Origin of the sequence: Anaerocolumna sp. MB42-C2 (genome assembly GCF_030913705.1) — a bacterium.
Taxonomy (GTDB): Bacteria; Bacillota; Clostridia; order Lachnospirales; family Lachnospiraceae; genus Anaerocolumna.
Genome location: NZ_CP133190.1, coordinates 5,155,587 through 5,213,257 on the forward strand (window position 1 = coordinate 5,155,587; position 57,671 = coordinate 5,213,257).

Annotated in this window: 45 protein-coding genes and 1 pseudogene (2 of these 46 cut by a window edge); 39 read left to right on the forward strand and 7 right to left on the reverse strand. The window is 38.3% G+C overall.

Annotated elements, in window-relative coordinates:
- The 5 genes from RBU59_RS22840 to RBU59_RS22860 form a co-directional block, all read left to right on the forward strand.
- Positions 1-484: the end of an oxidoreductase gene (locus tag RBU59_RS22840; RefSeq protein ID WP_308144778.1), read on the forward strand. It extends 1,484 nt beyond the left edge of the window; only the last 484 of its 1,968 coding nucleotides appear in the window; its start codon lies beyond the left edge, outside the window; its stop codon occupies positions 482-484.
- Between the two features lie 614 nt (positions 485-1,098).
- Positions 1,099-2,019: an AraC family transcriptional regulator gene (locus RBU59_RS22845; RefSeq protein WP_308144779.1), complete on the forward strand. Its 921-nt coding sequence runs from the start codon at positions 1,099-1,101 to the stop codon at positions 2,017-2,019.
- 252 nt (positions 2,020-2,271) lie between these two features.
- Positions 2,272-3,327, forward strand: coding sequence for an aldo/keto reductase (locus RBU59_RS22850; protein ID WP_308144780.1), 1,056 nt, complete (start codon positions 2,272-2,274; stop codon positions 3,325-3,327).
- Positions 3,328-3,648: 321 nt separating this feature from the next.
- Positions 3,649-3,951: a hypothetical protein gene (locus RBU59_RS22855; protein WP_308144781.1), complete on the forward strand. Its 303-nt coding sequence runs from the start codon at positions 3,649-3,651 to the stop codon at positions 3,949-3,951.
- 142 nt (positions 3,952-4,093) lie between these two features.
- Positions 4,094-5,326, forward strand: a complete 1,233-nt coding sequence (locus RBU59_RS22860; protein WP_308144782.1) for an amidohydrolase family protein — start codon at positions 4,094-4,096, stop codon at positions 5,324-5,326.
- A 420-nt stretch (positions 5,327-5,746) separates the two neighbouring features.
- Here the strand turns inward: RBU59_RS22860 and RBU59_RS22865 are convergent, their stop codons facing one another.
- The gene (locus RBU59_RS22865) at positions 5,747-5,938 is read right to left on the reverse strand and encodes an FAD-dependent oxidoreductase (protein WP_308148627.1); all 192 of its coding nucleotides are present in this window, start codon (positions 5,936-5,938) and stop codon (positions 5,747-5,749) included.
- A 631-nt stretch (positions 5,939-6,569) separates the two neighbouring features.
- Between RBU59_RS22865 and RBU59_RS22870 the strand changes: the two genes are divergently transcribed.
- The 14 genes and pseudogenes from RBU59_RS22870 (at position 6,570) to ptsP (ending at position 20,511) form a co-directional block, all read left to right on the forward strand.
- Positions 6,570-8,636, forward strand: a complete 2,067-nt coding sequence (locus RBU59_RS22870) for a methyl-accepting chemotaxis protein (RefSeq protein ID WP_308144783.1) — start codon at positions 6,570-6,572, stop codon at positions 8,634-8,636.
- A gap of 48 nt (positions 8,637-8,684) precedes the next feature.
- Positions 8,685-8,861 (forward strand): annotated as a pseudogene (locus RBU59_RS22875) (peroxiredoxin); the annotation flags it as partial.
- A 280-nt stretch (positions 8,862-9,141) separates the two neighbouring features.
- Positions 9,142-9,801, forward strand: coding sequence for a TetR/AcrR family transcriptional regulator (locus RBU59_RS22880; RefSeq protein WP_308144784.1), 660 nt, complete (start codon positions 9,142-9,144; stop codon positions 9,799-9,801).
- A gap of 93 nt (positions 9,802-9,894) precedes the next feature.
- On the forward strand, positions 9,895-10,188 hold the full coding sequence (locus tag RBU59_RS22885) for a hypothetical protein (protein ID WP_308144785.1): 294 nt from the start codon (positions 9,895-9,897) through the stop codon (positions 10,186-10,188).
- Between the two features lie 594 nt (positions 10,189-10,782).
- On the forward strand, positions 10,783-12,069 hold the full coding sequence (gene ltrA, locus RBU59_RS22890) for a group II intron reverse transcriptase/maturase (protein WP_308144786.1): 1,287 nt from the start codon (positions 10,783-10,785) through the stop codon (positions 12,067-12,069).
- 329 nt (positions 12,070-12,398) lie between these two features.
- Positions 12,399-12,731: a PadR family transcriptional regulator gene (locus RBU59_RS22895; protein WP_308144787.1), complete on the forward strand. Its 333-nt coding sequence runs from the start codon at positions 12,399-12,401 to the stop codon at positions 12,729-12,731.
- A complete protein-coding gene (locus tag RBU59_RS22900) occupies positions 12,724-13,095 on the forward strand; it encodes a DUF1048 domain-containing protein (protein ID WP_308144788.1) in 372 nt (123 codons plus the stop codon). The genes RBU59_RS22895 and RBU59_RS22900 overlap by 8 nt, the downstream gene beginning before the upstream one ends.
- Positions 13,096-13,470 (forward strand): DUF1048 domain-containing protein, encoded by a 375-nt coding sequence (locus RBU59_RS22905; RefSeq protein ID WP_308144789.1) that lies wholly within the window; start codon positions 13,096-13,098, stop codon positions 13,468-13,470. It abuts the gene before it with no gap.
- A gap of 3 nt (positions 13,471-13,473) precedes the next feature.
- Positions 13,474-13,656 carry a cysteine-rich KTR domain-containing protein gene (locus RBU59_RS22910; protein WP_308144790.1) on the forward strand — a complete coding sequence of 61 codons (183 nt, stop codon included), beginning with the start codon at positions 13,474-13,476 and terminating at the stop codon, positions 13,654-13,656.
- An 82-nt stretch (positions 13,657-13,738) separates the two neighbouring features.
- Positions 13,739-14,500, forward strand: coding sequence for an ABC transporter ATP-binding protein (locus RBU59_RS22915; protein WP_308144791.1), 762 nt, complete (start codon positions 13,739-13,741; stop codon positions 14,498-14,500).
- Between the two features lies 1 nt (position 14,501).
- Complete coding sequence (locus RBU59_RS22920) at positions 14,502-15,272, forward strand: ABC transporter permease (protein ID WP_308144792.1); 771 nt, start codon at positions 14,502-14,504, stop codon at positions 15,270-15,272.
- A gap of 933 nt (positions 15,273-16,205) precedes the next feature.
- On the forward strand, positions 16,206-18,320 hold the full coding sequence (locus tag RBU59_RS22925; protein ID WP_308144793.1) for a BglG family transcription antiterminator: 2,115 nt from the start codon (positions 16,206-16,208) through the stop codon (positions 18,318-18,320).
- Between the two features lie 201 nt (positions 18,321-18,521).
- Complete coding sequence (locus RBU59_RS22930) at positions 18,522-18,794, forward strand: HPr family phosphocarrier protein (protein ID WP_308144794.1); 273 nt, start codon at positions 18,522-18,524, stop codon at positions 18,792-18,794.
- 10 nt (positions 18,795-18,804) lie between these two features.
- Positions 18,805-20,511, forward strand: coding sequence for a phosphoenolpyruvate--protein phosphotransferase (gene ptsP, locus RBU59_RS22935; RefSeq protein WP_308144795.1), 1,707 nt, complete (start codon positions 18,805-18,807; stop codon positions 20,509-20,511).
- 240 nt (positions 20,512-20,751) lie between these two features.
- On the opposite strand, the gene RBU59_RS22940 is transcribed toward ptsP, so the two are convergent.
- Positions 20,752-22,080: an MATE family efflux transporter gene (locus RBU59_RS22940; RefSeq protein WP_308144796.1), complete on the reverse strand. Its 1,329-nt coding sequence runs from the start codon at positions 22,078-22,080 to the stop codon at positions 20,752-20,754.
- 12 nt (positions 22,081-22,092) lie between these two features.
- Positions 22,093-22,530: a MarR family winged helix-turn-helix transcriptional regulator gene (locus tag RBU59_RS22945; protein WP_308144797.1), complete on the reverse strand. Its 438-nt coding sequence runs from the start codon at positions 22,528-22,530 to the stop codon at positions 22,093-22,095.
- A gap of 346 nt (positions 22,531-22,876) precedes the next feature.
- Here RBU59_RS22945 and RBU59_RS22950 point away from each other — a divergent pair, with 346 nt between their 5' ends.
- From RBU59_RS22950 to RBU59_RS22975, 6 genes are all read left to right on the forward strand, one after another.
- Positions 22,877-23,353 (forward strand): hypothetical protein, encoded by a 477-nt coding sequence (locus tag RBU59_RS22950; RefSeq protein ID WP_308144798.1) that lies wholly within the window; start codon positions 22,877-22,879, stop codon positions 23,351-23,353.
- A gap of 357 nt (positions 23,354-23,710) precedes the next feature.
- A complete protein-coding gene (locus RBU59_RS22955; RefSeq protein ID WP_308144799.1) occupies positions 23,711-24,010 on the forward strand; it encodes an MGMT family protein in 300 nt (99 codons plus the stop codon).
- Complete coding sequence (locus tag RBU59_RS22960; RefSeq protein WP_330698390.1) at positions 24,000-24,443, forward strand: DUF2200 domain-containing protein; 444 nt, start codon at positions 24,000-24,002, stop codon at positions 24,441-24,443. Before RBU59_RS22955 ends, RBU59_RS22960 begins: the two co-directional genes overlap by 11 nt.
- A 101-nt stretch (positions 24,444-24,544) precedes the next feature.
- Positions 24,545-25,297 carry a GNAT family N-acetyltransferase gene (locus RBU59_RS22965; protein WP_308144800.1) on the forward strand — a complete coding sequence of 251 codons (753 nt, stop codon included), beginning with the start codon at positions 24,545-24,547 and terminating at the stop codon, positions 25,295-25,297.
- A 156-nt stretch (positions 25,298-25,453) separates the two neighbouring features.
- Positions 25,454-31,558: a glucoamylase family protein gene (locus RBU59_RS22970; RefSeq protein ID WP_308144801.1), complete on the forward strand. Its 6,105-nt coding sequence runs from the start codon at positions 25,454-25,456 to the stop codon at positions 31,556-31,558.
- Positions 31,559-31,596: 38 nt separating this feature from the next.
- Positions 31,597-34,020 carry a GH36-type glycosyl hydrolase domain-containing protein gene (locus RBU59_RS22975; RefSeq protein WP_308148629.1) on the forward strand — a complete coding sequence of 808 codons (2,424 nt, stop codon included), beginning with the start codon at positions 31,597-31,599 and terminating at the stop codon, positions 34,018-34,020.
- A 92-nt stretch (positions 34,021-34,112) separates the two neighbouring features.
- On the opposite strand, the gene RBU59_RS22980 is transcribed toward RBU59_RS22975, so the two are convergent.
- Positions 34,113-34,778: a TetR/AcrR family transcriptional regulator gene (locus RBU59_RS22980; RefSeq protein ID WP_308144802.1), complete on the reverse strand. Its 666-nt coding sequence runs from the start codon at positions 34,776-34,778 to the stop codon at positions 34,113-34,115.
- A 553-nt stretch (positions 34,779-35,331) separates the two neighbouring features.
- Between RBU59_RS22980 and RBU59_RS22985 the strand changes: the two genes are divergently transcribed.
- The 3 genes from RBU59_RS22985 to RBU59_RS22995 all read left to right on the forward strand — a co-directional run bounded on the left by RBU59_RS22985 (position 35,332) and on the right by RBU59_RS22995 (position 38,940).
- The gene (locus RBU59_RS22985) at positions 35,332-35,952 is read left to right on the forward strand and encodes a hypothetical protein (RefSeq protein ID WP_308144803.1); all 621 of its coding nucleotides are present in this window, start codon (positions 35,332-35,334) and stop codon (positions 35,950-35,952) included.
- A gap of 184 nt (positions 35,953-36,136) precedes the next feature.
- A complete protein-coding gene (locus tag RBU59_RS22990; RefSeq protein ID WP_308144804.1) occupies positions 36,137-37,504 on the forward strand; it encodes a C45 family autoproteolytic acyltransferase/hydolase in 1,368 nt (455 codons plus the stop codon).
- A 128-nt stretch (positions 37,505-37,632) separates the two neighbouring features.
- Positions 37,633-38,940, forward strand: coding sequence for a LysM peptidoglycan-binding domain-containing protein (locus RBU59_RS22995; RefSeq protein ID WP_308144805.1), 1,308 nt, complete (start codon positions 37,633-37,635; stop codon positions 38,938-38,940).
- A 182-nt stretch (positions 38,941-39,122) separates the two neighbouring features.
- Here the strand turns inward: RBU59_RS22995 and RBU59_RS23000 are convergent, their stop codons facing one another.
- Complete coding sequence (locus RBU59_RS23000; RefSeq protein WP_308144806.1) at positions 39,123-40,325, reverse strand: Gfo/Idh/MocA family protein; 1,203 nt, start codon at positions 40,323-40,325, stop codon at positions 39,123-39,125.
- A 350-nt stretch (positions 40,326-40,675) separates the two neighbouring features.
- Here RBU59_RS23000 and RBU59_RS23005 point away from each other — a divergent pair, with 350 nt between their 5' ends.
- From RBU59_RS23005 to RBU59_RS23045, 9 genes are all read left to right on the forward strand, one after another.
- Positions 40,676-41,050, forward strand: coding sequence for a VOC family protein (locus tag RBU59_RS23005; RefSeq protein ID WP_308144807.1), 375 nt, complete (start codon positions 40,676-40,678; stop codon positions 41,048-41,050).
- 289 nt (positions 41,051-41,339) lie between these two features.
- A complete protein-coding gene (locus RBU59_RS23010; RefSeq protein WP_308144808.1) occupies positions 41,340-41,843 on the forward strand; it encodes a Fur family transcriptional regulator in 504 nt (167 codons plus the stop codon).
- A 177-nt stretch (positions 41,844-42,020) separates the two neighbouring features.
- Positions 42,021-43,106: an AraC family transcriptional regulator gene (locus tag RBU59_RS23015; RefSeq protein WP_308144809.1), complete on the forward strand. Its 1,086-nt coding sequence runs from the start codon at positions 42,021-42,023 to the stop codon at positions 43,104-43,106.
- 24 nt (positions 43,107-43,130) lie between these two features.
- On the forward strand, positions 43,131-44,156 hold the full coding sequence (locus RBU59_RS23020) for an AraC family transcriptional regulator (protein ID WP_308144810.1): 1,026 nt from the start codon (positions 43,131-43,133) through the stop codon (positions 44,154-44,156).
- Between the two features lie 280 nt (positions 44,157-44,436).
- The gene (locus tag RBU59_RS23025; RefSeq protein ID WP_308144811.1) at positions 44,437-46,086 is read left to right on the forward strand and encodes an extracellular solute-binding protein; all 1,650 of its coding nucleotides are present in this window, start codon (positions 44,437-44,439) and stop codon (positions 46,084-46,086) included.
- 134 nt (positions 46,087-46,220) lie between these two features.
- On the forward strand, positions 46,221-47,156 hold the full coding sequence (locus RBU59_RS23030; protein ID WP_308144812.1) for an ABC transporter permease: 936 nt from the start codon (positions 46,221-46,223) through the stop codon (positions 47,154-47,156).
- Between the two features lie 15 nt (positions 47,157-47,171).
- Positions 47,172-48,053, forward strand: a complete 882-nt coding sequence (locus RBU59_RS23035; RefSeq protein WP_308144813.1) for a carbohydrate ABC transporter permease — start codon at positions 47,172-47,174, stop codon at positions 48,051-48,053.
- A gap of 34 nt (positions 48,054-48,087) precedes the next feature.
- Positions 48,088-50,916, forward strand: coding sequence for an alpha-L-rhamnosidase (locus RBU59_RS23040; RefSeq protein ID WP_308144814.1), 2,829 nt, complete (start codon positions 48,088-48,090; stop codon positions 50,914-50,916).
- The gene (locus tag RBU59_RS23045; RefSeq protein ID WP_308144815.1) at positions 50,913-52,658 is read left to right on the forward strand and encodes a glycoside hydrolase family 2 protein; all 1,746 of its coding nucleotides are present in this window, start codon (positions 50,913-50,915) and stop codon (positions 52,656-52,658) included. Before RBU59_RS23040 ends, RBU59_RS23045 begins: the two co-directional genes overlap by 4 nt.
- A gap of 134 nt (positions 52,659-52,792) precedes the next feature.
- Here the strand turns inward: RBU59_RS23045 and RBU59_RS23050 are convergent, their stop codons facing one another.
- Both RBU59_RS23050 and RBU59_RS23055 read right to left on the reverse strand, forming a co-directional pair.
- A complete protein-coding gene (locus RBU59_RS23050; RefSeq protein ID WP_308144816.1) occupies positions 52,793-54,355 on the reverse strand; it encodes a response regulator transcription factor in 1,563 nt (520 codons plus the stop codon).
- Positions 54,340-56,175 carry a sensor histidine kinase gene (locus RBU59_RS23055; protein WP_308144817.1) on the reverse strand — a complete coding sequence of 612 codons (1,836 nt, stop codon included), beginning with the start codon at positions 56,173-56,175 and terminating at the stop codon, positions 54,340-54,342. Before RBU59_RS23055 ends, RBU59_RS23050 begins: the two co-directional genes overlap by 16 nt.
- A 186-nt stretch (positions 56,176-56,361) precedes the next feature.
- Here RBU59_RS23055 and RBU59_RS23060 point away from each other — a divergent pair, with 186 nt between their 5' ends.
- The gene (locus RBU59_RS23060; RefSeq protein ID WP_308144818.1) at positions 56,362-57,318 is read left to right on the forward strand and encodes an ABC transporter permease subunit; all 957 of its coding nucleotides are present in this window, start codon (positions 56,362-56,364) and stop codon (positions 57,316-57,318) included.
- A gap of 15 nt (positions 57,319-57,333) precedes the next feature.
- Positions 57,334-57,671, forward strand: the beginning of a protein-coding gene (locus RBU59_RS23065) for a carbohydrate ABC transporter permease (RefSeq protein WP_308144819.1). Its footprint extends 547 nt past the window's final position; only the first 338 of its 885 coding nucleotides appear in the window; it begins with the start codon at positions 57,334-57,336; its stop codon lies off the right edge, out of view.

The following is a 57,671-nucleotide window of genomic DNA, read 5'->3' on the forward strand; positions in this document are numbered from 1 at the left end:
CCCGGGCATTGAGGGTAAAAATGTCAAGATTGCTACAGATGTACTTCTTGGCAAGCAAAACGTTGACGGTAAGATACTAGTATTAGGAGGCGGACTTGTAGGTCTTGAATCTGCAATGTACTGTGCAGATTATTGCGAAAATATTACCGTAGTTGAAATGATGCCAAAACTTATCCCAACTCTCCCCAATGCTACGAGAGTAAGCCTGCTGAAGGAAATTAAGAAAGAAGAAATTGAAATTCTCACAAACACTAAAGTGCTTGAGTTGTTTGAGAACAGCGCGCTTGTAGAAAAAGACGGTGAACAAATTGAACTCAAAGGGTTTGATCATATCGTCGTTGCACTCGGTGTGCGTTCAAACAAATGTCTCGGTGATGATGTCAGCGGTCTGGCACCTGTTGTTGAGGTTATTGGTGATGCGTCCAAAACGCGTACCGCAGTGGAAGCAATCTATGAAGGGGCAAAGGTTGCGTTGCGAATTTAGCAAGTAATCGTTCTGTAAAAAATAACATACAATCACAGGGTCGCAAAATGGAATGGCTTATTCGATGACAGAATTGTTGATAAGACTTCAATTTTGAGTTCTTATCTAAAAAGAATTTCTGTGAATGAAGAATCTGGTGTACTCGGCATCAGTTAAATAAGCTGAGTGGTTTTAAAAATCACCCATTTAAAGTAGAAACAAACAAGAATTATTTGAGTTGATGCAGAGTATTGAATAGGGCGGAATCTTGATTCCTTTATTAGCGAGACCCAAGCCAGAAGGTATATTATTGAACTTTATGTAACAAAGTGGTATATTAGTCCATGTTAATGTCGACTTGATGAGGAAGTAAACAGTGAATTGTTTCACAATTCAAATCTTTTTATTATAACAGGCTAAAAGATAGTTAATTTATATTAAGTATTTTTAACAAAAAGCAGATATTTTTTAAATAACGAGCTTTCCGATTGCGTGATTATTAATTTTACAGGAGGCATTTATAATGAGTGAGTATGCAATTAGAACAAGTCATTTAACGAAAAAGTATGGTGAACAAAAAAGCGTAGATGACTTATGCTTACACGTCAAAAAAAGGAATGCTATAGGTGGAGATTATGTTTGATCAGGTTAATCATTTGCATAAAGAGCTTGCAGGACTCGTTGATCGTCATTCCGATAGGGATGGTACTCAATCTACTGCGATTCCATCCATTAGCTTTTCTCGTCACTCTGCTCCTCATCATTTCACAGGAACAGGTGCACCCTACAGAATTAACAAACCCTCAATCTATATTGTTGTTCAAGGATTAAAGGATGTAATATTTGGTGAAGAGCGATTTAGTTATGGGCCGTCGAATTACCTTGTAGCTTCTATGGATTTACCGATAATTGCCGAGGTGCTTGAGGCATCGGCTGAAGTCCCGAACTTGACATGTAGAATTGAATTTACTCATAGTCAAATTTTGGAGTTATTAAGCGATGAAGAGCTCAAGGTGAGCTTCGTTGGAAAATCAAAACGTGGTATGAATGTTGCCAAATTAGATTTATCTATGTTGGATGCTGTTGTTAGACTAGTTCGTCTACTAGATAAGCCGGCCGATATCCCTGTACTTGCACCGCTTTTTACAAAAGAGATTTTATACAAGGTGTTGCATGGAGAGCATGGCGATTCACTAAGACAAATTGTAACTGACGAGAGTCCAACTATTCATATTCAAAATGCAATCCAACAGATTGTGGATAATTTTCAAGAACCTTTCCGCATTGAAGATCTAGCCGATATTGCTAATATGAGTGTTTCGTCATTTCATAGACATTTTAAAGAAATAACCGCAATGAGCCCGATTCAATTTCAAAAGCAACTGCGGCTTCAGGAATCCCGGCGTCAATTAATAACTCAGTCAGTTGACGTCGCAGAGGTTGCGTTTCGGGTCGGTTATGAAAGTCCAACACAATTCATTCGCGAGTATTCCAGAATGTTTGGCGTTACGCCAAAAAAAGATATGAAACGGTTGAAAAGGCTTGATATACAATAAGAGGATACTTGAGAGACGTCAAAAAACAAATCCATAATTTCAAAGAGTATGATTGGCGGTTATAGCCTATCATGCTCTTTTTTAAGATTATGTTATAAAATATGCTTCGGGAAATGATAGTAATAGGCAACTTTTTGATTCAATCGTGTTACCGCTCGTCTGAGTATCCGAGGTAAAATTGGTATAGCTTCAATGGATGCTTCTAGTGCCATAAGTAGTTGAAGCTAATATAACATTTTTTCGGAGGTATAAATGAATAATATTAAGCTTGGCCACTCTGGCCTTGAGGTTTCACCTATCTGCATCGGATGCATGGGATTTGGAGATCCATCCAAGGGATACCCATCTTGGGCGCTCGGTGAAGAGAAGAGTCGCGTTTTGATCAAACACGCGATTGAGGCTGGTCTTAATTTCTTCGACACAGCCAATTTGTATGGGGCGGGATCGAGCGAGGAGATCGTCGGCAAGGCGCTCAAGGACTTCGCTAAACGCGAGAACGTCGTCATTGCCACTAAACTTGGCGCCCCCATGCGCTCAGGTCCTAACGCATTCGGTCTCTCGCGAAAGGCGATTATGAACGAAATCGATTGCAGTCTAAAGCGACTTGGCACCGATTACATTGATCTTTACCAAATCCATCGCGCTGACCCATTCACTCCATGGGAAGAGACCCTAGAAGCGCTCCATGATCTCGTAAAGATGGGAAAAGTGCGCTATTTGGGCGCCTCCACAATGAGAACGTGGCAGTTCGCTAAGGCCCTTCACATCCAGCAGAGAAATGGCTGGACACGCTTTATATCGATGCAACACAACTACAATCTGCTTGCCCGCGAGGAAGAAAACGAAATGATCCCTCTTTGTGCTGACGAGGGGATTCAGACTATCATTTACAGCCCGCTTTTCCGCGGTCGTCTGGCACGCGCTTGGGGTGAAACCACTGCACGCTCAGAGTCCGAAGCTGGTGCCAATAAGTATTTCGAGGCAACTGCGGCAGCCGATCAGAAGATCGTTGAGGCTGTTGGAAAAGTCTCAGAGGAACGTGGGGTAAGCCGTGCACTGATCGCGCTTGCCTGGTTGTATCGCAATCCAGTTGTTGCGGCACCTATAGTTGGGGCGCTCAGAACCAGCCATATCGACGATGCTATTGCAGCACTTTCGATCAAGCTGACCGATGAAGAAGCTGCGCGTTTGGAGGCATCATACACTCCTCGTATTGATGTGAATGTTAAAAATTCTGATCCGAAGGCGATAGCTCAAATGTCGGCAACAGTTGGGCATGAAATTGCGCCCCCAGTCGCCTCCAAATAATTTAATGAAAGGAGCCACACTTCGATCTACCCGAGGCGCGGCTCCATTAAGTACTGTAGATACAGTGCTTGGATAAAAGAACAATAGTAAGAGTCCTGATACTAGAAATCTATTGTGCACAAAAAGAAATATATAGAATAAATCCTTCTCTAATGAAGCAAAAAAGGCAGAAAGTTCTGTATCGCGCAAAAACCCCCGGTGGATCAAGTTCAGGTTTGGCTGTTGCAATAGTACAAATAGTAAGCAACAGACTCATAACTCGTCCCATTTTTTGTGGAGCAATATTGCCTTGCACATAAGCATAAAGCAGCACATTGAATAATGTTGCGGAAACTCCCATTAAAAAGCAAAAAATTAAACAAATCAAAAGCAATTACGCTTATGGTATCCGATGATTTTTTAAAGCAAGAAAATATAAACATAACGGAAGAGGATTGGAATCGTTTGGCACGAGGAATCAACGGTAGAAATATTTCTATTCCTGCTATAACATCTTTACTACTTAGTTGTTCGACATTGGCAGTACGCTATTTGTTAAGAATCTGCTTCTTAATTATCGTTTGTTCTGCCCACAATAAGGTCGGAAAGAACATAGGCTGGGTGATGGTTGTTATCCAGGTTTAAGAGAATATTCCGTTGAAGCTGGGCAGCTAATAGAGGGCGAAGTTTTTCAAGCAGCATATAATCTGTTTAATATGATTTTTGTTTAAGCTCCGTTTAATTTTCTCTGCTAAGATGAGCTCATAAATAAATGGAGGTGTACTTTATGGATAATAGATTAAAAACAGATGGGATTACCGCCATCACCAATATACGAATTTTCGACGGTGAAAATGTTATTAATGACAAAACTGTGGTAATCAAAGGGTCACATATTCAGGCAGTAGGCGGGAAAGTGCCGGTTGGGGCAAGCGTAATTGATGGGCGAGGCAAAACACTGTTGCCTGGTCTTATCGATTCCCATGTGCATACCGACTTTGAAGGCTTAAACGATGCGCTTAAATTTGGCGTTACCACAGAGATGGATATGCAGGGCCATTGGCCAATAAAAAAACGTAAGGAAGTAGCTGATAGGAACGATATTGCTGATGTGCGTTCCCCGGGAATGGGTATTACCCCTAAAGGAGGACATCCAACTCAGTATATGAGTTCAAGCAGCCTGCTGATACGTTTAGTACTACCGTTCGTATTCCGGTTTGTACAGACACCTGAAGAGGCAGTTAAATTCGTTGACAAACAGATTACCGGAGGGTCCGATTACATCAAAATCTTTATTGAGGATGGAAGCTGTATTGGTTACCCCGGCCTGCCTGTGCTGGATGATCAGACCATTCGTGCGGCCATAAATGAAGCGCATCGCCACAATAAACTTACTATCGTCCATGCCACGACTGCCGAAGCGACAAAGCGCGCGATCGATGCCGGAATAGATGGACTAGGTCATTTGTTCTTTGACCGCTCACCCTCCCCACAGCTTGTTGAAGATATTGCGTCATCCGGCGCTTTTATTATACCTACTTTGGTGACCCTCTCCTCAGCTTTTGGTAATAACGCAGCCTGGTTGGCTAACGACGAACGGGTACGCTCAAAACTTAGCAAGAAGTGGCTCGACGCCCTCTCTCGCTGCATGAACGTTTATCCGCAGGGAAAGCTTGAAGAGGCTTATACCACGATCAGGGCTCTCCGAGATGCAGGTGTGGATATATTAGCGGGATGCGATGTGGCAGACCCGTTACCGATGCTAGGAGGCCTCGCCCATGGAGCAAGCCTGCACCATGAGCTACAGCTGCTTGTCGCAGCGGGGCTTACACCGAACGAGGCGCTGCGTGCAGCTACCTCCACTCCAGCGCGTCGTTTCGGGCTCACTGACCGCGGCCGGATTGCCCCCGGTGCCCTTGCTGACCTGCTATTGGTCGATGGCAACCCGTTGACCGACATTTCTGACACGCTGTCCATTCACGCTGTTTGGCATCGGGGTGACCAACTCGCGGCAATTTAAAAAATGATGATTATTTGTACCAGTCGTTGAATAATTAAGTAGTAATATTAAGCCGGTTCAAAACAGAATTTACTATTAAAGCTACGAGCGGAAAGCGAATGATTGGCAGAGCTTTTAGTGCATTCGACGCTTCTCTGTTAAATAAAATAAAAAAGTCAGCAGACAGCGTTTGGCAGTCTGCTGACTTTTTGTATTCGACACATTTCATAAATTACTGAATAATGAGTGAGATACAAAAAATATCGACCAAATAATTTCAATTAAGAGACACAACTGAATACAAATGGATATCTTAACTGCCGCTCACCACCGTTTGTTCATCATTTCACGATTTTTATTATTTTTAAATGGAGGACAGTTCTATGGCTGATTATCGAAAGAAAATTAACTGCACGGATAAGTTATACACAACTTGGGATTCTACCTGCATATATATGCAATTTCAACTCCAGTAAGTCCACCGCCTATAACCATCACTTTATCACTGATTGGTTTTGTCTCCAATAATGCTTCCACTGTGGTTATAACTTTTTCTGAATCTGCTCCACCTATGGTTAGCTTTCTTGCAGGGGAGCCGGTTGCCACAAATATAGAATCTGGTTTAGTAAATATTCTTCTAGATCTGAAATTATCTGACTTACAGTAGGTTGTGACAGATAGAGCTTTTTACAGCCTCACTCATTTTTCATAAAGATATGATATATGAGCAAACTCTCCGTAACTTAAAACGTTTTGGAGTGACCAATGGCGAGAATTGTTACGTAAAAGGCCCCTTCCAGTTGTTCTCAGATCTAGGAAAAAAAATCAGGTGGGATAAACAGGACCACATAGTGCATTTACCTCCCAGATTTTTATGCCAATCAGGTGGTGTTTACGTTTTAAAATATTCTGGAAATTAATCCATAATCTTACTTTTGTCTATGGAAGAATATTGTAGAAAATTAAAGAAATATAAGATATAATAATATACATCAATAATAATACTATGTGAAACGAGGTGTTGCTTAGAAAAAAACAATGGTATCCAGTTATAAACAATAGAAATTTTTGGGTGTAATATGAGTCCAGCGTAATTGATTTGGTTTATTTCGGTTGTGTACATGAAAAACGTAATTATAGGATATCTCTGAGTAGAATTATATATAATTAGACAATGATTAGTAGGTTTATAAGATAATAAACATATGGAAGAGGGGGAGACAATGCTACCAGATTATTAAACCACTAGAAAGGAATAGATGCTATGAGAATAGGATTTAACGGATTAAAAGGAAAGATACTTATTTCTACAATGATTGTATTATTAATAACAATTATTTCTTTGACTGCTATAGTGATTTATAATATTAATAAAAAATCTTATGAGGATTATTATAAAAATTCTACAGAACAAATGAAGAGTGTATCACAAGCTATTAATATTTTTTATGATCAAATAGATAAGAATATTGATATGTTGGCAACGAACCCTATAATTATGAACGTTGATGATAAGATTACTACATATAAAGATACTACTAAAGATACTCCAATGCATCCATCCGCCAATGAAGGGATAGAAAAGGAAATTTATAAGATTTTTGAGCAATATGCAGCTAGTCACCAAGGTACAAGTTATGTATATTTAGGAACAAAAAATGGAGGATACATACAATGGCCGGAAGAAACTACAATGGCAGGATATGATCCGACCAAAAGGCCTTGGTATAATGATGCAATGAGTAAGAATGGGGATATAATCAGAACAGAACCATATGAGTACAAATCACAATTGCTTACAAGCAATGCGCGTACGATTACTGATAAGAACGGTAATGTTTTAGGAGCAATTGGAATTGATGTTCAGCAATCTGAAATCAGTAATATGCTAAAAAGCATGAAAACCGGTGAGACAGGATATGCAATGATTGTACATAGTAATGGTTTAATTATGGCAGATGGTAATAGCGAGAATAATAATTTTAAAAAAGTTGAAGAGGTTAATATAGATGGATTAGATAGACTTGGGGGGATAGATTTAACCCCTTTTACAGTAACTGTTAACAAGGTTAAGTATATAGTGAATCCATATAAAGTTAACGGAACTGACTGGATTCTGGCTTCGTTTATGGCAAAAGAGGAATTGGAGTCGGGAGCCAGAAAAATAGTAAAAACTATTGCGGTTTCTGCAGTTACCATATTAATAATAGCTTTTCTTCTTTTAAGCTATGTTGCAGGAAATATAACGAAACCGATACTAGCAGTTACTAAAAAAGTTCAAGATTATGCAGATTTGAATTTTTCTACTGATAGTAAATCTAAAGTGGAAAAATTTATGAGTGGAAAAGATGAAATTGGAAATATGGTGAGAGCTTTAAAGATTATGAGGGATAATGTGGCTGACTTTATATTCACCACATCAGAAGCCGCAGAGCAGGTAGCTGCTTCAGCTGAAGAATTAACTGCGACTTCGTTACAAGCAGCTACTGCTTCAGAAGAAATAGCTACAACAATTGAGGAAATTGCAAAGGGGGCTGGGGAGCATGCAAAAGATACTGAAATATCAGCTGATTATATAGGAGAAATGGGTAAATTATTGGAAAAGGATTCTCAGTATCTAAAAGAATTGAATACTTCTGCGGTTCAGATTGAAAAGCAGAAAGAAGAAGGTTTTACAATTATTAAAGAGTTAATAGATAAGACAACGAAGAATAATAATTTATCAAATAATGTCTATGGGATCATTATTAGTAACAATGAGAGTGCAGAAAAAATTGATAATGCAAGTTCTATGATTCAGAATATAGCAGATCAGACAAATCTTTTATCTTTAAATGCTGCTATCGAAGCCGCAAGAGCCGGTGATGTCGGAAAAGGTTTTGCAGTAGTTGCGGAAGAAATACGAAAGTTAGCAGACGAATCGAATAGGTTTTCAAAAGAAATAAAAACTTTAATAAATGAATTAAAAGAGAAGTCCCAAAATGCCGTTGATTTGATACAAAAATCAAAGCAGATAGTAGCTGAGCAATCGTTGAGTGTTGGAACCACAGAAGAAAAGTTTGAGGGTATTGCTGAGGCAATAGACATTATAAAAAACAAAATATATAAACTTAATCATTCTTCAGACCTTATGGCAAGCAATAAAAGCAAAGTCATAGAATTGACTCAGAATTTAGCTGCGATTTCTGAGGAGAATGCTGCAGGAACGCAGGAAGCCTCTGCCGCAATGGAAGAACAGGCCGCCACGATTGATAATATTGCAAAATCGGGAGAGAGTTTAGCTGCAATAGCAGAGGAATTAAGAGGATTAATTGAGAAATTTAAGATATAATTAAAGTATAGTTGTTAAAAAGTCTTGGCCATCAATGAGAAACACTCTACAGAACTTACTTGCATTCAGGCATATGATGTATGGCAGGAAAAAAAGAATTACGGCAAGGTTAGCATGGGTGTGGTTCGAACCACATATTTAATTGATGAAGATGGGATGATTGTGAAAGTCTTTGGTAAAGTGAAAGCAGCGGAAAATCCGGCACAGATGCTGGAGCAGTTATAGGATATAAAGATAATAATTTAACCGGCATTTCCGGTCTGAATGGTATCAAGGTTTTTCATGAGTTAGATTTGCTTATTCCAAGAAGGTTTTGGAAGTTATTTAAAAAAGCGAATTCATAATGTTGAGGTGATTGCAAACAAGAAAAGGCTTAAATATTTAAATTTTAAGCCTTTTTTTCGGTTAATTTTATAGAAAGGGTAGTTGGGAATCTATTTGTTGACAAAGCATCTTACTATTGCTATACTTTAAACATACACAGTGTATGAAAAGAGGTACATTAATGCCACGAAACAAATATCCCGAAGAAACAGAGCAGATAATACTTGACGCTGCATTAAAACTGTTTATTAAAAATGGCTATGAGCAAACAACAATTCTTGATATAGTCGATGAAATGGGCGGCCTGACACGAGGAGCCTTTTATCACCATTTCAAAACAAAGGAAGAAGTTTTTTTTGCGTTGATTGATAAATTATTTAATGATATAGAACCATTTGCAAAAATCGGAGCCCGCGACGACATAAATGGTTTAGAAAAAATAAAACTAACCTTGCAAATATTAAACGAGAGCGAAGAATATACCGTACTTCATCTTCAAATACTCCCATTGATTGAAAGCAGTCCGACAGCTTTTAAGATATATATGGAAAAACAGCGAACCTTTTTAGCATCAAAATATGCTGAACTTATTGAAGAGGGTATAAACGACGGCTCAATCAAAGCAAAGTATCCGAAACTAACAGCCGAATTATTTTTGTTGATTTGTAATGTATGGATGATGCCAACAATATACCCACAGGCAAACGAAGAAGAAGCGTGGCAAAGATTTAATATGGCAAAGGACATAATTGACTTTTTAGGGTTGCCGGTTCTTGATAAAACCCTAACTTCTCATGTTGTAATAAATGACCAAGGTATCGTTGTTGAAATCAAAAAATGAGACAAGCAGCAGAGAAATACAATAAAGGAATTCTTTTAACTTAATACATACATACAATATGTATAAAAAATATTTATTAGGAGGATTATTGCAATGAAAAGAAATGACATTGGACTGGATGATCTTTTAGCAGAGTTTAACGAGAATATTATCGGTAAACCAAGTTCTGCTACTCTTGGTATTGTTACTATTACACGTAGGGATTTAGAAGAATTAAAGGCATCCAACAAAAAGGCAAACATCAAAATGACTGGCATACTGACATTTTCTGAAGATATTACACCTGATTTAGCGAAAGAAACTATAGAAAGTGTTAAAGTACGAGGAACAATAAAAGCCTCTCCTAAGGTGCAGGAAGTGTTGAATACACTCATTAACGAAACATAGTGGTTAAAGATTTTAATATTAACTAAATTGCAGACGAATCTGTCTGCAATTTTTTTTTATTTCATAGGAGTATGTCTAGCGAAGCTGGACCACACCAGCCGGTGTAAGTCCGGTCACGGTAATCGCCAGTGAGCCGTGTAGCCAAATCCGGTGCGTTGCAGTAATGTAGGGTGCTAAGCGGATGGGTAAAGTAACTTCGGGAAGAAGTGCGAGCAATCATGCAGACCGTAACATAAAGTGAATTCTGCCGTATCGTAAGATAAACTTTTCTGAAAAGAAAAGAGATGAGGAAGTCGAGCCCCGTCCTATTGGGCGAAGACCATGGAAGATGGGAAGAAACTGGAAAGCACCATTGACGAACCTCCGGTATATGGGAAACGGTATGTAGGAAAGGTGGGGTTCGGAACTGGAGAGACCCTACCTGCCACCGAAAGGTAAAGAAGAAACGTATAAGCACGAGCGAAATCGTATTCTTGGTGGGAGGGAGTTCGGAGGGGTTAATAGTACCGATGATGGTAATGGAACAAAACATTACTTAGGAAAGGAACCCTACTTCATTCAAGTTTGCAGAGAGGGTAAGAGTGAGAGAATGTCATGAAGACTAACAACTCCAAAGAAAAAGTTCGACAACTTCAAAACAAACTATATTTAACAGCCAAGAAGTGTAGTACAAGAAGATTCCATGCACTTTATGACAAGGTATATCGGGAAGATGTATTATTGGAAGCGTGGAAAAGAGTGAAAGCAAACCAAGGTTCAAGTGTAATTGATGGAATCAGCATAGCGGAAATAGAAAACTATGGCATGAAGAACTATCTGGAGGAAATCCAGGAGGAACTAATGCTTGGCAATTATAGTCCGAAGCCGGTGAAACGGGTCATGATTCCTAAACCCGATGGAAGCAAGAGACCACTCGGTATTCCAACAGTCAAGGATAGAATCGTACAGATGGCAACAAAAATAGCAATAGAGCCCGTATTCGAAGCGGACTTTAAGAACTGTTCCTACGGATTCAGACCGAAACGAAGTGCAAAGCAGGCGCTTGAGGTAGTCAGAAAGGCGTGTAACAACAAAGGGTATTATGTTGTAGATGCCGATATCGAGAAGTTCTTTGACAAAGTAAATCAAGACAAACTGATGAAACTGGTGGAACAAAGAATAGCAGACAGACGGATATTAAAACTAATAAGGCAGTGGCTGAAAGCGGGAGTTCTGTATGGGAACATAATAGAAATCAGCGAACTTGGCACAAGTCAGGGTTCAGTCATTTCGCCACTATTAGCAAATATTTATTTAAATACGTTTGACCGACTGTGGGAAAAGTATGGACTTACCCATGGCAAGTTAGTACGTTACGCCGATGATAGTGTAATCATCTGTAAAAATAAGAGAAGTGCCAACCATGCGTTAAATTTGATGCAATACATCATGGGAAAACTGGACTTAACACTACATCCAACTAAGACAAAAATAGTAGATATGTGGGATGGAAAAGATGGTTTTGATTTTCTGGGTATACACCATAGAAGATTTACAAAAGTAAAGAAGAATGGTACGCCTTACGGAGAAACATACCAGTATCCAAGCAAGAAAGCCATGAAGAAAATGAAGACAGCCATCAAAGAAAATATAAATCAGAGAAATCTGCTCCCCAGAAGTGAGGAAGAATTGATTAAGGTAATGAACCCCAAAATCGTTGGATGGAGGAATTATTACAAGACAAGAAATGATGGGAAGTGGCTAAAAGCAATTGATTGGTGCATTCTGTGCACATTTACAAGATGGTATAACAAGAAACATCAGAAAAGCAGAAGTCTTAAAGGGTTATGTAAAATAAACCTTACATTAATGGATAAGGGTTTGCAGAGAATGACTGCATGACATAAAGCTGTAGAAAGAAGAATGTCGGAAAGCCGTATGAGGGAAAACCTCACGTACGGTTTGATGAGGGGAAAGAGGTCTTGCGACCTCCGACCTACTCTACAAGTTCTCCGAACTTCCCTATGAAATAAAAAGCCCGACCGGCGGGATGCGCATGACGCGCTATTGGAAGTTGTCACTAAAGTGACAGCGCGTCAGCGCTAGAGTCTGGCAGTCAGACGATTTCTCATAAAGTCTCTTGACAATGCCACTACTATGTGATACAGTATAGTAGTAATAAGCAATACAGGATACAAGTCACACACAGTAGTGAATGGAGGGTAATGCATTTGGAAAATATAACAGAGATGCTAAAAGGTGTTTTAGAGGGTTGCGTGCTTGAAATTATCAGCCGTGAGCAGACATACGGTTATGAAATTACACGCAAGCTCAATGCCATGGGCTTTACCGATGTGGTAGACGGTACGGTTTATACAATTCTTGTGCGCCTTGAAAAAAATGCACTAGTAACGGTGGAAAAGCAAAAATCTACAGAGGGACCGCCGAGAAAGTTTTTTACGTTGAGTGATGCAGGGTATGAGGAACTTAAAAGTTTTTGGTTAAAATGGGATTTTGTCGCATCAAAAATTAATTCATTAAAGGACGGTGCAAATCATGATTGATAGATTTATGAAATTAGTCATTGGCGATTTAGAGGAGAAAAAGGAATACAGTCAGATGATGAAGCGAGTGCATGCCCTTCCGCAGGAATATCGCTTTGCTTTCAAAAAAATACAAAGATATATGTATAACATCGGTGCAATAAACGGAGATACGGCTGTTTTTGTTAACTTTAATGTGTTCATTGGTTTACTGGAGTTATTTGAAGCAAGTGCAGCAGAAGGTAAAAATGTGATTGATATTACCGGAAGTGATGTTGGGCGTTTTGCCGATGAGTTAATAGCGGCATACAGCACCGGCACCGAAACAGTGCGCGACAAGCTAAACCATGAGGTAGCTGAATATTTTAAAAAGGAGGATAAATAAATGCTTGATTTCATCAATAAAATGATAGGCGACAAAAGGGAATACAAAGAGCAGATGTCACGGGTGGCAGCTCTTCCTGAGGATTACCGTTTTGTCTATGAGAAAATACAAAACTATATATGGAGCTTTGCAGGCGGTTCGGGTATGGATATGCTAAAAACTCTGTATGAACTTATCGATCTTTTTGAAGAAAGCGTTGCTGAGAATAGACATGTACTTGATGTAACAGGCGAAGATGTTGCAGGTTTCTGTGATGAATTAATACGTGGAAACAAACTTTGGATTGACAGTCAGCGAAATAAACTCAATCTAGGTATGAAAAACGAATTTAAAAAAGGTATGATCTCCGGTAAAGACAAAAAAGAAAGAGAGTGAAAAATGGATCAGGATGAAAACAGACAATGGCTTCTATGTCCTTTTTGTAAAAATAAAACCCGTACAATGCTGCGAGAGGACACCACACTGCAAAACTTCCCCCTTTTTTGTCCCAAGTGCAAAAAAGAAATAGTCGTCAATGTTAAAAATAATATCATAACTGTTATCAAAGAGCCGGACGCTTAGACGCAGAGCCGATAACCATGAGGAATATTCGCATAGGTTGTCGGCTTTTTATATATTAATTCATCAAAAGGAGGCATTCAAAATGCAAAATATCATTATCGAAGTACAGGGATTAAAAAAGGCTTTTGGAAAAGTTGAAGTCTTAAAGGGGGTGGACTTTACGGTTGAGTTTGGCAAGATCTTTGCTCTTTTAGGCTCCAATGGTGCGGGTAAAACCACAACCATCAAAATCTTGTCAACATTGCTTTCGCAAGACAGCGGTAATGCGAAAATATGTGGTTTTGACGTTAAATGGCAAGCCCGACTTGTAAAACCGGTTATAAGTCTTACAGGACAATTTGCCGCAGTAGACGAAATTCTTACTGGCCGTGAAAACCTTATACTAATTGGAAAGCTCCGTCATATAAAAGATCCACGAAAAACCGCTACCGACTTACTGACACGCTTTGGGCTGATAGAAGCAGCAGACCGTCCTGTCGGAACGTATTCCGGAGGTATGCGGCGACGCTTGGACATTTCCATGAGTTTACTAGGAAACCCTAAGGTTATTTTTCTCGATGAACCAACCACAGGACTCGATCCCGAAGCAAGAATTGAAGTTTGGAAAGAGGTTAAACAGCTTTCAGAAAACGGAACAACCATTTTTTTGACAACACAATACTTGGAAGAGGCAGAGCAGTTGGCAGATAGTATTGCCATTCTTCATGAAGGAAAAATTATTGCAGATGGCTCTCTTGCTGAATTAAAGAAACTTATCCCTCCTGCAAAAGTAGAATATGTGGAAAAGCAACCTACATTAGAGGAAATATTTCTTTCAATTATTAGTAATAAGGAGGTAAATTAAAATGGGAAATAAAAAAAATCTTTTTTTACGAGATACAAATGTTATGCTTGGACGCTCAATGAAACATATTTTTAGAAGTATCGATACCATTATTACGGTGTGCATAACGCCTATTGCTATTATGCTGCTTATGGTATATGTTTTTGGAGGTGCAATGGGGGGTGGCATGAGCACAGCGGAATATGTAAGTTATTCACTACCCGGCATTCTGCTTATTTCTATCTCCAGTGCCATTGCCTATACTGCACTTCGTCTATTTACGGATATTAAAAGTGGATTTTTTGATCGTTTCAAATCCATGCCTATTTCAGCTTCTTCGGCATTGTGGGCACATGTTCTAACATCTTTAGTTTCTAACGCAATGTCATTGGCAGTTATTTTCTTGGTGGCTTTTTTCATGGGATTCCGTTCATCGGCAGGTATGTTTAACTGGCTTGCTGTTATAGGAATTCTTGCACTTTTCACATTGGCTCTGACGTGGGTTGCAGCCATTGCGGGTTTGAAAGCCAAATCCGTAGAAGGTTCAAGTGCATTTTCCTACCCTCTGATTTTTCTGCCATTTATTAGTTCAGCTTTTTTATCGACGGAAACCATGCCTGCAGCTGTACGAGCTTTTGCTGAAAATCAGCCTGAAACCGCTATCGTGGATAGCATACGAGCCCTATTAATGAATAAGACTGTTGGAAATGAAATATGGACAGCACTCGCTTGGTGTGTAGGTATAATGCTGGTAGCTTGGTTTTTTGCAATGAGAGCATATCGAAAGATTTAATGCAGTTTTGCGTTGCGCTGTTAAAGGTTCCTCTACTTAATACTCTCTTATGAAGGTTTCAAAGCCGTTACACAAAAGTGATGGCTTTGCTTATGTTCAAAGAACTAATAAAATCTGCCACATTGTCATCACTTTCTACCATACCAGTTTTACCTAATCGTTTCGATGTCTGGAACTCTTTTTGTTGTTTAGAATTTTTGCATAGAATTGAGGAGACAGGATTGATGGCACATAGTTACTTAATACCGGTACAATAAAATACTTATGGAAAGATTATGTAAACTAGTGTAATATTAGCTTATTGAGATTAATTAAGCACAAAGGAAAAGAACAATGAATTCATTAAAGTTCGGTAAAAAGATCGTTATTACAATTATTATTGTATTATTACTAATAAATGTAATTGCTATAATTAGCATGGCGTTTTGGAGGCTGGACAAGAGAATAAAGGAAGATAGGAAGAAAACTGTAAGCTCCTTTGAGAGATAGTTTAGAGTATATGGAGTGTTGAATTGTAATTCGGGTAGAAATAGACAAACTGCTTCAGAAATTATATGACATCAACCGAAAAATAAAAGGCAGCTTATTTAATTATATAATGAGTTTTGTCATGTAAGAAGCAGACACAACTCATTTTCTTCCACTTTACATAAATAATATTTCTATTTATACTTTCCTTAATTACCTATTATAATGGGTTATTTATAAAAATATACAAGAGCTAAGATAAGTACTTAACTGTAGCATAATATGCCACTGCGGATAGTGACCAACATGGCGTAGCATATGCCATTAACTGTCTGTTGGACGGTTAATTAGAAATCATTCGGAAAAATAGAAGTGAAAAAATTGAAACTTTTTTAAATAGGAAAAACCTAATAAGAAGTAAGGATTCCCATATAATCAAGCTGAAAGAAGAGAGGAGGGCTGTTTATGAAGTTGACACCGAGGAATAAAAAGATGATATTACTTCTTATAGAAGAGAATAATTATATAACGGTACGTTATATCGCTGAGATGGTAAATGTAAGTTCGAGGACGGTCCTCCGGGAATTGATTCATATAGAGAACTGGCTGAACAACAAGGGCATTGTACTGGAAAAGAAAAAAGGCAGCGGAATTCGTATCAATTTACGGGATAAAGAAAGAGAAGTTTTGAAAAATGAGATAAAGAGTGAGAAAGCGGATCTGGTTTATTCGCCGGAGCAAAGGCTTACTTTATTAAAAGCAGAGCTTTTAAAAAATTCCGGAATAACCAAGCTTTATACCTTAACCAAGTTACTGGAAGTTACAGAAAGTACCATCAGTACGGATTTGGACAAGCTTCGTACCTGGATGGACAAATTTAGTTTAAAGATTAATAAAAAACCTGGGCTTGGGGTATACGTGGAAGGTAATGAAATATCTGTCAGGAGCGCAATCATTACCCTAATTTATGAACAGGTCCATGAAGCGGAATTAATCAATATCATATTTAATAAAACAATAGAGACCTTTAATCTGGATTTAATTAAAACCAGAATAAACCGGGGGATTCTTGATATAATGGATATTAATAATCTGGTACTGGCCAAACAGCTACTTAAGAATGTGGAAAATCAGATGGGCTGTCAGTTTGCGGATAACTCTTATATCGCACTGGTAATAAGAATTAGTGTGACATTGCACCGGTGTCTTATGAGTATGTTTATCAATGATATCGGTGATTTGGAAAAGAATGTACCTAAGGATAAACTATATAACATGGTAAAAGAGTGGTTTATTTCCCGTGAAAAACCTCTGTCCTATACGGTCCCGGATGAAGAAATCAAATATCTTGTAATTCATATCAGAGGTGCCGAGATACAGGAAAGGCAGGGGCGTGATTATAAGCAAGATATAAAAGACCTTAAGACTTTGGAATTGACAAAGGAAGTTATTTATATTGCCGAAAGGGAAACAGGTATCTATCTTGAGGATAGTGAAAAATTGCTGAAGGGCTTGGCAGTGCATCTTAAGATGGCTATATACCGAATAAAAATGCACTTGGATATTATGAATCCCTTATTAGAGGATATTAAGGACATGTATCCCGATTTATTTCAGACGGCCGAAAAATGTGCTTCATTTATTGAAGAAAAAGAAAGTATTATTGTACCAGAAGATGAAATCGCATATTTGGCCACTCATATCGGAGCGGCAGTGAAAGAAGAAAAAAGTAAAACTCTTCAGCTATACCGTGCGGTAGTTGTAAGTACAAATGACATTGGTGCAGCTCAGTTGCTGGTATCAGAAATTGAACGGGTATTTCCTAGTATCCGGATCTCTTCGATTATTTCCGTTATGGATATGGATATTGCCCAGTTAACACAAAAACATATCGATTTCATTATTACCACAGTAGAACTGCAGGTTTCAAAACTTCCGTTCATACTGGTAAATCCTATATTAAATGAAGCGGATAAGAGGCATATACGGGATGTATTGGATAACTTTTTGCCGGTAAATGTAAATTACGGCAGGTTAAGAACAGCCCAGTTTAAAGAAAAGTTAGATAAGTTAAAACGATATAGCAGTTATGTTTTGCAGTTTATAGATAATTTTCTGTTTATTGAACAGGTTTCCGCAAATAATGATGAAGTCTTAAATCATTTCATCAGTCGGTCCCTGTCAAAAGGAGCCGAAGACAGGCTTCAGATAGAAACGGATATGCGAAATAAGGAACAGAAAGGTACTGCGATTCTAAGCCGGAAGAGAATGGTTCTATATCACCTCCGGTCAAAGTCGGTAAGGGAACCTGGTATGACTGTCCTGCGGCTTAAAGGATCTATTGAAAGTACGGATAAAAGCGGGAATGTCCAAAAAGCAGATACGTTCATTGTTTTGTCAATACCAGCAGATACTGATAACAGTGTACTCGAATTAATAAATGAAATAACCAGAAAAATTATCAGCAGTGATTTTTCTATGACATTAAAACAATCTGGAAGAGAAGAAATAATCATTGAAATGAATGCAATTTTAGATAATTTAATTCAAAGCAAAGCACTGGAAACTAATATTAAATGAGTTATGTCATATGTGAACCGGACATAACTCATTTTCTTTTTCTTTACAGGAGCTTTATTTCTAATTATACTTTTTTTACAAGAACTTAATAGTTTTTTACATTAATTGCTGGTACAAACAGGAAAAGTCCAGCTTATAAATATCAATAGTAAATTGAAAATTAATTGATATTTCTATCAAATGAAAAAAGGAGAGAATACTATGCAAAAAGTAACAGTAACCGTAACAAACCCGGTAGGATTGCATGCCAGGCCGGCAAGCCAGCTGACCAAGCTTGTAAAAGGATTTGAATGTGATATTGAATTTTATAAAAATGGGGATGCCACCAAAAAACACCAGCCTAAAAGCATTTTATCCGTAATGGCCTTAGGAGCTGTAAAGGGGGATGAACTGACCTTTGAAGCAAACGGAAAAGACGAAAAAGAAGCAATCAAAGCAATTGAAGAGTTTGTAAAGAGTGGTTGCGGGGAATAGGAGATAAGGTATGAATACCATAAAGGGAGCACCCATTTCACCTGGGATAGCAATCGGTAAAGTATATTTAAAAAAGACAGCTTTGGAGGAAATATCCTTTACAATGGCGGAAAACAAAAAAGATGAAAAGAAAAGATTCCAGGATTCCAGAAATCTGGCAGTAAAACAAGTGGAAGAAATTTATCAGGAAATGCTTCGTTCAAAGGGTGAACAGGAAGCTTCCATATTTTTAGCCCATATAGAAATGCTAAATGATACGGAATTTATTAATGGCGTAGAAAATATCCTGGAGGAGTCGGGCTGTACTTCGGAATGGGCAGTTAAAACGGTAAGGGATAATTTTGTTGGAATTTTTGAATCCATGGACGATGAATACATGCGGGAAAGGGCAATGGATATCAAAGATATCAGCGGCAGGGTAATACGGATACTGAAAGGAAATGACAATGAGGAATCTCTTAAGCTTACGGAACCGGTAATTATTATATCGGATGATCTCGCACCCTCCGATACGGCGCAGATGAAACCCGAGCTTGTTTTAGGAATCATTAATGAAACTGGCGGTCCGACTTCCCATGCAGCCATTATAGCCAGGATGCTTGGCATCCCTTTCTGTATCTGTCCTAAGATTACTATTTTAGTAAAAAACGGTCAGATGCTGGCTTTCGATGGGGAAGAAGGGAAGATAGAGCTGGAAGTAACGGAGGGAATCCTTAAGGATTACCGCAGGAAACAAGAAGCTTTTCACCAAAAGAATCTTCAACTGGAAAAGTTAAGAGGTACAAAGTCCATTACTAAGGATGGCTATGAGATTTTACTGGCAGGAAATATCGGTGCCCCGAAGGATGCGGATAAAGTACTGCAGCAGGACGGACATAGTATCGGCCTGTTTCGAACAGAATTCCTATACATGAACAGGAAGGATTCTCCGACAGAGGAGGAGCAGTTTGCTGCATATAAAGAAGTTGCGGAAAAAATGCAGGGTGAACCGGTGGTTATCAGGACCTTGGATATCGGCGGAGATAAGGAAGTTGATTATCTTAAGATACCAAAGGAAGAAAATCCGTTTTTGGGTTACCGGGCTATCCGCCTCTGTCTGGACCGGATACCATTCTGGAAAGTTCAGTTAAGGGCCCTGCTTCGTGCAAGCGTATTTGGAAATATCCATATTATGTTTCCTATGATCGTATCCATGGAGGAACTTCTAAAGGCAAAAAAGATATTAGAAGAAGTAAAAAGAGAATTAAGAAGAATAAAAATTGACTTTAATGAAAAGGTACCGGTTGGAATGATGATGGAAACACCTGCAGCAGCTCTGATGGCAGATGTATTTGCAAAAGAAGTTGATTTCTTTAGTATTGGAACCAATGACCTCATCCAGTATACCATGGCGGTTGACCGTATGAACGGGAAGGTTGCCCATTTATATTCACAGTATGATCCAGCGGTACTCCGTTTGGTTCAAAAAATCGTAGATAGTGCTCATGAAAACGGAATATGGGCTGGAATCTGCGGCGAAGCTGCTGCGGATAAGGCACTGATCCCATTCTGGGTAGGTTTGGGATTGGATGAACTTAGTATGTCGCCGGTTTCTATACTTCCCACAAGAGAGAAGATCCAAGGGCTTTCAAAAGCGGATTGTGAGAATTTAGTGGAAAAAATATTATTACTACGAACTGGAAAAGAAATAGAGGAAACTTTAAGAAACTACAGATAAATTCTGCTGGTAAAGACTGAAAGAATACCCTATGATACTAAGAATATCAACACAGTAAAAACTGCATTGATGGGACCCTTATCTGGTATTTCAGCAGACTATATCGTGGATGATTTGCTGGAGGCATATTACATGATCAAAGAAAAAGTGTATCAATAGTATAAGGATGGCAGTGAAGTCTTAAAAGCTACGCTGCCATCCTTATTCATGAAGAAGAATTGGTAAGCCAATTCTTCTTGTTTAATATTGATATCGTTTTCTCTGTCCAATAAGAAATAATATGGCCACAGTAAAAGCCATGACTTCTGCAAAAATGATGGAGTACCAGATACCGTCAATCCCAAATAATAATGGAAGTAAAAGAACTGCCATGATCTCAAATACAAGGGTTCGTAAAAACGAAATAGTGGCGGAAATTAGAGCGTTATTTAGCGCGGTAAAAAAGGATGAACCAAAGATTGCAGCCCCTGCAAACAGGAAGGAAAAAGAGTAGATGAAAAATCCCCGCAGCGTAATGGAAAGCAAATCTTCATCATAACCAACAAAAATGGCAGATAAGGACCTTGCTGATAACTCTGCAGATACAAACATTCCTATTGAGAAAATACTTATAATTACTATACTTTTTTTCATTACATTTTTTAATTCGGCATGATTAGCTGCACCAAAATGATAGCTGATGATTGGAGCTGTACCAATGGAGTAACCTATAAATACTGCGAGGAAAATGAGATTAACATACATTAACACACCATAGGCTGCTACACCGTCCGCACCGGCATACTTTATAAGCTGGATATTGTATAACATACCTACGACAGACATGGAAATATTACTCATTAATTCGGAAGAACCGTTAGCGCATGCCCTTAGGATCGCTTTCCCATCATAGTTCGTTTTCGTTAAACGAAGAAGACTGCTGTTAGGTGAAAGAAAATATGCAAGAGCTGCGCCGCCACCTATAAGCTGGCTGATTGCCGTGGCGACTGCAGCTCCCATAAGTCCCTGTTTAAGCAAGCCGACTAAAATTGCATCCAAAAGTATATTAGCAACACCTGAAGCAACCGTAACAAATAATCCAAGCTGTGGTTTTTCGGCCGTAACAAAGAAGCTTGAAAAAACCATTTGTAAAATAAATCCTGTCATACCAAACAAAACGATACGGCTGTATTGTACACAGTTGTTTAACATCTCACCTTTTGCTCCTAAGAGGGAGGCAATCTGTGGTATAAAAATTATACTGATTATTGTTAGAAAAATACCAGAAATAATTGAAACGTAGACTAATAGCGAGAACTGGCGGTTGGCCTTTCCTAAATGGCCCTCACCCATTGTTTTGGCAACCAGTGCACTGCCTCCTGTGCCGAACATAAAGCCAATTGCGCTGAGAATCATATTAAAAGGCATGATAAAGTTAACTGCAGCGAAGGGTATTTTACCAACAAAGTTAGAAACGAAGAAACCATCTACTACACCATAGATCGATGTAAACACCATCATGGCAATAGATGGAATCGTAAATCTTATTAATTTTTTATAAGTGAAATGATCTGATAATTGAATTTTCATATTAATATTCCTTTATAAAGTCGCTGCTTTTTTCTTGAGTACTGATAAAAACCGCTCAGTTAAAACAAAGTATAATTCTTGTTCCTGCTCTGAAAATGTACTGAGAGCTTCGTTTTCAAATGTTATCAGTCGAGAAACAGTTTTTTTAGTAATTAATTTACCTTTTTCTGTAAGGAAAACCATTTTCTTTTTGCCGCTAAATGATTCTAAATAAACAATACCGTCAGCTTCCAATTTACGAAGAGCTGAGCTGATAGTTTGCTTGCTTGCTCCTGACAGTTTTAATATATCGCTAAGTAAACAGCTTTCTCCAAAGTTGCAAATCGTATATAGAATCATCATGGCACTGTCTGATAACCCTAGTTTTTGGGAAAGCTCATGATAAGTATTGTCAAGCTCACTTATCAAATAGTTGAATCTCTTCATACTGCTGTTGAAATATTCTTGCATAATAGTGTCCTCCTTTCACTAAGTCCGAAATCGTACAAACACAGTATAGTACGATTTCGGACTTATGTCAAATAGTTATTTTTTCTGATTTTTCTTATATAATTATTTTTTCTGTTTTCCTACTGGGTATTGGGCTTATCTTTATTTTTTATCAGGAGAAATAAAAAAACACTTACTGTTCACAAATTGGTGTTATTAACACTGGTAGAAGTCGCTGTTTTGGCATTCTTTAGTTTGTTCCACACTTTAAAGGCTGCAGACAATGTAACAATTTGCCACTTTATACATAATATATAGGGAAATTGTAAAATAATAGTGAATTAATGTAATTATGGAGGTAGCGTTTATGAGCAAATTTAAAATGAAAAAAAATAAAGATAAATATGTTTCTGCGTATTGTAATTGCAGCAAAATATTGAAAAAATTCCACAGTTTAATATATGAAGCCGAAGAACTTTATAAAAAAAGTGATGCAATTATTGATACGAAAGTTGTTGAAGCAATTTACATTGCTACAGAAAGCCTTGAAAGAGCTTTTGAACTGGGTGGCCAAGGTGAAGAAACTGAAAATAACGCCTATAAAATGCTTGATAAAAGCGAATGCGGTAATACTTGTGATAAAAATTCTACCGAATGTAAAGAACTTGATACGAAAGCTCAAGAAATGTTTTCTCTTGAATCAGATTACCTTACTCATGCTTTAAATTCATTAAAGGATGCGCAAAAAGATATTCAAATATCTATGGTCGAAAGAAAAATCGGATACAAACTTAGAGATCAATATAAGAAATGTATTCATAGTAAAAAGTCAACATCCGACTGAAACCAAAATAGTTAATTAGTAGTCAGTGACTTTTTCAATCATCCGCCGGACAAGCTGCAGGTATTCGGCCAGGACTAATAGCTGCTTTTGCAGAAAAGGACCTATGTCGGCAATGCATTTTTCAGTTCATATCGACCGATATTATCCAGCAAAAGCAGCTGCTTTTATCACGAACGCGTTAATTTTACTTGGAATCTGAGGGTATTCTTTTCATGTAAAAAATATGATATAATTATATTATTCAACCAGTTGTAAACGAAATAAAAACAGCGGATACGTCCGAGAGACGAATCACTGGCCGTTTTAAGTTTGATTCCGAAAGATAAATTTAAAGGTTGATAAGGAGATTCGTTTGATATGACACAGTTTACGGAGGAAGTACTTGTAATCATAAAGAGAATACCTTATGGGAAAGTTATGAGCTACGGACAAGTTGCAAGGTTTGCAGGAAATAATAGAGGTGCGAGGCAGGTAGTCAGGATACTTCATTCGATGTCTTTGAAGTACAATCTCCCATGGCACCGGATAATTAACTCCAAAGGTAAAATATCAATCACGGATACTAGATATGCGGCTATTCAAAGAGAACTTCTTATAGCGGAAGGAGTGGAAGTATCCGAGGACGGGTACGTAGATATTTCTATATATGGAGTGTGAATTCGATGCTGCAAAGCCAAGCCAGGAAAAGGACAGGCCGTTCTACATTACTATTAATTCAGATGAAAGGAAAGAAAAATTTATGACAAACGATCGTGTATATAAGATGGAATTTTCGAGAGTATACCCACTGCTTGTTCAAAAGGCAGAACGCAAAGGGCGCACCAGATCCGAGGTTGATGATGTGATTTGCTGGCTGACGGGGTATAATGAATCAGGTTTGCAGGAGCAAATTGTGAAGAATAACGATTATGAAACTTTTTTTGCCGAAGCTCCCAAGATAAACCCGAACGCTGCCAAAATTTCAGGTGTGATTTGCGGTCATCGCGTAGAGGAAATAAAAGATCCACTAATGCAGAAGATTAGATGGCTTGATAAACTGGTGGACGAATTGGCAAAAGGTAAGCCTTTAGAGAAAGTTTTGAGAAGTTGATCAAATGGATGTACCTGCTTAAGTCTGCGGCATATAAAATAAGATGAAAGGTTTCTCAATACCTATCAAGAATACAATAGAGTATTTTGAATAAAATAACCATGAATGATATTAAAATAATTGAAGATTTATCACTTAATGCCTGGCCATCTCATCAAATGGAATTATATGATGGATGGATTCTTCGCTTTTCTCATTTTTATACTCATAGAACTAACAGTGTTGAGCAATTTGGCAGCTCCTCCCTCACATGGCGTGAAAAGATACCGCATTGTGAGGAAGTATATCGGCGTTGGGGTACTCCGACCATATTTAAAATAAGTCCTCTTGTATCAAAGGATTTCGATTATGTACTGGAAAACCGTAATTATGAAATACAGCATACCACATGTGTTATGACACTTAATTTAGAGAACGCTGTTTTGGATGTTTCAACGGATTCAGTTAGCATCAGTCAGTTTATACAGAAAGAATGGATTGACAGCCTGCTTGTTTTAAACGGAACAACAAATCCTATACACAAGACAATTGTGCCTACCATGTATAATGCTATAGCTAAGGATACTATTTGTGTCTCAATCCAAAGACAGGGTCATATTATTGGGACAGGTCTTGGTATTCTTGACCGGGATTATATTGGTGTGTATGCTATTAATGTAAGGGAAGATTACCGAAAAAAGGGATTGGCACGTTCCCTGTGCACCTGTATCTTAAAGGAAGGAATCAAGAAAGGGGCGAAGAAAGCTTATTTACAAGTGGTGGATGGGAATGACCCGGCATATCTGCTATATCAATCCTTAGGTTTTCAAAGTTTGTATACGAATTGGTTCCGAGTAAGTAATGGAATAACCTAAACTGCATACAGTAACCAAACATAAAAAATTAATAAAAAGACAAAAAAATGGCACAATATCATAATATTGTGCTATTTTTTTTTGAAAAACAGACAAACTATCTTTGATAAGATGCCATCGTGTCTGAAGAATTTCTTAAATAAGGAGGAGCTTCAATTGCTGAGCTTTTTGGAAGGAATTAATTTTTATATAAATTCACCGTTTTTGCTGGTTATTTTATTGATACTGATTGCATTAATCTGTTTTGTTCTATTAATGTTGTATTATCGGTTTAACCATTTGGGAAAGAAAGTACATTTTCAGGTCTGTTCACCGGGGGATGGAGAGAAACCGGGACCGGACGAATGGGAGAAGCAGATGCTTGATTTGGCAGAAAGTCATAGTCAGGTCAGATTGGTTGGATACAGCTTTGTTCTTAATGATTATAATCAGGCAGCCTACAAAAAACTTAATAAAATCAGAGACAGCATCTCTGCCTTATCTACTGATATTATTTCTCTGATTCCGGCAGCACGCTGGCTTTTTGACAATTTCCAGATGATGTACCGGGAAATAAAAAAAGATCGTACCTCGGGAACGAGTTATGCTGTATTACCGATTCTGACCGGTAAGGAATACCGTAACTTTCCGCGAATTTATGTTGTGGCCAAGAAGATGGTGGCACTTTCGGGCGGACATTTAAGTGAAGAAAATATTTCTGTCATGTTAACGGCTTATCAGCAGAAGATACCTCTTACGGACAAGGAGATCTGGGTTTTGCCGGAAATGCTGGGTTTTTGCCTGCTTGAAGAGATCATTGTAATTGCCGATGAAATACTTCATATGATTGATGTGAAGTCCAAGGCAGAAAAGTTTTTGAGGGAAAAATTTAATGATAAACAGGATACGACCGATATATCGGAGCTTCTTTGTGAGATCGAAGAGAACCATAGGCTGAACTATTCTTTCCATGCCCATGTAATATACCTGTTGAAAAATATGTCTTTTGATGAGACTTCCATTCAAAAATACCTGGAATATCATTTTACTTCTCAGGAAAGACAGGTGAAAGCCACTGGTATATTCCTTGAGGAAGGAAAGATTGAATCCTTTCTTGAGACAAATATCCGGACTTTAATTGTAAGTCTGAGGGATATCAATGAAGTGGATGAAGAAAAATTCTTTGAGAAATATTCCTGCCTGGAGAAGATATTATCACAGGATCCGGATGGAGTTTATTCAAAGATGGATTTGGAAGCCAGAGGAATGTACAGGGGGATTATCGTTAAATTATCTCTCCGCTATAAACTGAAGGAAGAAAAGATAGCAAAAGATTGCCTGGAACTGGCACTTAAGGGCAGAGAGGATCTTCACTGTTCTCATCATGTAGGAGCCTATCTTTTGGGTAAGGGTTATCCGATTCTGAAAGCAAAAGTGTTAGGAAAACCGATTCCTGAAAATATTAAGAAAAAGAAAAATGTAAAAGGATTTCTCTATTTCCTTTTTATGTTCCTTATACTATTGGGACTAAATGCCTGCCTGCTCTATGGATTCAAAACCTTGGGAGGTTTGTATGGTACCAGCCGTCATTTCATTACCCTTCTGGTGGTCATGCCGTTGTCACTTGGCATTTCCATCGAGATTACAAATTTTATATTTACCAGAAGAATTATGGTTAAGAAGATTCCCTCCCTGAATTATCTGAAAGAGATACCAAAAGAAGCCAGAACCTTTGTGGTCATGCCGGTTATTGTCTCCTCGAAAAAACAGGGACTGGAGTATATGGACCGTCTTCAAAAGCATTATCTTGCAAATCGGCAGCCAAACCTTTACTTTGCTTTGCTGGTTGATTTTGAGGATTCTGCAGAACAATTTCTCCCGAAAGATAAGGAGATAGAGAGTGCCCTTGCTGCACGTATGAAAGAATTGAATGAACTCTATCCGTCGGAACATCAGCGCTTCGCTCTGTTCTTCCGCTGCCGTAAATGGAATAAGGCTGAGAACTGTTATATGGGGTGGGAGCGTAAAAGAGGAAAATTAGAAGAATTTAACAACCTGTTAAATGGGGTAGAAAAGGAGAATACCACCTTTTCTTCCATTTATAGCAGCAAAGAGCTTCTTACCACCTTTCGATATGTAATTACACTTGATGCGGATACAAATCTGATCCGTGACAATGCCGCGAAACTGGTTGGACTGATTGACCATCCTCTAAATAAGCCAATCCTGGATCTCTCAGGCAGGAAAGTGACGGAAGGTTATGTTATCATTCAGCCTGCGGTCAGAAATCATATCGTAGATAAGAATGGCAGCAGGTTTACTAAAATCTTCGGAGGAGAATCGGGCCTTGCCCACTATGGAACCGTGATATCCGATATCTACCAGGATATTTTTGGAGAAGCTATCTATACAGGGAAGGGCATCTATGATATTAAAGCTTTTCATAAAGTACTTCATAATAAGGTACCGGAAAACCGGATTCTCAGTCATGACCTTTTTGAGAGCTGTTATGCACGTACGGCCTTTTCCAGTACAGCTAAGATTATGGATAATTTTCCTAACAGCGTTTTATCTTTTACCAAAAGAGAACATCGATGGCTGCGCGGAGACTGGCAGCTTCTGCCCTGGTTGTTTATGAAGAAAACTCTGGACGGTAAAAGACTTGGGGCCTTATCAAAATGGAAGATTTTTGACAATCTGAGAAGGAGCCTGGTCCCTCTTAGTAAGACATTGTTTGTTTTGCTGAATCTGGTCTGGATGCCAAAGGCATATTACCTTTGGTTACCTTTCGTTTTCTTTAATGATATATTTACCCTGGTTATTATGTTGGTTGCAGTGATTACCCAGAAGATCATAAGGCCGAAGCTTGCCCTCGTTTATAAAGGTTTTTTGGAAGAACTTGGTACGATGCTTAATAGAGCATTCCTGGAGTTTACCATCACTCCTTACCGTGCTTATGTTGCATCGGATGCAATTGTTAGAACCCTGTATCGGGTCTTTATCAGCAAAAGAAATCTGCTTCGTTGGAATACAGCGGAAGCAGTGGATGCCTCCATTATTAATTCAAGAAAAGGATATTTCTTAACTATGTGGAGCTCTCTGCTTCCTGCTTTAGCACTTGCAATAGTTTTAATGACTGGACGTTTGACACCGGCTGGAATCATTTTCGCTGCAATCATAATTGCCGACTGGTGCTTAGCCTTTGAAATCGCATATCGGATCAGCCAGCCGGATAAGAAGCTTCATCTGAGAGATAAAGTACAAGACAGTGAGATGCTTTTAGATACTGCCCGCAGAACCTGGCAGTTTTTTAAGGAGCTTTCAACTAAGAAAAATAATTGGCTTTGCCCGGATAATTACCAGATAGGGATAGCTCCAAAAATCAGTGATAAAACATCGCCAACCAATATCGGACTCCAGTTTCTGGCAATTCTATCAGCCAGGGATTTTGGATTTGAAACTCTGAGCACTACGGTTGAATCCGTAGAAAACCTCATGGTAACGGTTCAGAATATGCTGAAATGGAAAGGGCATCTCTATAACTGGTATCATATTAAAACTCTGGAGGTACTTAATCCTGCTTATATATCAACCGTAGACAGCGGTAATTTCCTGGGACATTTGGTTGCCTTGAAAAACGGTCTTTTAGAGCAGATAGACAAACCGGTTTATACGGAGAATCTACTGTCTGAACTTCGTATTGCATTAATAAACAGCAATAAGGAAATTGAATTAAGAACAGGTACGTCCTCGGGAAATGTGCTTAGGGCAGAGTATCATAAGCTAGGTGAGGTGATAGAAGATATAGCGGAAATCTGGGAAAATTTAAACGAGAGGGAGCTAAAACCCTCCAAAGATTACCGCTATACCAAACAGTTGATGAACCACATTGACAGTATTGTAAATGAAATCTCAGCTTTAAAACTTAAGGAAGTGGAATTATCTTCTCATCCTACGCTTAGCAGCATTGCAGCAGAGGATAATAAATATGCTAATAACATGATTAATCGAATTCGGGCACTCAGTAATAAAATAGACAGTATTTTAGAAAACGTTGATTTTCGTTTCTTATTTAACGATAAAAGAATGTTGTTTCATATCGGATATCATGTATCCTCCCATATGCTGGATGATGGGTGTTATGACCTGATGGCGTCTGAATCGGCACTTACAAGCCTGCTTGCAATAGCCATGGGAGAAGTACCGCTAAAGCACTGGTATAAGTTAGGAAGACCGCTGACTATTGTAGGCGGCATTCCGTGTTTTGTTTCCTGGAGCGGTACAATGTTTGAATTCCTGATGCCTAATCTGGTATTCAAAGAATATGAGGGTTCTGTTTTCGCTTTGACCTCCAGGGCAGCGGTACTCCAGCATATGAAGTACGCAAAGGAAGCGGAGATACCTTGGGGTATATCTGAATCTCAGTATTATCGTTTTGACTTAAACTCAAATTATCAATATAAAGCTTTTGGTGTACCAAAGATAAGACTTCAGCCGGTCCGCAAGAATTCTCTGGTGGTTGCTCCCTACGCAACCATACTGGCACTGGATATCGCGGAAGAGGAATGTATAACGAATTTAAAGCTGCTTAAGAAATTAGGAGCCTACGGTGATTATGGTTTTTATGAATCGATTGATTTTAATTTACCGAATTCAGTGGATCTGACACCTTATTGTATTGTGAAATCCTATATGGCACATCATCAGGGAATGAATCTGGCTGCAATTAATAACTATCTGCATGAGGGTATCCTTCGGGAGAGATTTCATAGGGAGATGATGATAAAGGCTACAGAAGTTTTGCTGGAAGAAAAACGTCAGTCCCATTTGATTTCCATTGCTAAACGTGGTTATACAATAAAAATCGGTAAACCTCTTTTTAAGGAAGATATTTACAGTAATCGATATGTGAGCAGTCCGGGTTTGAATCCGCCTGTTGTAAATTACCTGTCCAACGGTAAGTATTCACTTATGATAACTTCCGATGGAGACGGCTTCAGTAAGTATGAGGACAGGATGCTTTACCGTTTTCGGCAGGATATTTACGCGAATACGGGTAATTATATTTATATCAAGGATATGAAGCAGGGTAAAGTATGGAGTACCACTTATCAGCCGACGAAAACAGAACCGGAGGATTACCAGGTGGTATTCTGTCCCCATAAGTCGGAATTCAAACGCAGAGATGGGGATATCTCATCACACATGGTCGTCAGCCTGGATGCGGATCATAATTTTGAAATTCGAAAGGTTTCACTAACGAATCACGGGAAAGAGGAAAAACAGCTGGAAATAACCAGTTATCTGGAGGTGGTGGACGACAGTTATCAGGCGGAGTTAAGCCATCCCGCATTCAATAAACTCTTTCTTGAAAGTGAATATCTGAAAGAACAGGAAATATTCCTTACTAAAAGACGCCGGAAGAAAGAGTCGGATAATCCTTATCTTATGCATATGATAAGAACAGGAATAAAGTTATGCAAAAAAATTGAATACGAAAATGACAGAAAACGATTCATCGGAAGGAACAATACCCTGGAGAATCCGGATTCTGTTGTTAACAGTATAACCTTTTTTAATAATTCGGGCTTTTGCAATGATCCGATTATGAGCTTACGGGCGCAGTTTTTCTTAGAGCCGGGTGAGACAGCAACTATATCTTTCATTACCGGAGTGTGTGACAGTAAGGAAGAAGCAATAAAAATCGGAGGAGAATTGAATGTTAGTTACCGGATTGACGATGTCCTGGAGAAATTCAGGCTTCAAACAAATCTGGAGCTAAAATATCTGGAAATTACGAAACCTCAATTAAACGCTTTTCAGGATCTGATCAGTCCGATCTTTTACGTTTCGGGTATATACCGTGGCCCGAATGAAAATATAAGGCGAAACTTTAAGGATCAGAGCTTTTTGTGGAAATTCGGTGTATCAGGCGATAATCCCATTCTGCTCTTAGTGGTTCGGTCCATTGAAGAAGAGAGGATTGTGAAAGATGTATTAAAGGCTTATGAATATCTAAGAATCAACCGCGTTATGACGGATTTGATTATTCTGATTGATTCCAAACATGGTTATCTGCAGGAGGTTGATGATTTAATCAATGATATAACAAGTACTCTTCGGATTTATGATTCCGGAAGTGAGAAGCCAAGCTTTTTTACATTGCATACGTATGACATGATACCGGCAGAAATTGATTTGCTTTATACGGTGGCGCGGGTCGTTTTTTCAGAGAAAACAGGTATTTATTTTAATGATTTAAAAGAAAATCAGTATGAATAGGAGCTATTAGGTTTAAGGAGGAAGAGGCTTTGGACACAGTGTATACGCCAACAACACAGGAGAAAGAAACAGAGAATTATGAATTTTTTAACGGTTTCGGGGCATTTGTCTGTGACGGCAGAGAATATGAGATTCTGCTGGAGGGTAATAACAGACCTCCGGCACCCTGGATTAATGTTGTATCGAATAAGAGTTTTGGATTTCAAATATCGGAATCAGGTGCGGGTTTTACCTGGAGTATCAACAGCAGGGAGAATAAGCTTACGACCTGGTCCAATGATCCCGTAAGTGACAGAGCCTCCGAAGCAATCTATATTCTGGATGAAATAACCGGTGAGGTAATGACTCCAATGTCTCTTGGCAGATCGGACAGAGGTATTTACAGGGTAAGACACGGGTTCGGATATAGCAGATTCCTGCATGAGGAAGGACTTCTGGATCAGGAACTGACAGTATTTACGCCTCTGGATGAGTCCTTAAAGCTATGGAGTCTTAAACTGACAAACAATTCGGATAAAGTAAAATATTTGAGCCTGACCTATTACGTGGAATGGGTTCTGGGTACCCAGAGGGAGCAAACAAATCCCTATATCCTGACTTCCTATGATAATGAACATGAGTATTTATATGCAAAAAACATCTATACCCTGAATTTTAGGAACACTTATTCCTATCTCTTCTCCAGTGAGATGATCGTGGGTTATACCGGTGACCGACAAGAGTTTCTTGGGCGTAAGGGCAGTGTTCTGGAACCGCGGGGAGCGGAAGTCAAGCTATCCTGCAATACAGGAGTGTGTTATGATTCCTGCGGAGCAATTCAGGTATCCGTAGCAATTCAACCGCGGGAATGTAAAACGGTGTTATTCGGACTCGGACAGAGCAGCAGTCTCAGCGAGATATACAAAATCAGAAATAAGTACAGGGATGTGACCGCCGCCGGGAATGAATTTGACAAGGTGAAAGCTTATTGGGACAGGTTATTAGGGACAGTTTTAGTTAAAACGAAAGACAGGGCAATCGATATTCTGGTCAACGGCTGGCTGCTCTATCAGACGGTATCCTGCCGTATTAATGCAAGAGCTGGTTTTTATCAGTGTGGAGGGGCTTATGGATACCGGGACCAGCTTCAGGATACGCTTTCGTTGCTTCTGGCAGATCCGGCTATACTGCGTAATCAAATTTTAATTGCCTGCAGCAGGCAGTTTGAGGAAGGAGATGTTCAGCATTGGTGGCATCCTCCCATGGGTGTGGGGGTAAGAACGAGAATTACTGACGATTTATTGTGGCTTCCCTATTGTACCGCCGCTTATATCAGAAGTACCGGAGATGCCGGAGTTTTAAAAGAGTCAGTACAGTATATCAAAGGTCCGGTGCTTACGGAGGATCAGCATGATGTCATGTTTACCCCGGAAGTATCTGAACGTTCCGAAAGTGTTTATGAGCATTGCAAAAAAACCATCGACCGGACTAGCTTTGGAGAACACGGACTTCCTCTCATGGGGGGAGGTGACTGGAATGACGGTATGAATGAGGTTGGAATACTGGGAAAAGGAGAGAGTGTCTGGCTGGCATGGTTTTTCTATACCGTCTTGGGTGACTTTATTCCTTTATGCCATCAGGAGGGTGATACAGCTTATGCTCAGGAACTGGAGGAGAAAAGGAAAATACTTCTCCAAAACATTGAAGAAAATGCCTGGGATGGGGAGTGGTATCTTCGTGCCTTTTATGATGACGGTTCAAAGCTTGGTTCAAAGGAAAACGATGAATGCAAGATAGATTCCATCAGCCAGTCCTGGAGTGTAATATCAAAAGGTGGAAAAAAGGAACGGGCACAAGCAGCAATGCAATCGGCATGGCGTTACCTGGTTAGAGAGGAGGAAGCCCTTTCCTTACTATTGGCACCTCCCTTTAATAAGACGATTAGAAATCCGGGTTATATTAAAAATTACATTCCAGGAATCCGGGAAAACGGAGGCCAGTATACTCATGCGGCAGTCTGGCTGGCGATTGCTACATCCATGTTGAAAGATTATAACATGGCCGGTACTCTGTTTACCATACTTAATCCGATTAATATTACCAGGAATAAAAAAGATGCCCTTAGGTACGAGAAAGAACCCTATGTAATGACGGCAGATATATCTCTTTGCCCACCCTATACCGGCAGAGGCGGCTGGAGTTGGTATACCGGTTCTGCCGGCTGGATGTATCAGGGACTGTTAAACTGGTTTCTGGGAATTCGGAAAGAGGGGAATGAGCTGGTTATAGATCCGGCCACACCATCAAGTTTCGGTGATTTTTCCATCGAATATAAATATGGAAGTTCTCTTTATGAAATCAGGATTGTGAACAGAAGCAAGGGAAGTCTTACAACGGAGGCAATCACTGTAGATGACAGAGTAATTAAAGGAAATAGAGTTTTATTGGCAGATGACGGGAAAAAGCATCTGATTATCGTATAGTTATTCTTTATTGGGGTTTCAGGCACTGGAATTTCTGCTGTGGAATGCAAGCGTAATTTCAATGCCAGAACCCCCTTTTTTATGGCGCACATTTAGTGCTTCTTATGGGGAGATAACAGACAAATTACCGATTCAAATGTCGTATTCATAAGGTTAAGGATGTCAAAGCCATATTCTTTTTCCGGCATACCATAGCATTTATGTAATATACCATTCAAAACTATACCATCGATTGAGGTTGCAATAAAGCAGAGAATGTCATTTAGGAGCAGGACAGGTTGAAATTCTCCTGCAGAGATTCCATTACGTATTACATTGTATAATTGGTTCATTAGGTACTGTATATTGTCAATATGCCTGTTTTGGGCGGATACATTGTTAATCCGATCAGGTTCGTAAGCAATCATCTCTGTTAATTCAAAGTGGAATTTACCTAAAGTGGTTGCATTGTCATTCAAATAATTTGCCAGAAGATCGAATAAATTCTTCAAGGCTTCTGCGGATGTTGTTTTGCCAGTCAGTATCTCATCAATTATTTTCTTGTAATCAGTAGTGGGACAGCATTTGTTCATAACTTCAACAAGTATTTCATCAACATTTTTATAATAGCGATAAATACCCCCCTGGCTGATTCCTGATTCACGTATAATATCCTTCATTGTGATTTGATGCAATGGTTTCCTTTTGCAGATGTTTAAAGCTGCATCTAAGATAAAATCTTTTTTTTGATAGAAATATTCAGGTTTGACTTTTGGCATCCAATTCCCCCTCCTGGATCAGTAAATGGCATATTGTTTATTTATTGATTATAGACTTCACTCAGAAAAGTGTAAAGATAAAATGAAAATATCTAATCTTGGTCAAAGATAATCCTTAAGATTTAAATAGTAAATTAAAAAAAACATACTCTGGATTCATCGAACATTCTGTATGATAACACAATACGATAAATGTAAAATGACATATAAAAGTTACAGTTCAGCCTTTGGTACCGCGAGGTGTTTTTTGTGAGTGAAGCGAAGCGAAAGTCACAGAAAACCCGAGACATACCTGCGCGAAATTATGCAGAATGCATAATTTCTGTGCATCATATGTTACAATTCAGCCATAGGCTGAATTGTAACATATAAAATGACATATGTATCGTTTATATCTTGACAAGGGATGATATATTAAGTAAAATATAAATGACACATATGTCATTTATATTTTGTTATAGGACAAATTATACCAAAAATCAATTAAAGTTATTCAGTTTTACCTTATATTTTTTTCTTTAATAGAATTAAACAAAAAAAGGATGGTCATGCTATGAAGTTATATACACGTATTAGTCAATTGTTCTACTATAAAGCATTTTTATTATCCGTGATTCTTGGTCCGGTATTCATTTTTTTACATGAAATAGTCCATGCGGTTTTTTTTGAACTTGGAGGCATTAAAGCACACTTTCTCCGTTTTTCGATGGCTGCTCCTATCAATTTTACATATGATTTTTATGACCTGAAAAAAGCTGTTTCTTTCTATAATTCCAGCAACCATGTTGTTTTTGCAGCTGCTATTTCGGCACCGTTATTTACTCTTATATTTTCTTATATCTCATTATTGCTCTATCGTTTGAATAAGAAAATTATTTTTTGGGTGTTATCCATTAATCCACTAATTTTTCGACTAGTAGGAGCAACTATTAAGATTCCTGCTTTTGTAGATGGTTACGCTACTACTTCAGACGAAGCTGTTGCAGCTAGATTTATAAATGTTCCGTTAACAACATTTTTATGGCCATCGCTGGTTTTGGGTTATCTGTGTATTATTCTATTATTTCTGTGTACTGAGAAGAACAATAGATTAAAATATATGACTTCAACAATATTAGGCGGAACACTGGGATACTTTATTATTGAGCAATTAGTAAATATGTTTATTATATAAGACAATATGATTCGAGGATCAAAAGCCAAACACATAAATGCCGCCAGTACTGTCGGCATTTTGTCTTATATGTATGGTTTCAAAGTGTATGAATAAAATGTTCAGACCAAGAGCTTAGATGAACATTAAATCATATCAGGAATATATTGTTATGAGATTTACACATCTAAAAAGGAAGGTAGATATGAACAATGATATAGAGTGTTACATGGCTAATTCGTACTGCTTCAGAGAAAATGGATGGACTTTTTTACATATTGAGGGTGCACCATATGAAAGAGGTTTTCAGCATGGATATCATCTTGCGAAAGATATTTCAAAAGTATTTAAAAATTTGGCCGCTATAACATTTTTAAATACAGGCAAAGAAATAGAATATTTTATAGAGGCCGCACACACTCTCTTTTCTCCGAGCATTGACAGTGAATTTATTGAGGAATTGCGGGGAATTGCTGATGGAGTATCGGCAGCCGGTTGTAAAATTTCTTTTGATGCTTTGGTGGTAATGAATGGTTATATAGAACTTATCTATTATTGGTGGCCAAGTGTTAAAGACAGCAGGATTAGTTGGGTAAAGGACAAAACTGAGCACTGCAGCGCATTTATCGCTGCCGGAGATGCAACAAAAGACAATGAAATAGTAATGGGGCATAATACCTGGTGGGATTTCTTCCTGGCCCAGTATTTTTATGTAATACTTGATATTATACCAACGGATGGATATAGGGTAATGATGCAATGTATTCCCGGATTCATCCACAGCATGTCGGATTTTTTTATTACTGGTGCCGGAATCATGGGAACTGCCACAACGATAAATGGCTTTAACAAATATAAAGAGGGCGGAGTTCCTGAATTTTCCCGTGTACGAAAAGCAAAACAATATGGAAGTACCATTGATGAATGGGCCCGGATAATGGAAAAAGAGAATAACGGAGGTATTGCAAACAGCTGGCTTCTTGGAGATATCAATACGAAGGAAATTGCCCGTTTCGAATTGGGTCTTGTTTACAGCAGTCTGGACAAATTAAAGAATGGATTTTTTACCGGATTTAACGAAGCAGAAGATCCAAGGATCAGAAATCTGGAATGTGAAAATACTGAATATAACGATATTCGCGGTAATGGATCAAGAAAAGTAAGATGGAAACAGTTAATGGAGATGAATTATGGAAAGATTGATATCGAAAATGCTGAATTTATGTTGGAAGATCATTATGATATCTATTTGGGAATTTATCAGCCAGGTAATCGTACCATATGCGGGCATTGGGACGTTGATCCTTTTGAATTTACCGGTATGACAGGAAATAAACCCTATAACCCCGGAGGTGCAGTTGATGGAAAAGTCGTATCCAGCAGTTATGCCAAAGATTTCTCATTCTGGGCAAGATACGGAAGGTCTTGCTGTGAACCATTTTATGTTGATGAGTTTTTAAAGAAACACCCTCAATGGGAGTGGCAAAGAGAGTTCCTTTTGGACAGACCGACACAGCCATGGACACTTGTCAGGGGTAACAAATGTACAAAGTCGCCAGGTTATAAGATATAAAATCTTCTGATCTTTAAATGGCTCCATCAGTAACTTCCTTTGGATTTGCAGAATAATCATATGCTGTAAAGTAAAGTTTTTATCTTTTTTAACATATAATAATAAAAACTTGAAGCATGGGTATTTTTATGGACATTTACGTAGTGCAGGACGGTGATACCATTACATCAATTGCGAATCAATTTGGTGTAACAGAAACAAGGCTTATACTTGATAATGGAATAAGCAATCCTTATGATTTGGTTTTTGGGCAAACCATTGTAATTACTTATCCGCAAAAAACATATCTTGTACAAGAAGGCGATACGTTATCTGAGATTGCATTCAATAATGGAATATCAATCATGCAGTTATATAGAAATAATCCATACCTTTGGGACAGGGAATTTATTTATCCTGGAGAAGTACTTATTATCAATTACAATACGAATGCAACTGTTACTACAAATGCCTATGCGTTTCCTTTTATAGATAAGAATATTGCTAAAAAGTCTTTACCATATTTAACTTATCTTTCTATCCTAAATTATAAAACCTTGAAGCAAGGTGAGATAGAGTCATTCTATGATGATTCTGATTTGATTGCGATTGCCAAATATTTTGGAGTGGCACCTTTAATGCTTGTTACAAGTGTAACATTTCGAGGTGAACGAAATCCCGAATTGGTGAACGATATACTATTAAACCCGGATTACCAGGATAGACATGCACAAAACATGCTTAAAATAATGAAAGAAAAAGGATATTACGGAGTAAATATTACGATTACATATTTAAACAAAGACAATCAGGAACTTTATATAGAGTATCTTAAGCGAATAACATCTCACTTGAATAAGGAAGGGTTTCCGGTATTTGTTACCATAGATCCTAATTTTATGACAGAAGAAAATGAGCTGCTGTTTGAGAAAGTGAATTATTCAAATTATAATGAATTAGTGGATTTAACTTATGTAATGAGATTTTTCTGGGGTACTCAGTTTGGGCCTCCTATGCCTGTAAGTTCAATAAGTGATATTTCTATATATGTCAATTATATGAAACAAATGATAGCACCTCAAAATATTAATATCGGATTTCCATTATTGGGTTATGATTGGGAGATTCCCTATATAGAGGGTTTTACGAAAGGAAATGCAATTACATTAGATACTGCGGTGGAGTTGGCAAGGATAACGAAATCTACCATACTGTTTGATAAAATTTCAGAAACACCATATTATGAATATAATATCGGTAAAAATACAGCACAGCATATAGTGTGGTTTGTAGACGCCAGGACCATTTATGCAATAGTACAACTAGTCATAGAAAATGAATTGCAGGGAACAGGTTTATGGAATATCATGACCTATTATCCGCAGCTATGGCTTATAATTAATTCAAATTTTACGATAAAAAAAATATTACCCGAGAACAGTTCTGATTCCTTGTAAGGTTATAAACCATACAAGAGAGTGGATTTTTATGATGTTTATCAGAATGTAGATGAGAATGAACAATGGTTAGTGAAAAAAATCGTTATACAAAAATGGGTCAAAAATTTTTTGTCCCATTTTTGTACATGAATTTGTAGATGACTGTTATTCATTTCGAGACTTGCATACGATCTATTATCTTACGATATATCATCATTAAAATAGGTGTAATCTTCCAGGTTTATTTCTTTTCCGGATTCGGCCCATGGAATTTTAATCTGAGCAGGAAAAGTCCAATTATCATAACAATCTTTCAATATATCATTCAAACCTTCCGTATAAACTGTTCTTGTTGCACTGTCATATTTAACTAAATTGACTGGAAAATCAAGGATATTCCTTTTGGATTCCTGCATTCCATTAATACATATGATATGGGGCAATGATGTCTTAATATTGCAGGGTGATTTTGTAATACCCCTCACGGTATCCAGAGTATTATACAATTTAGTATAAGCAGCCTCATCTGGATTTCCATAATTTTTTATACTTCCGTCTTTAAATCTGACTTGTATATCTGTCCCTGTATGAAATGTAATACATGCATTTTCAAATTCATATTGGAAAGTCGGATCAAGGTGTTCTAGGGTTGCATGGGAAGCGTAGAAACACAGTTCGACTCCTTTTTTAGTGATTATTTTGGCACATACAGTATCAAAATTCTCTATATGATTGGCACGATATAATTCTGCGGTTATTTTTTTTGGATATTCACTGGTATCCATAGAGTCCCCAAGTAAAAATAACATATTATGAAGATAATGAGCAGCAGCATTATTAGCAATACTGTCCAGAATCCAATTACCGGAGTTATCCTTTATCTTTGCTGCCCAACCTCTATTATAGTAGTCCTCATTTCTTGGCCAAAGTACAATGGTTTTAAACCTCAACGGTTTTCCAAATACTCCACCCATAATATCTTTCTTCAATTTTTGAATTGCCTCGTTATAGGACCATTGAAAGCCGATGGAAACAAGTTTATCAGTTTCTTTTTGAGCTTTTAGCATCGCTAATGCATCCTGTATTGTTGCACATACAGGTTTCTCGCATAATACATTACTTCCTTTGGACAAAGCATAACACACCTGACTTTTATGAAATTGTATGGGAGTCGATATAATTGCCAGATCAGCTTCATATTGGCTGTAAAACTCCTCAATCGAAGTAAAAAATGGTACATTCATTTTCTTTAGTATATCTAAATTTCTGCACGCCAAAGGATTGGGATCAACGACACCTGCTATGGTTATATCCTTTGTGTATTCATTATCGAGCAGTGCATCCACATAATAATTTCCATATCCCCCGGCACCCACCATAAGGATTGATATTGTTTTATTCATTGTTAATCTCCTGTATTGTAAAATGACAGCTATTCCGGATATGAAAAACCTGTTGCACTTTCCGGAATATCCTTTATTTATATTTTAATACTTTCAATCAGGATTTTTATATATTTTGTTTGTTTAAAAATATGCGTTTTTTGCTATTTACTACATTCAGTTATTTCATTTTGCCAGAGAGGAAGAATATGGTAAAAAATATTGAAAGATTAAGCTAATTGTGGGATAATGAATTATGATAATTTAATAGATAAGCTGGATGTAAGCTAATAGCTGAGTGCTTACTAAAAAATCATTGAGTAAAGTATAAGTATGGGTAAATGCCTGTACGCTAATGGAGGTGAAGAAAAATGAGACATGCTGATACCATAGTTTTAGTTGAAGATATAAATGTATCAAAGGAATTCTATATTAATGTAATGGGACTGGAGATCTTATATGATTGGGAGAACATGGTGATCTTTAAAGAGCGTTTTTCAATACATCAGGCGAATAAACTTAAACCGGAAGCGGAAATAAACAAGCTCCTTCCTACTGGAAAACAAGGGCGTAACAATATAGATATTTATTTTGAGACAGAAGATATTGAAGAAGAATATAACAAGATTCTACAGAAAAATGTAAAAGTAATTCACGGAATTATAGAATTACCTTGGCAAAAAATATTCCGAATATATGATCCGGACAATCATATTATTGAAATAGGAGGACCACATTATCTTTAGTTTAGGATAAGTAAGTTAATAGTCAGAAGACAGTCTGGCTGTGGGAAAATAGATGCTGATTTAAAAGAAGCCCATATTTTGATAATAATAAGGCGGGAAACAGCCAGTTTGGCTGTTCCCGCTTTATTATTTCTTTGATAATTCTTCGAACTTCCTTTTGCTGTTTCTTAAAAATATAGTACCAGTTTATACTGAGTTTAAATTCAAGATATATTGTATTAAAAAAGGGCGGTAGTACATAGTCCAAACATAGAGGAAAGCAGTTTGAATGAAAATGGAGGTAGAACATATGACAGCAGCAAAGGCAGACTCATTTGATCACATACTGGAGACAGCGGGATATAAACAGACAAATCAACGACGAAGAGTATTGGAGGTTATAATTAAAAACAGGGACAGGCATTTAAGTGTTGAAGAGGTATACGATGAGTTAAAGAAAACGAAATGCCGTGTAGGGTTAGCAACGGTCTACCGAACCATAAAATTGTTTGAAAAAGTTGGATTCATAAGGCATATAGCACTGGACGACGGGGATCTGAGGTACCAGATAATAGACCCTGAGGAAAAGAGGGAGCACCAGCATCTAATATGTGAAATTTGTGGAGATGTAGTTGATATCCAGGATTCGATCGATATCCCGAAAGAGCAGCTGGAATATATAGAAAAGAAAGTATTTACAGAAAAAGGTTTTATTGTAACCAATCCAAAAGTACAGATTTACGGGATATGTAAGAATTGTTCAAAAAAGTTAATAAATGAAGAGGTTGCAGATGTGGCTGTGATGAGGGGTTAAGGGTATCTTGACCGGTATGATGTCGGATGATATAATTTAATTTCTAAAGTTGCTTATCGAAAAACAATATCATTAATGATAAAATTAATAAGGATAAAGTAGAGTTTAATCGTAACTGGGAATGTGACAGCAAATCCCCTCATATGAGGGAGAGTGAAATGTAGTAAGAGGTATTGTATGGATCGTGATAGCTTTATACAAAGTTTTTTTTTGAGAGAAGAAGAAAAATTGTACAAAAATTTATATCTTCAGAATCCTCAGATTTATGAAGAACCGATTAGAAGCTGGGAGGAATTTCTAAGACGTTTTACCGCGAATAACAAAGACGGGGAAATAAGTCTGCCACAGTTGCCGCCGACACCTATCGAAAATCGTTTTACAGAAGACGAATTTTTTTCTCAGGAAATATTTGAAGAAACGAATATAGTTGTTAATGCCCGCTACTGTCCTGCTTTTTTACACGGCTTGGAATTTATTAAATTAATTTATGTGTTTTGTGGGAATTGTATGTTTTACTATGCAGGAAAATGGACCGAACTATGTGCCGGAAACATATGTATTGTAGCACCGGAAGTAGAACAGACGGTTTTTTCACATTCTGATAAAGATATTGTTATAAATCTGCTGATTCGCAGAAGTTCCTTTACAGAAGCTTTTCCGGAACTGTTAGAAATTAATGAGAGCGGAATTATTGCGGATTTTTTCTGGAAAATGCTTTATCACAAACGGGGAGGTGAAGTGATGCTCTTTTATAGCAAACCTTATAAACTTCTGGAAGATGGCGTAATTGAGCTGTATGAGGAGACATTTTTACTGCCAAAAAAAAGCCGATTGGTGATGAAAAGCATGATGATGTCCATATTTGGATATATTTTAAGAATTAATGAGGAGGATGCTGTGTTACTAAAGGAGAGTAAAAAGATCGAAAAATATCCTTTAATTGAATATCAGCAGTATATGAAAAGGAATATAGATACCGTTTCTTTAGCCTCTCTTTCAAAGGAATTTTATGTGAGTGAGGGATATTTAAGCCGGTATTTTCACAAAGAGACCGGTTATACTTTTAGTCACATGCTATTGGAGATGAGGATGAGGAAAGCAGCCGAATTATTAATCAAAACGGAATGTAATATGGAACGGATCGTTTCTCTTATCGGTTACCGGGATCAAAGTATTTTCTTTCGGAATTTTAAAGAGACCTATGGTATGACACCGGCAGTATATAGAAAGAAGAAACGTCAGGCAGAAGTGATGCGAATTTAACAGAGAAGAGGAAAGCGATTGGTTATGGAACTAAGCAAGGAGGAAATCCTCTATAAAAGGTTGTACGAAATGATGCCGGAGGAATGGGAGATACCTGTAAATGATTGGACGGAAGTGGTTCATAGGTGCCATAAGAAAGGTATTAAATTTATTCCTGAAAAAGAACCTACCAAAATGGGAAACGTGTTGAACGAAGAAGACTTTTTTACATCAAGTGAGGAAGAAGTGAAATGCATAAGGAATTCACGTTATTGTCCTCCGTTTATTCACAGGCTGGAATTTATTAAAGTTATTTATGTTCTTAGCGGACAAGTTGTTGTATATCTTAATGATATACAGTATGTAATGAATGCGGGTAATTTCTGTATTGTCACTCCGGGTATTAAACATACTGTTTTTTCAAAGCAGGATGAAGATTCGGTTATCAATATTTTAATGAGAATCAGCTCTTTTTCCAATGCTTTTTCCGGGATTTTAATGGAACAAAATATTTTATCGGATTTTTTCTGGAAAATTTTATATACGAAGCACAGCAACCGGATGTTATTATTTCGCTGCCCGAATGATCCCAAATTGGACCGCTGGGTAGAAAATATATTTGAGGAATCAGAGAGAGAATCCGGAGCCAGTAATTTATTGATGAAGAGTTATGCTATGATTTTTCTTGGCATCGTGATGAGGGAGCACTTAAGCGAACTTCAACTGTTAGAAGAATTGATGGATGATGTATATGTGCTCCCGGCAATTATTCAGTATATTAAAAATAATTTAAAAACTGTTACCATGGAGGAGCTTACAAGACACTTTGAGATGAACGAAAGTGAATTAAGGCACTATATTGTCAGAGAAAGCGGATATACTTTTAATTATTTACTAAGGGATCTCAGGCTTCGCAAGGCAGTATATTTGCTAAAAAACACGAATAAAAGCGTGGAGAGAATCATAGAGGAAGTCGGATATTATAATATAACAAATTTTTACCGCAGTTTTAAAAAACAATACGGCAAAACTCCACAGGGATATCGTGATAAAGAGGGAATATTTTTATAATTTATTTAATAAAGAGATATTAGAAAAAAGGAAGCGAAAGCTTCCTTTTTATTATCTGAAGAGAAATAAATTTATACTGACAGTAAGAGGGGGTATTTTTGTATGAATTATCCAGATATGCACAACTTAAATGTATTATTATAAAAGGTCATATAAAACAAGTTTTATATAGAGTGTTAAATAAAGCGACGGAATGTATAATGTGTTTGTACATAAAGTACAAAAGATCCGGATTGTTTTAAATGTTGCTGTAGTAAAAATGTAAAGGAGGAACTATTTTATGAAAAAAATGTTGGCGGTATTCATGATGGCGGTACTTATGACATCCTTATTGGCTGGGTGCGGTAATAAGGCTGCAGACAAAACATCATCCGTAAAAGACGGGGAAACAACAACTGAGGATAAAAGTCTGATTCCCATTACCTTTTCCCGCGCGCAGGATTCTTCCATGGAGACAGATATTTTTGCAAAAATGGAGAATACGACCTATGAGGAGAATCTTTGGACTGACCTGATTGCCAAGAAACTTGGTTACGATGTGAAGTATTTATGGATCGCATCCAGCGGGGATTTACAGACCCAGAAATTTAATGCGGCAATGGCCTCCGGTGAGATTCCGGATATTGTCTGCGTTGGCAAGTCGGATTTAAAACAGCTGGTAGAATCTGACTTGATCGTTGATATAAAGCCGTACTTTGACAAATATGCCAGTGACTTTGTAAAAGACCTGATTGCTTCAGCCGGAGATGCAAGTATTAAGGCTGCGACTTATGATGGTACTCAATATGGCATTCCTTACGTGGATTGTGATCTTGAAACAGCTCAGATGCTCTGGCTGCGTCAGGATTGGATGGATAAATTAAATCTCCAGGCACCTAAGTCACTGGATGAACTGAAGAATATTCTGAAAGCGTTTAAAGATTATGTTGGAGACGGTGCGGTTGGTCTTGCTGTAAGCAGTGATATTTATGGTAATACCTTCGATATCAAAGGCTGGACCAATGCTTATGGCGCTTATCCGGGATATTGGATAAAGGATGCAAACGGAAATCTAGAGTATGGAAGCACGACACCTAAGATGAAAGAAGCACTGGGCGGACTTGCCGAGTTATATAAAGATGGTCTTCTTGATCCCGAATTCTATGTAAATGACAGTGATAAAGCCAAGGAAGCATTAGTGAACGGAAAATGCGGTGCAATATATGGTTATCATGCAACTTCCCTATGGCCGCTGCAGGACACGGTAGATGCAGATCCGAATGCAGACTGGATGCCCTATATGATTCCCATGAAAGAAGCGGGGGAGACAATCACACCTGGTATTCATATGTGTACCGGAAGCTGGTATGCTGTCAGCAAGAATTGTAAACATCCGGAAGCTTTGATTCAAATGTTGAATTTGTACTGTGAAAAAGTTTTGGACCCTGAATTAAACGAATATAAAGTATATGCAAATCCGGGAAATGGTTTGGAGGGCGTATGGAGACTTTCGCCGGTAACCATTAACAGTCCTAATAAGAATCAGGTAACCGCAAAGGCAATTGAGGAACCGTTAAAGACCGGAGATCCCGGAAAACTTACCGGAGAACAGTACTCCATGTGGGATTACAGCTATAAAGCGCTCAAAGGGGATAAAACACTGTGGGGCTGGAACAGGGTCTTTGGTGAAAACGGCTCTCAGCAGTTATTGATGGCTTATCAAAACAGCAGCAATGTTGAACTGGTGTATGATAATTTTGTCGGAGCACCGGGCGAAATTATGGCCTCAACAAAATCCACCCTGGATGATATGTTAGATCAGGAATTCCTTAAGATAATAGCAGGTCAGAGCTCTCTGGATTCTTTTGATAAAGTTGTGAATGACTGGAAAACAGCTGGCGGGGACAAAATGACAGCAGAAGTCAATGAATGGTATTCCGAAAACAAATAAAAATGTTTTAAGTGATAAGGGATAGCGAGAGGGATGGTAAATCCCTCTTCCTTTCCATCCTCCTGTTGCAGGCAATTGTTAAACATGTCTGCTGCAGGAAGATGGAAAAAGCCATGTCGTGGAGGAAGAACAATATGAACAATAAAAAAAGATATGCAAATAGAAAATATACCTTATCCGTTTTCAGAAGGGAACTGCCCTTGCATCTGATGCTGCTGCCGGGACTGATTTTAATTGCAGTGTTTAGTTATACACCAATGGCAGGGCTGATAATTGCGTTTCAGAAGTTTATTCCCAGTAAAGGAATGTTTGGAAACCAAAAATGGGTGGGTTTTGATAACTTTACCTATGTGTTCGGACTGCCCGGTTTTGATCAGGCTATAAAAAATACGATTATTATTGCATTCTGGAAAATCCTCTTAGGATTACTTGTTCCGATAATTTTTGCACTTCTTTTAAATGAAGTACAAAAAAACAGTTTTAAAAGATCAATACAGACAATTGTATATCTACCGTATTTTTTATCCTGGGTTGTTCTTGGAGGAATTTTTTTAGATATGCTTTCACCGAGCACGGGTATTATTAATCATATCATTCATCAGTTTGGAGGCCAGGACATTTTCTTCCTGGGGGACAACCGGTATTTTAAACCGACACTGATTACCACAGATATCTGGAAAAATTTTGGATATGGTGCGATTGTATATCTGGCTGCGATTTTGGGAATTGATACGGATCTTTATGAAGCCGCACAGATTGACGGTGCAAACCGGTGGCGGCAGACCTGGCATGTGACACTTCCGGGTATGAGAATGATTATTGTGCTGATGTTGGTTTTAAGCCTTGGCAACGTATTAAATGCAGGATTTGATCAGGTATTTAATATGTATAGCAAAGCAGTTTATGAATCAGGGGATATACTGGATACCTTTGTCTACCGGATGGGTTTGATTGACGCTCAGTATGGACCTGCTACGGCTGTTGGTTTATTTAAATCGATAATCTCTACAATGTTTATTTCCGTTTCTTACTATTTGGCTTATAAATTTGCAGATTACCGCATTTTCTAGAAGGAGGGAAGCAGAATGAAAAAATTAACTACGGGAAGGCTGGTTTTTCAGATTATCAATTATACTATTTTGATAATTCTGGCTGTGCTGTGCCTGTTTCCCTTATTAAATATACTTGCTATGTCATTTTCCAGTGCAACAGCGGTATCTACAGGTAAGGTATCATTACTGCCTGTGGATTTTAATATACATGCGTATGAGTATGTAATCGGAAAAAAAGATTTCTGGAATTCCTTGTTAAAATCAGTGGAAAGAGTGGTTATAGGCGTTCCTTTGATGATGTTAATTACAATAATGACAGCATATCCGTTATCAAAGGATAAGGAACAATTGAGGTTAAGAGGTGTGTATGTCTGGGTGTTTTTCTTTACTATGTTGTTCTCAGGGGGGTTGATTCCAGGTTATATGCTGATTCAGAATCTGCATATGATGGATACCATATGGGCTTTGGTTTTACCCTTAGCGGTGCCGGTATATAATATTGTATTAATGTTAAATTTCTTCAGAGGTATTCCTAAGGAATTGGAAGAAGCTTCGCTGATTGACGGAGCAAATCAGTTTCAGACCTGCTTTCGTATCTATGTACCCTGTGCAAAGCCATCGATTGCAACACTGACACTATTTTCGTTTATCACCCATTGGAACAGTTATTTTGACGGTTTGATTTTTTCCAATTTTCCGGATAGCTATCCGTTAGCATCGTTTTTATATACGGTAGTAGTTAAAAGGGATATGAGCCTTCTAAGTATAGATCAGTATAAAGCATTATCAATGATAGATGACCGGACGATTCGATGTGCACAGATTTTTATAGCATTAATTCCAATCATGCTGATCTATCCTTTTGCACAAAAGTATTTTGTTAAAGGTATGACAGTAGGAGCGGTAAAAGGTTAGGCGCTAGTATGATAAATAGAAAGGGATTATAATAATGCAGATAACAAAACTAATGATACAGAACTTACTTAATCCGCTGGGGCTGGGGTTATCTCATCCTTGTTTTAGTTATCAACTGGATTCGGAAAAAAAAGGTGACGAACAGACGGCTTATCAGATTCTTGCTGCCTCCAAAGAAGAATTGCTTACAGAAGAAAGAGCTGATTTGTGGAATAGCGGCAAAGTTCAAAGCACAGATAATTTTGCTATTCCTTATGACGGATCAGAGCTTAAATCCAGACAGGAAATCTACTGGAGGGTAAGGGTCTGGGATGCATGGGGGCAGGAAACAGAGTGGAGTACTGCGTCACGGTTTGAATTGGGTCTCCTTAAAGAGAGTGACTGGATAGCCGGATGGATTGGACAAGGTGATGATTTTGACGGGAATAAAGCAACGGCACCTGCATTTGCAGGAAGTTTTCAGGTTCGCAACATAGATACCGTAAAAAAAGCCAGAGCTTATATCAGCGGCTTGGGATTGTTTATTGCCAGCTTAAATGGAAAACCGTTATCCGATAACTTATTTGAACCCGGAGAAAGTGAGTTCAACCGCCGGGTATTCTATATTACTTATGATATTACAGCGTTTTTGTCAGAGGGGGAAAATGTATTAGGTGTTATACTGGGAAATGGCCAGTATGAGAATTTTGCAGCGGCTCCGGTAATGAAGATGGGAGACGGCACTCTTTGTTGGAATCACCGTTACCAGAAAGATGATACTGTTTTTCTAAAGAACGGTATCTGCGGTAATAAAAAGTTAATTGTCCAGGTAGAACTGACCAGGATAGATGGAACCATAGAGACCGCACTGGTCAGCAATGAAACCTGGAAGATAACAGATAGTCCCATTACGTTTCAGAACTGGTATGGGGGTGAGGATTATGATGCCCAGGCAGCCTTGAAGAATAAGGGGTGGGATATGCCATGTATTGACAGGACCGACTGGACAAATGCAGTACCGATGGCTCCGCCAAAAGGAAAACTCTCAGCCAGAGAGTTTCTGCCGATCCAAATAGAAAAGAGATGGAGGGCAAAGAGTGTTGTGCAGCTGCCAAACGGGAACTGGCTGGTGGATATGGGAATAAACTTTGCAGGATTTCCCGTTCTGAAACTTAAAGACACCAAAAAGTATGCAGGAAGAAAAGTAAAGATGTACCCTGCTGAGATCTTAAAACCGGATGGGAGCGGTGTGGACCAGGCCTCTTCTACACAAAGCTGCGACACATTGTTTTCCTGCAGTGTTAAGGACTGTTATACAATCGCAGGAACAGGGGAGGAAGAATGGCACCCTGTATTTTGCTATCACGGATTTCAATACGTGGAAGTAGCAGGATTTCCCGGAATACCGACGGTGGATAACTTTGATGGCTGTGCCGTGAGAGTAATGAATGAAAAATATTCAGATTTTAAAACAAATAATGATTTACTGAATAAAATTAATGAAATTACCGACCGTTCCATTGAGAGCAATATGATGTCCAGTTTTACCGATTGTCCTCAAATCGAGAAATTAGGCTGGCTTGAAACGACACATCTCATGTTTTCTGCTATGGCAGCCGGCTATGATATACGTAGCTGGATCCCCAAAATAGTTCAGGATATGCAGGATGCACAGATATCAGAAGATATTCTGGCTGTGCCGCCTATGGAAGCGGATAGTAAGAAGTATCCGGGTTTTGATTTTAAGAGGCTTTCCAACAAGGAAACAGAGGGCATCGGGTTTATACCGGCAATAGCTCCTGAATATCATCGTATCGGCAGATTGTTTAAAGACCCCAACTGGGGAGGGGCAGGTATTATGACACCCTGGTATTATTACCTGGAATATGGAGATGCCGGGATGTTAAAAAGTGCTTACCCGATGATGTGCGGCTATTTGGAGCACCTTAAGCAATCAGCCCATAACGGTATACTAAAAGGTTATGCTCACATGGGAGAATGGGGTCAGTTAAATGAAAATACACCTGTGGTACTGGTGGCTACCTGTGCCTTTTATCTTCAGACTGTCACAGTAAGTAAGGTTTCTCAAATCCTGGGAGAGAAAGAAAAGGAGAAGAAATATCTAAAGCTGGCAGAAACTATCAGAGCCGGATTTTATGAGGATAAAGAATGCTATCAGCCGGATAAAGAAACTTATGGAAATGACAGTCAGGCCAGCTATGGATGCGCTCTTTTTTCAGGAATTATAAAACCCGAGAAGAAAGAAGCTGCTCTTATGAAACTATTGGAAGCCATCAACAGAGCCGGAGATCATCTGACTTCGGGAGAAGTAGGTCTAAAACAGGTTTTTCATGCCCTGGCCTCAGCCGGTAAGAATGATGTTGTATATCGGATGGTCATGAATCCAACGGAACCAAGTTACCGTCATCATGTGGATCAGGGATTGACAACACTGCCGGAATTCTGGAATTATACGGAGCTTTGGAATGGTTTGGGGCGTTCCCGCAATCATGCTATGATGGGACATGTAAAAGAATGGATATTCCGGTTTGTCCTGGGAATCAAACCTTTAGAACCAGGATACCGAAAGATTGAAATGAAACCATATATCCAGGAAAATATTAATTCTATAAAAGGTTCAGTGTTCACGGTACGTGGAAAAGTAAAGTTATCCTGCTGCGAACAAAAGGGTGGAATTGAAATGGAAGTTGTGATCCCTGTTGGAAGCAGGGCGGATATCTATATCCCATGTAAACCTGAGGAGGTTCTTAGCCTGGAGGGAGAGTTCGGTGAAACAGGGGAAGTATTAGAAGAAGGATACATAAGAATCAGCAATATACCATCTGGGAGTTATAGATGGAGAGTTAAAAGGAGAAAAGTATGAGAGACACCTATGTGCCAAGACCGGACTTTGCAAGGGATAATTGGTATAGTTTAAATGGTACCTGGCAATTTGCATTTGATGAGGACAGAGATAAAGAGGAACAGGAATGGTTATTTAATAAGCTGCCAAAAGAAATTCTGGTGCCATTTACCTATCAAACGCCAAGGAGCGGAATAGATATAAGTAAGATGCATAATATTATATGGTATAAAAGAGAATTTGCTATTCCGGAGCCGATGTTTAATAAACGTATATGGCTGAAATTCGGTGCGGTGGATTATCGTGCCGATGTTTGGTGCAATGGTGTATATTTGGGAAACCATGAAGGTGGTTATACTCCCTTTGAATTTGAAATAACAAAGCATTTGAAAGAAAAAAATGAACTTTTAGTGAAAGTAACAGATTATCCAGATACAGCGCAGCCCAGAGGAAAACAGTACTGGAAAGAACAGACGGACCGCTGCTGGTATATTCAGAACTCGGGGATCTGGCAGAATGTGTGGCTGGAGGCAACACAAGGCAGTCCGATTAACAATATTAAATTGACACCGGACATTGATACCAACAATGTGGAAGCAATTGTAACAATAGAGGAATTCAAACCAGGTGATCTTTTGGAAATAGAGATTTCTTATAAAGGAACTATTGTCAAAAGCACAACGGCTACGATAGATGGGTACCGTACAAAAGTGATGATTAGTCTGCAAGCAGAGGATTTCATAGATGAATTGCATTATTGGACACCCGATACGCCGAATTTATACGATATGCAGGTGGAACTAAAGCGAAATGAAAAGCTCCAGGACCATATAGAAACTTATTTCGGAATGCGTAAGATCAGTATTGATAACGGCAGAATTTTATTGAATAATTCACCAATTTATTTAAAAATGATTTTGGATCAGGGTTATTGGAAAGAGAGCGGTCTGACAGCTCCTGATGATGATGCCTTGCGCTATGATATTGAAGTAACGAAAGCGTTTGGCTTTAATGGGGCTAGAAAACACCAAAAAATTGAAGACCCCAGATATTATTATTGGGCCGACAGAATGGGACTTTTGGTATGGGGAGAAATTCCAAGCGCCTATGAATACTGTGATAAGGAGATATGTAACATAACCAGAGATTTGCAAGAGTTTATTATAAGGGATTATAATCATCCCAGTCTCATAACCTGGGTGCCGTTAAATGAATCTTGGGGAGTCCGTAAGATCCTTGTAGACAGTTGTCAGCAGAACTTTGGAAAAGCACTGTATTTTATGATAAAGGCTATGGATTCTACCAGGCTTGTAAGCACAAATGATGGCTGGGAAAATGTTTACGCAGACATAGTAGGTATACATGACTATCATACAAAGGGTAAGGAGATCACGGATAAATACACCGAGGAAGCACTTAAACATCCGGAAAGTATATTTCCAATGGGTAGAAGGTTGTTTTCTTTTAAAGAGACATATCAGGGTGAAAAAAGTGCGTTTATGATAACGGAATATGGCGGCGTTGCATTAGCTACAGATGCCAATGAAACCAACTGGGGATACGGTGAGGCAGAGCAGGGAGTGGATGCGGTGATTGCCAGATACGCCGATGTAACGAAAGGCATAATGGAAGTAGAACAGATAATGGGATTCTGTTATACTCAATTAACTGATGTTTATCAGGAAGTAAATGGGCTATTGACAATGGATCACATACCGAAATTCAATTTTGAAGCCATCAGAAATATTAATAATATGAGATAGATGCTAAATATGTAGCCTGAACGGGCAGTAAGTGCATGTAATAAAAGAAATTGGGGCTGTTGTAATCTTAAGACAGCTCCAATTTCAATCACTCGGAGTTCCTATAACGTAAATCAATCCAACCTAGTTTTTGTTTATGTGAAATGTTCATTATCCTGTTTATATTCGGAAGGTGTTTTTCCTACAACTGATTTAAATACTTTCATAAAATATTTTTCATTTTGAAATCCGATCCGTTCTGCAATTTCATAGATCTTAAGAGTAGGGTCCTTAAGCAGTTCTTTGGCATGCTGAATACGTACCAGCTGCAAATATGCAACAAAGGATAACCCTGTTTTCTTTTTAAACAGTGTACTGAAATAATTAGTATTCATATTGGCAAGATTGGCGGCATATACCAGAGTAATATCTTTTGCATAATGCCGGTTCACATATTGCAGAACCTGATCCACCGGGGATATGGTATCGTAGGGTTTGAAATTCTTTGCAATGGTTGTGATTCTGGAAACAATTGCGTCAATGAAATCTTTGGCTGTTTGTGAAGCACTTAAAAGAAATTCGATGGTTTGCAGCTGATTCAATTGCTTTTCATAGTAACGGTATTGCTCGGCGGTATAAGCAAGTACGGATAATTCAATGATTTTTGCCTGCCGGATTAAAATATCAGGTGTACAGTTTAGATCCTTTAACAGATTGTTAAAATAATCTTTAATAATCCGTTCTATCATAACATAATCATTTGTATCCATTGCATGCCGAATAGGGTGTGACAGGAATGAAGCATCTTCCATTGAGGCAGAAGATTGCAAATCGGATATTGTAAGTACTTGACCAAGATTTCGTGTAACCAAGCGGGAATCAAGTAAAGATCTGCAGGTTAAACAAGCGGCTGGTATCTGGTCGGGTTCCGGTGAAAAGATAAGAGCTAAGGTGTGTTTCGTAGAATCTGTATTTTTAGCTGTCGTTATTCTTCTGCAAAACTGTTCTGCTGTATTAGCCTGTAAAGGAACGTCGGAAGCATAATAAAGTAATGCATAGTGGTATCGGTAGGCAGTAGTGTTACATAAAAGCAGTTTCCATTCAGGTAAAACCAAGGTGAGAATAGAGGTGAAATCCATAATCTGAAATCTTTCACCGTATCCTGCCACGATCAATAATGGTTTATCCGGTATTGTGCTTTTTAACATTTCAGTTTTTCTACTTAACTCTGAGGGGGTATTTTGCCCAGTCATGATATCCCACATCAGATTTTTCTCAAACTGTTGGATTTGTTCCGTATAAGCCAGAGTTTCGTTAATACGCTTAGACTCGGCTTCTGATTTCTCTTTTAGTTGTTCAATAATTCTGAGCAAAGCCGTCTTAAGTTCTTCTTTCTCAATAGGTTTTAAAAGGTATTCCTTTACGCCATACTGGATTGCTTTTTTTGCGTAATCAAAATCGCTGTAACCGCTGATTATTACAAAGGAAAGCCCGGGTTGTTCCTGATCAATTGTTGCAATAAACTCAAGACCGTCCATCAAGGGCATTCTGATATCAGTGATTATAATATGCGGAAAGAAACTTTCACACAAAGCTAAAGCACTTTGTCCATTTTCCGCTTCCTGGATAGTTTCAACAGGAAGACCCATTTCTTCAATAATTTTCACTAATCCCCGGCGGATTGTGGAATCGTCTTCAACAATCAGTAATCGGTACATTGGATTTCCTCCTTAGTTTTCGTATTGTCATTAGGCAGAAAAATGCGAGTGATTACCCCACCGGCAGGGTTTTGTTTTATCTGTAAAGCACTTGATTCTCCAAATGTCAGAACCAGACGGCGGTTTACATTCCAAAGGCCGATTCCGCCGCGTGTTTTCGTATTCTGTGACTGCTGGTCTTTTTTTAATTCATCTTTAAGAACTTGCAAAGATTCTTCGCTGATACCGGAACCGTTGTCAGACACAGTAAGAAGGATTCCGGCAACGGTCCTGTGAACGGTGAGAACAATTTCCAGTATTCCGATTCTCTTTTTAAAACCATGTTGTATACTGTTTTCCAAAATAGGCTGTAAAGTTAAAGGCAGAATCTGCACTTCTTTCTGTACAGATTCCGGTATATCAACCCGGAAACTGATTTTATCATCAAGCAGCATATTTTGTATGTTCATGTAATAAGAAAGGTTTCTTAACTCAATATCCAGAGATACCGGATTTTTTGTCGAGGAAAGAGTGTAGCGCATCAGACCGCCAAGGGAGGTAAGACCAATTTTTAACCTTTCAGTCTCACCAAGCTCCGCAGCCATTTTCATGGTTTCAAGCGTATTAAAGAGAAAATGCGGATTAATTTGGGATTGCAGAGCCGCCAGCTGGCTTTCTTTTTGCAGGTTTTCAGAGATATAAACTGTATTTATCAGTTCGTTAATTTTAGCCGACATAATATTAATTTCCTGAGCCAGTTCATCGATTTCATCTTCACCGTACAAAGGGATTCGTATATCAAAATTACCCTTTTGAATTGTTTTTACGGCAGTTAACATACGACGGATTCTGCGCAGCAGGAATGTGGCAACAAAATACGAAATGAATAAAATCGCCAGTATAATTCCGAGTGAAACTGCGGTAAAACCATTTCTTGCAGCTCTGGCAGGTGCATCAATCTCTTCCTGCGGTACAATACAGCCAAGGACAGTATCCAGATTTTTAATCCATAACGTTGAGATATAATAGGACTTGCCGTTTAAATGAATTGTCCTTTTTGATTCTTCCTTTTCATGAATGAGCTTCCCCGCTTCTTCGGACTTAAGCCAGGCGGACAGATCTGTCTGTTTATCGCCTGTATAAATCAGGTTATCATGATAGGCGGTAAATAAAAAACCGCTCCCTGCAATCGGTGTTTTGTTAATACCCTCAAATAGATGCTTCGCATCAATAGATACTTCCAACAGAGTGATATTACCGTTATTGGATGATAACAGAGGGTAGAACCAGGTGTATACCGGTGAGTGTTTATTGGAAGAATACCGATGCTTTCTGGCGGGGTGCCAAACCTCACGGTAATAACCTCCGGCTTTACTTTTTTCAACGGCGGTTAGGTACCAGGACTCTTTCTCGTATTGGGAGGCCTGTTCCCAGAATTCACTTTCCGGGAGATTTGAGTTTTCGGTGATAAAGCGGAATTCCTGACCGGATTTTTCGTTTGCTTCAAACCAGGAAAGAGTAGGCATTATCTGGTAATTCATAGTTTTGATTAAGTCTACAGGGTCGTAATAGTTACGGATAAAAAAACGGTTAATATCGGTTTGGGTGGATAACAGATGTGCAGACTTCTGTATGTCCTCCACTATCTTTTCCACACCCGACCGCTCCTGTTCCAGACGCTGGTAAATCGTATTAAGTAACGGCTGGCCTGCATTGGCTACCATCGTATTATATAAATATACCAGGCCTAAGACAATAGGAAAAGATATGGAACATAAATAGCATAACATTAATTTAGTTTTGTAACTCGTAGAACGTGATAGTTTGTGAAACATATTCATTGTATTGGTCTCCTATAACTGAAAAAAATATACTAAATCCAATTATTGTTTACTGATTTAGCAATGTTAAAAAGATATAATTTATACAAGAAACGCAAAAACAATTTATGGAATTTGACGAAAAACCAATTTGTTTTATTATTCTATCATTTTTTTTTCGTGAAAACAAGTAGTAGTGGAGGAGACATGATGCAAAAAAAGTTATCAAAATCAGACAGCAGGAAATTTAATATACGTGATTTTGCAAAGCAGTGGCAGTTGCAGGCAATGATTATACCGGCAATTATATTTTTCTTTATTTTTTCTTATATTCCGATTTTTGGCCTGGCAAATGCCTTTTTAAATTATGATTTATCGGATGGTTTCTTTGGAAATAGTTGGGCAGGTCTCAAATATTTTAAGGAATTGTTTCAGGATAAGGATTTTTATATGGCATTGCGTAATACCTTTGGGATGAGTTTACTGAAATTTGTTTTCACCTTTACAATGCCTATTGTGCTTGCCTTGGTATTAAATGAACTACCATTTACAAAACTTAAGAAATTGACCCAGACAGGAAGTTATTTACCGCATTTTTTATCCTATGTAATTGTTGCAACCTTATGGATGGTATTTTTGGACAGCAGAGGCCCTATCAATGACTTGTTTCTTAAAATCGGTATCGTTTCTAAACCAGTTGATTTTTTAACTGATTCCAAATGGTTCTGGTGGATCGGAGTGGTTATTGACTGCTGGCAGGAAACCGGTTGGAATGCCATTATCTATCTGGCAGCAATCTCAGGAATCAGCCCTGAATTATATGAAGCCGCATCCGTGGATGGCGCCGGCAGATTAAGAAGAATGTTCAGCATAACCCTGCGGTCCATATCCGGAACGATAGGTGCGCTGTTTGTATTAAATATGGGTAATCTTCTTAGCGGCGGTCCGGTTGGTTCCAACTTTAACCAGTCTTACCTGCTTGGAAATTCATTTAATCATGCCACATCGTATGTATTACAGACTTTTGTAGTAAACACAGGATTAAATCAGCTGCGCTTTTCCTTTGCTGCCGCTGCGAATCTGATTTTATCAGTACTTTCTGTGTTATTATTGTACTGGGCCAATAAAACATCTAAAAAGACCTTAGGCTCAGGCATTATGTAAAGGAGGAACGTGGATTTGATTGCAAAAAGCAAAGAAGACCGTATAATTAACATAGTTACCGTTTGTATTTCACTCATAGTTTTAGTAGTGACATTATATCCGATTTATTACTGCCTTATTAATTCATTCAACGAAGGCAAGGATGCCGTAAGCGGTGGAATCTATTTATGGCCGCGGGCCTTCACACTGGAGAATTATGCGATAGTTTTCCGCAATAAAAGCCTGCTGGGTTCTTTCGCTATGACTGTATTACGAACTGTTGTGGGCACTGTGGTTGCCATTATAGGTACCTCTATGGCTGCATACGCTCTTTCTAATAAAAAACTAATAGGTCGTAAATTTTATATGATTTT

What these genes read in the sequence shown, in the direction of transcription:
- RBU59_RS22950 (WP_308144798.1), top strand. Translation starts at nt 22,877, where the DNA reads ATGAGCAAATTTAAAATGAAAAAAAATAAAGATAAATATGTTTCTGCG.
- RBU59_RS23015 (WP_308144809.1), top strand. Translation starts at nt 42,021, where the DNA reads ATGGATCGTGATAGCTTTATACAAAGTTTTTTTTTGAGAGAAGAAGAA.
- RBU59_RS22915 (WP_308144791.1), top strand. Translation starts at nt 13,739, where the DNA reads ATGCAAAATATCATTATCGAAGTACAGGGATTAAAAAAGGCTTTTGGA.
- RBU59_RS23035 (WP_308144813.1), top strand. Translation starts at nt 47,172, where the DNA reads ATGAAAAAATTAACTACGGGAAGGCTGGTTTTTCAGATTATCAATTAT.
- RBU59_RS23040 (WP_308144814.1), top strand. Translation starts at nt 48,088, where the DNA reads ATGCAGATAACAAAACTAATGATACAGAACTTACTTAATCCGCTGGGG.
- RBU59_RS23055 (WP_308144817.1), bottom strand. Translation starts at nt 56,175, where the DNA reads ATGAATATGTTTCACAAACTATCACGTTCTACGAGTTACAAAACTAAA.
- RBU59_RS22900 (WP_308144788.1), top strand. Translation starts at nt 12,724, where the DNA reads ATGATTGATAGATTTATGAAATTAGTCATTGGCGATTTAGAGGAGAAA.
- ptsP (WP_308144795.1), top strand. Translation starts at nt 18,805, where the DNA reads ATGAATACCATAAAGGGAGCACCCATTTCACCTGGGATAGCAATCGGT.
- RBU59_RS22965 (WP_308144800.1), top strand. Translation starts at nt 24,545, where the DNA reads ATGAATGATATTAAAATAATTGAAGATTTATCACTTAATGCCTGGCCA.
- ltrA (WP_308144786.1), top strand. Translation starts at nt 10,783, where the DNA reads ATGAAGACTAACAACTCCAAAGAAAAAGTTCGACAACTTCAAAACAAA.
- RBU59_RS22960 (WP_330698390.1), top strand. Translation starts at nt 24,000, where the DNA reads ATGGAGTGTGAATTCGATGCTGCAAAGCCAAGCCAGGAAAAGGACAGG.
- RBU59_RS22980 (WP_308144802.1), bottom strand. Translation starts at nt 34,778, where the DNA reads ATGCCAAAAGTCAAACCTGAATATTTCTATCAAAAAAAAGATTTTATC.
- RBU59_RS22880 (WP_308144784.1), top strand. Translation starts at nt 9,142, where the DNA reads ATGCCACGAAACAAATATCCCGAAGAAACAGAGCAGATAATACTTGAC.
- RBU59_RS23010 (WP_308144808.1), top strand. Translation starts at nt 41,340, where the DNA reads ATGACAGCAGCAAAGGCAGACTCATTTGATCACATACTGGAGACAGCG.
- RBU59_RS22930 (WP_308144794.1), top strand. Translation starts at nt 18,522, where the DNA reads ATGCAAAAAGTAACAGTAACCGTAACAAACCCGGTAGGATTGCATGCC.
- RBU59_RS22925 (WP_308144793.1), top strand. Translation starts at nt 16,206, where the DNA reads ATGAAGTTGACACCGAGGAATAAAAAGATGATATTACTTCTTATAGAA.
- RBU59_RS22910 (WP_308144790.1), top strand. Translation starts at nt 13,474, where the DNA reads ATGGATCAGGATGAAAACAGACAATGGCTTCTATGTCCTTTTTGTAAA.
- RBU59_RS22985 (WP_308144803.1), top strand. Translation starts at nt 35,332, where the DNA reads ATGAAGTTATATACACGTATTAGTCAATTGTTCTACTATAAAGCATTT.
- RBU59_RS22850 (WP_308144780.1), top strand. Translation starts at nt 2,272, where the DNA reads ATGAATAATATTAAGCTTGGCCACTCTGGCCTTGAGGTTTCACCTATC.
- RBU59_RS22940 (WP_308144796.1), bottom strand. Translation starts at nt 22,080, where the DNA reads ATGAAAATTCAATTATCAGATCATTTCACTTATAAAAAATTAATAAGA.
- RBU59_RS23050 (WP_308144816.1), bottom strand. Translation starts at nt 54,355, where the DNA reads ATGTACCGATTACTGATTGTTGAAGACGATTCCACAATCCGCCGGGGA.
- RBU59_RS22885 (WP_308144785.1), top strand. Translation starts at nt 9,895, where the DNA reads ATGAAAAGAAATGACATTGGACTGGATGATCTTTTAGCAGAGTTTAAC.
- RBU59_RS22920 (WP_308144792.1), top strand. Translation starts at nt 14,502, where the DNA reads ATGGGAAATAAAAAAAATCTTTTTTTACGAGATACAAATGTTATGCTT.
- RBU59_RS23020 (WP_308144810.1), top strand. Translation starts at nt 43,131, where the DNA reads ATGGAACTAAGCAAGGAGGAAATCCTCTATAAAAGGTTGTACGAAATG.
- RBU59_RS23025 (WP_308144811.1), top strand. Translation starts at nt 44,437, where the DNA reads ATGAAAAAAATGTTGGCGGTATTCATGATGGCGGTACTTATGACATCC.
- RBU59_RS23005 (WP_308144807.1), top strand. Translation starts at nt 40,676, where the DNA reads ATGAGACATGCTGATACCATAGTTTTAGTTGAAGATATAAATGTATCA.
- RBU59_RS23045 (WP_308144815.1), top strand. Translation starts at nt 50,913, where the DNA reads ATGAGAGACACCTATGTGCCAAGACCGGACTTTGCAAGGGATAATTGG.
- RBU59_RS23060 (WP_308144818.1), top strand. Translation starts at nt 56,362, where the DNA reads ATGATGCAAAAAAAGTTATCAAAATCAGACAGCAGGAAATTTAATATA.
- RBU59_RS22905 (WP_308144789.1), top strand. Translation starts at nt 13,096, where the DNA reads ATGCTTGATTTCATCAATAAAATGATAGGCGACAAAAGGGAATACAAA.
- RBU59_RS22845 (WP_308144779.1), top strand. Translation starts at nt 1,099, where the DNA reads ATGTTTGATCAGGTTAATCATTTGCATAAAGAGCTTGCAGGACTCGTT.
- RBU59_RS22945 (WP_308144797.1), bottom strand. Translation starts at nt 22,530, where the DNA reads ATGCAAGAATATTTCAACAGCAGTATGAAGAGATTCAACTATTTGATA.
- RBU59_RS22955 (WP_308144799.1), top strand. Translation starts at nt 23,711, where the DNA reads ATGACACAGTTTACGGAGGAAGTACTTGTAATCATAAAGAGAATACCT.
- RBU59_RS22990 (WP_308144804.1), top strand. Translation starts at nt 36,137, where the DNA reads ATGAACAATGATATAGAGTGTTACATGGCTAATTCGTACTGCTTCAGA.
- RBU59_RS22855 (WP_308144781.1), top strand. Translation starts at nt 3,649, where the DNA reads ATGTTGCGGAAACTCCCATTAAAAAGCAAAAAATTAAACAAATCAAAA.
- RBU59_RS23030 (WP_308144812.1), top strand. Translation starts at nt 46,221, where the DNA reads ATGAACAATAAAAAAAGATATGCAAATAGAAAATATACCTTATCCGTT.
- RBU59_RS22995 (WP_308144805.1), top strand. Translation starts at nt 37,633, where the DNA reads ATGGACATTTACGTAGTGCAGGACGGTGATACCATTACATCAATTGCG.
- RBU59_RS22860 (WP_308144782.1), top strand. Translation starts at nt 4,094, where the DNA reads ATGGATAATAGATTAAAAACAGATGGGATTACCGCCATCACCAATATA.
- RBU59_RS23000 (WP_308144806.1), bottom strand. Translation starts at nt 40,325, where the DNA reads ATGAATAAAACAATATCAATCCTTATGGTGGGTGCCGGGGGATATGGA.
- RBU59_RS22870 (WP_308144783.1), top strand. Translation starts at nt 6,570, where the DNA reads ATGAGAATAGGATTTAACGGATTAAAAGGAAAGATACTTATTTCTACA.